The organism is Azospirillum sp. P4_B5, from assembly GCF_056402275.1.
Genome location: NZ_JBFUHT010000020.1, coordinates 1 through 55,691, shown reverse-complemented (window position 1 = coordinate 55,691; position 55,691 = coordinate 1). Strand labels below are relative to the sequence as shown.

The 55,691-nt window shown below is 69.3% G+C and carries 51 protein-coding genes (1 of these 51 running past the window's edge); 30 read left to right on the top strand and 21 right to left on the bottom strand.

The annotated features are described in order from the left end of the window. The 7 genes from AC1DVI_RS17245 to AC1DVI_RS17215 all read left to right on the top strand — a co-directional run. Positions 1 to 652 carry the 3' portion of a formylmethanofuran dehydrogenase subunit C gene (locus tag AC1DVI_RS17245; RefSeq protein WP_476959001.1) on the top strand. The gene continues 173 nt to the left of window position 1, outside the view, so only the last 652 of its 825 coding nucleotides appear in the window; the start codon falls outside the window, past its left edge; it ends in the stop codon at positions 650 to 652. A 13-nt stretch (positions 653 to 665) separates the two neighbouring features. After that, the gene (locus AC1DVI_RS17240; protein ID WP_476959000.1) at positions 666 to 1,856 is read left to right on the top strand and encodes an ABC transporter substrate-binding protein; all 1,191 of its coding nucleotides are present in this window, start codon (positions 666 to 668) and stop codon (positions 1,854 to 1,856) included. A gap of 39 nt (positions 1,857 to 1,895) precedes the next feature. Further along, positions 1,896 to 2,876, top strand: coding sequence for a PQQ-dependent catabolism-associated beta-propeller protein (locus tag AC1DVI_RS17235; protein WP_476958999.1), 981 nt, complete (start codon positions 1,896 to 1,898; stop codon positions 2,874 to 2,876). 162 nt (positions 2,877 to 3,038) lie between these two features. Then, positions 3,039 to 3,833, top strand: coding sequence for an ABC transporter ATP-binding protein (locus AC1DVI_RS17230; protein WP_476958998.1), 795 nt, complete (start codon positions 3,039 to 3,041; stop codon positions 3,831 to 3,833). Beyond that, the gene (locus AC1DVI_RS17225) at positions 3,830 to 4,645 is read left to right on the top strand and encodes an ABC transporter permease (protein WP_476958997.1); all 816 of its coding nucleotides are present in this window, start codon (positions 3,830 to 3,832) and stop codon (positions 4,643 to 4,645) included. The genes AC1DVI_RS17230 and AC1DVI_RS17225 overlap by 4 nt, the downstream gene beginning before the upstream one ends. A gap of 94 nt (positions 4,646 to 4,739) precedes the next feature. After that, the gene (locus tag AC1DVI_RS17220; RefSeq protein WP_476958996.1) at positions 4,740 to 4,922 is read left to right on the top strand and encodes a hypothetical protein; all 183 of its coding nucleotides are present in this window, start codon (positions 4,740 to 4,742) and stop codon (positions 4,920 to 4,922) included. A 52-nt stretch (positions 4,923 to 4,974) separates the two neighbouring features. After that, a complete protein-coding gene (locus tag AC1DVI_RS17215) occupies positions 4,975 to 5,379 on the top strand; it encodes a hypothetical protein (RefSeq protein WP_476958995.1) in 405 nt (134 codons plus the stop codon). A 12-nt stretch (positions 5,380 to 5,391) separates the two neighbouring features. Here the strand turns inward: AC1DVI_RS17215 and AC1DVI_RS17210 are convergent, their stop codons facing one another. The 6 genes from AC1DVI_RS17210 to AC1DVI_RS17185 all read right to left on the bottom strand — a co-directional run bounded on the left by AC1DVI_RS17210 (position 5,392) and on the right by AC1DVI_RS17185 (position 9,697). Then, positions 5,392 to 6,096 carry a (5-formylfuran-3-yl)methyl phosphate synthase gene (locus AC1DVI_RS17210; protein ID WP_476958994.1) on the bottom strand — a complete coding sequence of 235 codons (705 nt, stop codon included), beginning with the start codon at positions 6,094 to 6,096 and terminating at the stop codon, positions 5,392 to 5,394. Then, a complete protein-coding gene (locus AC1DVI_RS17205; protein WP_476958993.1) occupies positions 6,093 to 6,671 on the bottom strand; it encodes a DUF447 domain-containing protein in 579 nt (192 codons plus the stop codon). The genes AC1DVI_RS17210 and AC1DVI_RS17205 overlap by 4 nt, the downstream gene beginning before the upstream one ends. After that, positions 6,668 to 8,035, bottom strand: coding sequence for a DUF6513 domain-containing protein (locus tag AC1DVI_RS17200; RefSeq protein WP_476958992.1), 1,368 nt, complete (start codon positions 8,033 to 8,035; stop codon positions 6,668 to 6,670). Before AC1DVI_RS17200 ends, AC1DVI_RS17205 begins: the two co-directional genes overlap by 4 nt. After that, positions 8,028 to 8,669 (bottom strand): amino acid kinase family protein, encoded by a 642-nt coding sequence (locus AC1DVI_RS17195; RefSeq protein ID WP_476958991.1) that lies wholly within the window; start codon positions 8,667 to 8,669, stop codon positions 8,028 to 8,030. The genes AC1DVI_RS17200 and AC1DVI_RS17195 overlap by 8 nt, the downstream gene beginning before the upstream one ends. Beyond that, entirely contained in the window at positions 8,666 to 9,112 is a 447-nt protein-coding gene (locus AC1DVI_RS17190; RefSeq protein WP_476958990.1) for a dihydroneopterin aldolase, read from the bottom strand. Before AC1DVI_RS17190 ends, AC1DVI_RS17195 begins: the two co-directional genes overlap by 4 nt. Before the next feature lie 63 nt (positions 9,113 to 9,175). After that, positions 9,176 to 9,697: a DUF3280 domain-containing protein gene (locus AC1DVI_RS17185; RefSeq protein WP_476958989.1), complete on the bottom strand. Its 522-nt coding sequence runs from the start codon at positions 9,695 to 9,697 to the stop codon at positions 9,176 to 9,178. A 49-nt stretch (positions 9,698 to 9,746) separates the two neighbouring features. Here AC1DVI_RS17185 and AC1DVI_RS17180 point away from each other — a divergent pair, with 49 nt between their 5' ends. After that, entirely contained in the window at positions 9,747 to 10,361 is a 615-nt protein-coding gene (locus AC1DVI_RS17180) for a hypothetical protein (RefSeq protein WP_476958988.1), read from the top strand. A gap of 15 nt (positions 10,362 to 10,376) precedes the next feature. Here AC1DVI_RS17180 and AC1DVI_RS17175 read toward each other — a convergent pair whose 3' ends face one another. From AC1DVI_RS17175 to AC1DVI_RS17165, 3 genes are all read right to left on the bottom strand, one after another. Next, a complete protein-coding gene (locus AC1DVI_RS17175) occupies positions 10,377 to 11,687 on the bottom strand; it encodes a quinoprotein dehydrogenase-associated putative ABC transporter substrate-binding protein (RefSeq protein ID WP_476958987.1) in 1,311 nt (436 codons plus the stop codon). 21 nt (positions 11,688 to 11,708) lie between these two features. Next, positions 11,709 to 12,146, bottom strand: coding sequence for a c-type cytochrome (locus AC1DVI_RS17170; protein WP_149163654.1), 438 nt, complete (start codon positions 12,144 to 12,146; stop codon positions 11,709 to 11,711). A 100-nt stretch (positions 12,147 to 12,246) separates the two neighbouring features. Then, a complete protein-coding gene (locus tag AC1DVI_RS17165; protein ID WP_149163655.1) occupies positions 12,247 to 14,130 on the bottom strand; it encodes a methanol/ethanol family PQQ-dependent dehydrogenase in 1,884 nt (627 codons plus the stop codon). 486 nt (positions 14,131 to 14,616) lie between these two features. Here AC1DVI_RS17165 and AC1DVI_RS17160 point away from each other — a divergent pair, with 486 nt between their 5' ends. Together AC1DVI_RS17160 and AC1DVI_RS17155 are read left to right on the top strand one after the other, a co-directional pair. Further along, on the top strand, positions 14,617 to 14,811 hold the full coding sequence (locus tag AC1DVI_RS17160) for a hypothetical protein (RefSeq protein ID WP_149163657.1): 195 nt from the start codon (positions 14,617 to 14,619) through the stop codon (positions 14,809 to 14,811). A gap of 327 nt (positions 14,812 to 15,138) precedes the next feature. Next, a complete protein-coding gene (locus AC1DVI_RS17155; protein WP_035680398.1) occupies positions 15,139 to 15,357 on the top strand; it encodes a hypothetical protein in 219 nt (72 codons plus the stop codon). A 30-nt stretch (positions 15,358 to 15,387) separates the two neighbouring features. Here the strand turns inward: AC1DVI_RS17155 and AC1DVI_RS17150 are convergent, their stop codons facing one another. Continuing rightward, entirely contained in the window at positions 15,388 to 16,818 is a 1,431-nt protein-coding gene (locus AC1DVI_RS17150) for a UdgX family uracil-DNA binding protein (protein WP_476958986.1), read from the bottom strand. Positions 16,819 to 16,820: 2 nt separating this feature from the next. After that, on the bottom strand, positions 16,821 to 18,035 hold the full coding sequence (locus AC1DVI_RS17145; RefSeq protein ID WP_145627813.1) for a putative DNA modification/repair radical SAM protein: 1,215 nt from the start codon (positions 18,033 to 18,035) through the stop codon (positions 16,821 to 16,823). A 147-nt stretch (positions 18,036 to 18,182) separates the two neighbouring features. Between AC1DVI_RS17145 and AC1DVI_RS17140 the strand changes: the two genes are divergently transcribed. Further along, positions 18,183 to 19,241 carry a serine hydrolase domain-containing protein gene (locus AC1DVI_RS17140; protein WP_476958985.1) on the top strand — a complete coding sequence of 353 codons (1,059 nt, stop codon included), beginning with the start codon at positions 18,183 to 18,185 and terminating at the stop codon, positions 19,239 to 19,241. 12 nt (positions 19,242 to 19,253) lie between these two features. Here the strand turns inward: AC1DVI_RS17140 and AC1DVI_RS17135 are convergent, their stop codons facing one another. The 4 genes from AC1DVI_RS17135 to AC1DVI_RS17120 form a co-directional block, all read right to left on the bottom strand. Beyond that, positions 19,254 to 21,794, bottom strand: a complete 2,541-nt coding sequence (locus AC1DVI_RS17135; protein WP_476958984.1) for an ABC transporter permease — start codon at positions 21,792 to 21,794, stop codon at positions 19,254 to 19,256. A gap of 195 nt (positions 21,795 to 21,989) precedes the next feature. Next, the gene (locus tag AC1DVI_RS17130) at positions 21,990 to 22,553 is read right to left on the bottom strand and encodes an acyl-CoA thioesterase (protein WP_476958983.1); all 564 of its coding nucleotides are present in this window, start codon (positions 22,551 to 22,553) and stop codon (positions 21,990 to 21,992) included. Beyond that, complete coding sequence (locus tag AC1DVI_RS17125; RefSeq protein ID WP_476958982.1) at positions 22,550 to 23,467, bottom strand: LysR substrate-binding domain-containing protein; 918 nt, start codon at positions 23,465 to 23,467, stop codon at positions 22,550 to 22,552. Before AC1DVI_RS17125 ends, AC1DVI_RS17130 begins: the two co-directional genes overlap by 4 nt. Positions 23,468 to 23,604: 137 nt before the next feature. After that, complete coding sequence (locus tag AC1DVI_RS17120; protein WP_149163664.1) at positions 23,605 to 24,807, bottom strand: CaiB/BaiF CoA transferase family protein; 1,203 nt, start codon at positions 24,805 to 24,807, stop codon at positions 23,605 to 23,607. Positions 24,808 to 25,251: 444 nt separating this feature from the next. On the opposite strand from AC1DVI_RS17120, the gene AC1DVI_RS17115 reads away from it, so the two are divergent. The 10 genes from AC1DVI_RS17115 (at position 25,252) to AC1DVI_RS17070 (ending at position 35,990) form a co-directional block, all read left to right on the top strand. Beyond that, complete coding sequence (locus AC1DVI_RS17115) at positions 25,252 to 26,418, top strand: acetyl-CoA acetyltransferase (RefSeq protein ID WP_476958981.1); 1,167 nt, start codon at positions 25,252 to 25,254, stop codon at positions 26,416 to 26,418. A 9-nt stretch (positions 26,419 to 26,427) separates the two neighbouring features. After that, entirely contained in the window at positions 26,428 to 26,829 is a 402-nt protein-coding gene (locus AC1DVI_RS17110) for a Zn-ribbon domain-containing OB-fold protein (protein WP_476958980.1), read from the top strand. Between the two features lie 12 nt (positions 26,830 to 26,841). Further along, complete coding sequence (locus AC1DVI_RS17105; protein ID WP_476958979.1) at positions 26,842 to 27,291, top strand: MaoC family dehydratase; 450 nt, start codon at positions 26,842 to 26,844, stop codon at positions 27,289 to 27,291. After that, on the top strand, positions 27,288 to 28,058 hold the full coding sequence (locus AC1DVI_RS17100; protein ID WP_476958978.1) for an SDR family oxidoreductase: 771 nt from the start codon (positions 27,288 to 27,290) through the stop codon (positions 28,056 to 28,058). The genes AC1DVI_RS17105 and AC1DVI_RS17100 overlap by 4 nt, the downstream gene beginning before the upstream one ends. A gap of 68 nt (positions 28,059 to 28,126) precedes the next feature. After that, positions 28,127 to 29,182: an ABC transporter substrate-binding protein gene (locus AC1DVI_RS17095; RefSeq protein WP_476958977.1), complete on the top strand. Its 1,056-nt coding sequence runs from the start codon at positions 28,127 to 28,129 to the stop codon at positions 29,180 to 29,182. A gap of 223 nt (positions 29,183 to 29,405) precedes the next feature. Next, positions 29,406 to 31,130, top strand: a complete 1,725-nt coding sequence (locus AC1DVI_RS17090; protein WP_476958976.1) for an ABC transporter permease — start codon at positions 29,406 to 29,408, stop codon at positions 31,128 to 31,130. Next, positions 31,127 to 32,209 (top strand): ABC transporter ATP-binding protein, encoded by a 1,083-nt coding sequence (locus tag AC1DVI_RS17085; RefSeq protein WP_476958975.1) that lies wholly within the window; start codon positions 31,127 to 31,129, stop codon positions 32,207 to 32,209. The genes AC1DVI_RS17090 and AC1DVI_RS17085 overlap by 4 nt, the downstream gene beginning before the upstream one ends. Positions 32,210 to 32,252: 43 nt before the next feature. After that, positions 32,253 to 33,068, top strand: coding sequence for an enoyl-CoA hydratase (locus tag AC1DVI_RS17080; RefSeq protein ID WP_476958974.1), 816 nt, complete (start codon positions 32,253 to 32,255; stop codon positions 33,066 to 33,068). A 128-nt stretch (positions 33,069 to 33,196) separates the two neighbouring features. Continuing rightward, complete coding sequence (locus AC1DVI_RS17075) at positions 33,197 to 34,777, top strand: tetratricopeptide repeat-containing sulfotransferase family protein (RefSeq protein WP_476958973.1); 1,581 nt, start codon at positions 33,197 to 33,199, stop codon at positions 34,775 to 34,777. Between the two features lies 1 nt (position 34,778). Further along, positions 34,779 to 35,990, top strand: a complete 1,212-nt coding sequence (locus AC1DVI_RS17070; RefSeq protein ID WP_476958972.1) for a glycosyltransferase family 9 protein — start codon at positions 34,779 to 34,781, stop codon at positions 35,988 to 35,990. On the opposite strand, the gene AC1DVI_RS17065 is transcribed toward AC1DVI_RS17070, so the two are convergent. The 3 genes from AC1DVI_RS17065 to AC1DVI_RS17055 form a co-directional block, all read right to left on the bottom strand. Beyond that, positions 35,959 to 36,480 carry an invasion associated locus B family protein gene (locus AC1DVI_RS17065; RefSeq protein ID WP_476958971.1) on the bottom strand — a complete coding sequence of 174 codons (522 nt, stop codon included), beginning with the start codon at positions 36,478 to 36,480 and terminating at the stop codon, positions 35,959 to 35,961. The two genes, AC1DVI_RS17070 and AC1DVI_RS17065, sit on opposite strands and share 32 nt — an antisense overlap. Positions 36,481 to 36,485: 5 nt before the next feature. Then, positions 36,486 to 40,283, bottom strand: coding sequence for an autotransporter domain-containing protein (locus AC1DVI_RS17060; RefSeq protein WP_476958970.1), 3,798 nt, complete (start codon positions 40,281 to 40,283; stop codon positions 36,486 to 36,488). A 449-nt stretch (positions 40,284 to 40,732) separates the two neighbouring features. Continuing rightward, entirely contained in the window at positions 40,733 to 41,158 is a 426-nt protein-coding gene (locus AC1DVI_RS17055) for an OsmC family protein (RefSeq protein WP_149163676.1), read from the bottom strand. A gap of 218 nt (positions 41,159 to 41,376) precedes the next feature. Between AC1DVI_RS17055 and AC1DVI_RS17050 the strand changes: the two genes are divergently transcribed. Genes AC1DVI_RS17050 through AC1DVI_RS17025 form a run of 6 tightly spaced genes read left to right on the top strand, consistent with a single transcriptional unit; the run spans position 41,377 to position 49,031 of the window. Beyond that, a complete protein-coding gene (locus AC1DVI_RS17050; RefSeq protein WP_476958969.1) occupies positions 41,377 to 41,712 on the top strand; it encodes an acyl carrier protein in 336 nt (111 codons plus the stop codon). Further along, on the top strand, positions 41,709 to 42,884 hold the full coding sequence (locus tag AC1DVI_RS17045) for an acyl-CoA dehydrogenase family protein (RefSeq protein WP_476958968.1): 1,176 nt from the start codon (positions 41,709 to 41,711) through the stop codon (positions 42,882 to 42,884). The genes AC1DVI_RS17050 and AC1DVI_RS17045 overlap by 4 nt, the downstream gene beginning before the upstream one ends. 26 nt (positions 42,885 to 42,910) lie before the next feature. Next, positions 42,911 to 43,849, top strand: coding sequence for an amino acid--[acyl-carrier-protein] ligase (locus tag AC1DVI_RS17040; RefSeq protein WP_476958967.1), 939 nt, complete (start codon positions 42,911 to 42,913; stop codon positions 43,847 to 43,849). A 20-nt stretch (positions 43,850 to 43,869) separates the two neighbouring features. Then, positions 43,870 to 44,772, top strand: a complete 903-nt coding sequence (locus tag AC1DVI_RS17035; protein WP_476958966.1) for a DUF1839 family protein — start codon at positions 43,870 to 43,872, stop codon at positions 44,770 to 44,772. Between the two features lie 6 nt (positions 44,773 to 44,778). Further along, the gene (locus AC1DVI_RS17030) at positions 44,779 to 47,220 is read left to right on the top strand and encodes a glycosyl hydrolase 2 galactose-binding domain-containing protein (protein WP_476958965.1); all 2,442 of its coding nucleotides are present in this window, start codon (positions 44,779 to 44,781) and stop codon (positions 47,218 to 47,220) included. Further along, complete coding sequence (locus AC1DVI_RS17025) at positions 47,217 to 49,031, top strand: serine aminopeptidase domain-containing protein (protein WP_476958964.1); 1,815 nt, start codon at positions 47,217 to 47,219, stop codon at positions 49,029 to 49,031. Before AC1DVI_RS17030 ends, AC1DVI_RS17025 begins: the two co-directional genes overlap by 4 nt. Here the strand turns inward: AC1DVI_RS17025 and AC1DVI_RS17020 are convergent. From AC1DVI_RS17020 to AC1DVI_RS17010, 3 genes are all read right to left on the bottom strand, one after another. Next, the gene (locus AC1DVI_RS17020) at positions 49,000 to 49,683 is read right to left on the bottom strand and encodes a phage tail protein (RefSeq protein ID WP_149163681.1); all 684 of its coding nucleotides are present in this window, start codon (positions 49,681 to 49,683) and stop codon (positions 49,000 to 49,002) included. The two genes, AC1DVI_RS17025 and AC1DVI_RS17020, sit on opposite strands and share 32 nt — an antisense overlap. 76 nt (positions 49,684 to 49,759) lie before the next feature. Next, entirely contained in the window at positions 49,760 to 50,080 is a 321-nt protein-coding gene (locus AC1DVI_RS17015) for a DUF6916 family protein (RefSeq protein WP_149163682.1), read from the bottom strand. A gap of 112 nt (positions 50,081 to 50,192) precedes the next feature. After that, a complete protein-coding gene (locus AC1DVI_RS17010) occupies positions 50,193 to 50,864 on the bottom strand; it encodes a phage tail protein (protein WP_476958963.1) in 672 nt (223 codons plus the stop codon). A 424-nt stretch (positions 50,865 to 51,288) separates the two neighbouring features. Between AC1DVI_RS17010 and AC1DVI_RS17005 the strand changes: the two genes are divergently transcribed. The 3 genes from AC1DVI_RS17005 to AC1DVI_RS16995 all read left to right on the top strand — a co-directional run. Further along, complete coding sequence (locus AC1DVI_RS17005) at positions 51,289 to 51,858, top strand: GNAT family N-acetyltransferase (RefSeq protein WP_145706714.1); 570 nt, start codon at positions 51,289 to 51,291, stop codon at positions 51,856 to 51,858. 418 nt (positions 51,859 to 52,276) lie between these two features. Further along, positions 52,277 to 55,231: a DUF4347 domain-containing protein gene (locus tag AC1DVI_RS17000; RefSeq protein ID WP_476958962.1), complete on the top strand. Its 2,955-nt coding sequence runs from the start codon at positions 52,277 to 52,279 to the stop codon at positions 55,229 to 55,231. Next, positions 55,228 to 55,691 (top strand): hypothetical protein (locus AC1DVI_RS16995; RefSeq protein WP_476958961.1); only part of this gene is annotated, 464 nt, incomplete at its 3' end. The genes AC1DVI_RS17000 and AC1DVI_RS16995, both read left to right, overlap by 4 nt.

The window sequence follows — 55,691 nt, the reverse complement described above, 5'->3', positions numbered from 1 at the left end:
CCCTTCCGGTACCCTGATCCTGCGTCCCGGCGGCGCCGTGCTTGACGGGGTAGGGACGGGCATGACCGCCGGGGACATCCGGGTCGAGGGGGATTGTGGCGCTTATGCCGGCAGCGCCATGCGCGGCGGCACGCTGACCGTCGCGGGGAACTGCGGTGCCTTCGCCGCCGCTGGGATGGCCGGCGGGAACCTGCGCGTCGCGGGCGATGCCGGCGATTTCCTGGGGGCGCCGCTGGCCGGCGGCACGCGCGGCATGAGCGGCGGCTCCGTCGTCGTCATGGGCAACGCCGGCGACCGCGTCGGCGAGCGGATGCGGCGGGGCCTGATCGCCGTCCACGGGCGTGTGGGGAGCCTGTGCGGCGCCCGGATGATCGCCGGGACGATCGTCGTCGGCGCTGGTTGCGGCTCCGATCCGGGGCAGGCCATGCGCCGCGGCTCCATCCTGCTGCCCCGGGCGCCGGAAGCCGTTCCGTCCGGTTTCGTCGATGGCGGCATGAACGACTGGCTGTTTCTGGACCTGATGCGGAAGGAGCTGATCGATGACGGGGCATGGCCCAGTGGATTCCCAACCGCCGGAACCCGTGCCCGGCGCCTTATCGGCGACCGGTCGGCCGGAGGGATCGGAGAGGTGCTTATCCTGTCAGAAGGGTAGCGGGCGCCCTCCTGTGATCCGGGCCGCCGCCCTTCTGACCGTCGCCGCAACGCTCCTGCTCGGGACTCCGGCATGGGGCGCCGATCCGCTGGTGGTCCGCATCGGCTATCTGACCCGCGCGGAGGAGCCGCGGATTCCCCAGACCTTCCTCGAACCGGTGTCGGAGGACGAGGGTCTCCAGGGCGCCCGCCTCGCCATCGCCGACAACAACACGACCGGGCGGTTCCTCAACCAGCGCTTCGATCTGGTCGAGGTGACGGTGCCGGAGGACGGGCGCGTCGAGGACGCCGTGCGCGACCTCGCCGGGCAGGGGGTGCGCCTGCTCGTCGCCGACCTGAAGGAGGACGCCCTGCTCGCCGCGGCGGCGGCGCCCGAGGCGGCCGACATGCTGATCTTCAACACCCGAGCCCCGGACGACGACCTGCGCAACGAGCGCTGCCGCGCCAACCTGCTGCATGTCACGCCCAGCCGGCGGATGCAGGCCGACGCCCTGGCGCAGTATCTCGCCGCGCGGAAATGGATGAACTGGCTGCTGGTGGTCGGGCGGACTCCGCAAGACGTCGCCTACGCCGACGCGATCCGCGCCGCCGCCAAGCGCTACCGCGCCAAAATCGTCGAGGAGAAGCGCTGGACCTTCGAGGACGCGAACCGCCGCGTCGACACCGGCCATGTCACCGTGCAGTCGGAGATCCTCACCTTCACCCAGGGCACCGAGCACGACGTGCTGGTCGTCGCCGACGAGGCGGACGGGTTCGGCGAGTATCTGCTGTACCAGACGTGGCTGCCCCGCCCGGTCGTCGGCACCCATGGGCTCGTCCCGACGGCATGGTCGCGCGTGCATGAGCAGTGGGGGGCGACGCAGATCCACAGCCGCTTCGAACGGCAGGCCGGGCGCTGGATGCGTCCGCGCGACTACACCGCCTGGATGGCCGTCCGCGCGGTGGGCGAGGCGGCGACGCGCACCAAGTCCGCCGACCCCGCGGCGCTCGCCGCCTTCGTGCGCGGCCCGGACTTCACCCTGCCGGCCTTCAAGGGGCAGGGGCTGACCTTCCGCGAGTGGGACGGGCAGCTTCGGCAGCCGGTGCTGCTGGCCGGGCCGCGGGTGCTCGTCTCGGTGTCGCCGCAGCCGGGCTACCTGCACCAATTCTCGGAACTCGACACGCTCGGCGACGATCGCCCGGAAAGCCGGTGCCGCAACCGCTGAGAAGAGCCCCGGCAGGGGGCAACCATGGGAGGGAATGTCATGTCGTTAACCGGAGGAACCGCCCGGATCGGCGCGTTAGCGCTGCTGGGCTTGGCCGTTGCCCAGCCCGCGCAGGCGGACACCATCTTCGTGTCGAACGAGAAGAGCAACACCGTCTCGGTGGTCGACGGCGGCAAGCTGCAGGTAGTCGCCACGATCAAGGTCGGCCGCCGGCCGCGCGGCATCACCTTCAACGAGGACATGACGCAGATCTTCGTCTGCGTCGGCGACGACAACCGGATCGACGTCATCGACCTCGCGACCCAGAAGGTGGTCGACCGGTTGCCGTCCGGTCCCGATCCGGAACTGTTCGTCCTGGACCCGCAGGGGCACCGGCTCTACGTCGCCAACGAGGACGACAACATGGTCTCGGTGGTGGACATCGGAGCCAAGAAGATCATCGGCGAGATCCAGGTGGGGGTGGAGCCGGAGGGCATGGGCGTCAGCCCGGACGGCAAGATCCTGGTGAACACGTCCGAGACGACGAACATGGCCCATTTCATCGACACGGAGTCGCACAAGATCATCGACAACGTGCTGGTCGATGCGCGCCCGCGCGTCGCCCAGTTCACCGGGGACGGGCGGTTCGTCTGGGTGTCGTCGGAGGTCGGCGGGACGGTCAGCGTCATCGACGCGGCTTCGCGCAAGCTCGTCCACAAGATCAGCTTCGCGGTCCAGGGTGTGCCGCGCGAATCCATCCAGCCGGTCGGCATCCAGCTGACCAGCGACGGGCAGCGGGCCTTCGTCGCCCTGGGCCCGGCCAACCGGGTCGCCGAGATCGACGCCAAGACCTACGAGGTGAAGCGCTACCACCTCGTCGGCCAGCGCGTCTGGAATCTGGCGCTGTCACCGGACGAGAAGCGCCTCTACACGACGAACGGCGTCAGCAACGACATGTCGGTGATGGACCTGGAGCGCGGCCGGGTCGTGAAGTCGATCGCGGTCGGCGGTGCGCCCTGGGGCGTGATCGTCAAGCCGTGACCTTGTAGCCCTCTCCCCTCTGGGGAGAGGGTGGCCCGAAGGGCCGGTGAGGGGGATGTGCGTAACGGAATGTCCGGCACAAGCGCGACCCCCTCACCCTAACCCTCTCCCCAGAGGGGAGAGGGGATTTCACACATGGTTGCTCCCGGCGATGGAGACGACATGGATTGCTTCGAAACCGCGCCACCCGACCCGCAAGCCCGTTCCGGCGACGCCGCGGCGGACCCGGTTCTGGCCGTCGAGGGGCTGAGCCACCGCTTCGGGACGCGGGCGGCGCTGGACGACGTGTCGTTCGGCGTCCCTGCGGGGCGGTTCACCGTGCTTCTGGGGCTCAATGGCGCTGGCAAGACGACGCTCTTTTCACTGATCACGCGACTCTACAACACCCGCCAGGGGAGCATCCGCGTCTTCGGTGCCGACATGCGCCGGCACCCGGCCCAGGCGCTGGCCCGCATCGGCGTGGTGTTCCAGCAGCCGACGCTCGACCCGGACCTGACCGTCATTCAGAACCTGCGCTACCACGGCGGGCTGCACGGTCTGGCCTCCGCCGACATCGAGGCGCGGGCGGGGGAGGAACTGGCCCGCATCGGCTTGGCCAAGCGCGCGGACGAGCGGGTGCGCACCCTGTCCGGCGGGCAGCGGCGGCGGGTGGAGATCGCCCGCGCGCTGCTCCACCGCCCGAGTCTTCTGCTGCTGGACGAGCCGACCGTCGGGCTCGACATCGAACTGCGCCGGCAGGTCCTCGACCATGTGCACGACCTCTGCCGCGAGCGGGGGCTGGCCGTGCTGTGGGCGACCCACCTGATCGACGAGGCGCGCGACGGCGACGGCGTCGTGGTGCTGCACAGCGGGCGTGTGCTGGCCGCCGGGCTGGTGGACGAGGTGTGCGCCGCCACCGGCACCGCGACCCTGGGCGACGCCTTCGCCCGGCTGACGGCGAAGGGGGGGACGGAGTGAACGCGGCGCTCCACTGGCGTTGCCTGCGCGCGGTCATCGTCCGCGAGGGGCTGCGCTTCGTGCACCAGCGCGAGCGGTTTCTCGCCGCCCTGGTGCGGCCGCTGGTCTGGCTGGCCATCTTCGCGGTGGGCTTCCGCGCCGTGCTCGGCCTGTCGATCATCCCGCCCTACGAGACCTACATCCTCTACGAGGATTACGTGACGCCGGGGCTGGTGGCCATGATCCAGCTGTTCAACGGAATGCAGAGTTCGCTGTCCATGGTCTACGACCGGGAAATGGGCAGCATGAAGACCCTGCTGGTCAGCCCGCTGCCGCGCTGGTACCTGCTGGTGTGCAAGCTGCTGGCCGGTGTTCTGGTATCGATCGCCCAGGTCTATGTCTTCCTCGCCATCGCCTGGTTCTGGGGCGTCCAGCCGCCGGAACTCGGCTATCTCACGGTGCTGCCGGCCCTGGTGCTGAGCGGGCTGATGCTGGGCGCGCTCGGCCTTCTGCTATCCTCCTTCATCCGGCAACTGGAGAATTTCGCGGGGGTGATGAACTTCGTCATCTTCCCGATGTTCTTCGCCTCTTCGGCTCTCTACCCGCTGTGGCGCATCCGCGAGGGCAGCCCGACGCTCGCCTGGATCGCCGGGGTCAACCCCTTCACGCAGGCCGTCGAGCTGATCCGCTTCGCTCTGTATCTGCAATTCAACGGCACGGCGTTCCTCGCCGTCGCCGCGTGCCTCGTGTTGTTCCTGGGGGGAGCGATCCTCGCCTACGATCCCGGGCGGGGCTTCTGGGCCCGCCGCGGCGGGCCGGCGGAACAGGGATGACAAGACCGGCGGAACCGCCCCCGGCGACCTGCGGTTGATGGAGCAGACGACCGTCCGGTCATCCCGCCGGGCGGGCTCGGGTGGAGGAAACGTCATGACGGGAAATTCCGACAAGACTCAGGACCAGCCGCGCGGCGAGAAGAGCGTTCTCGGCAGCGAGCAGGAATTCAAGAAGGACGAACCGCAGGACGCCAGGCGGGACGAACGGGCGAAGGAGGACATCGGCCGCATGGGCGAAGCGTCCCGCCAGAACCGCAGCACGAAAGACGCGGGTTAGCAGCGCCCGATCTTTCCCAGATTCGTCCAACATCATGCCGGAGGACAGGTCCATGAAACATCTGCACATCCTGGCCGGTGCGTCTCTGCTGGCCTTTGCGTCGGCCGCGGCGGCGGTTCCGGCGTCGGCCCAAACCACGGGCGGCGCGATGCCGCAAGGCTCGGGAAGCCAAAGCTCCAGCCCATCGACCGGCGCTCTGCCGGACAACTCCCTGGCCGGGCAGCGGCAGGGCACCGTCGGCGGCGGGGTCACTCAAGGCGGCGGACAAAGCGGCACGTCCGGCTCCACGACGCCCGATTCTTCGGCGTCCGGTGCGTCCGGCGGTTCCACGAGCGGCACCGGCGCACTGCCGGACAACTCCCTGGCCGGACAGCGGCAGGGCACCATCGGTGGCGGCTCGGTGTCGCAGGGCGGCAATACCACATCCGAACCGCCGAAGCAGGGCTCCGGACAGTAGAGCCCTGTAAGGTCAACCGTTGACGGGGTGTCTCGGGACGGCGTCGCGGACCGCCGCCAGCGCGGTCGGGTCCAGGGCGCCGCCCCGGTTTCCTTCGCCGCACAGGGCCGTGCGGAAACCCAGATAATCGGGCGCGAGCGGTAACAGTAACGGAACGTCCTCAAGGCTCAGCGAGCCGGCAAGACCGGTGAGCAGGCCGTAACCGCCCGCCTGTGCCAGGAAGCGCGCCAGTTCGTCCATCGTCTTGTGACGCAGCAACCCGCCGGAGCCTTTTCCCGCGGTGTCGAGCATGGCTCCGGCGAAGCCGGCTTTCGCGATATCGGGAAGCAAAGTGCCGGGGTCGCTCCAAAGATCGGCGAACAGCACGGCGACGATGCGGGTGCCCCGCCGGGCCGCCGGCGCCAATGCCTCGACGCAGCCCACGGGATCGCCGGACGGAAACAGGCCGATCTTCACGTAATCGACGCCGCAGGCCCAGGTTTCGGCCACGCGCCCTGCCACGGCGGCGTGGTCCATCGGCAGGTCGCCCACGGTGGCGCTCAGTGGCGCGCGGACGGGCCATTGACGGGCCGTATCGACGGCGCGGACGATGTCGTCCAGCGGCCATGCCCCGAGTGCACCCGTTTTCGGGTCCTTCAAATCCAGAATGTCCGCACCACCCCGTGCGGCGAGCGTCAGTTCCTCCAGGGACGCGACGCTGGCGAGCAGCCGGGTCATGGCGCGCTGTCCCCGCCGGCCCGGTGTTCGGCGATGCGGTCGAGCAGCCAGCCCCACGCCTCCAGCTCCACGGGACCGGCGGTCTTGCCGATGGCGATGGACAGATAGTCGATTTCGCGGTCGATCTTCTCGGAGGGCAGGAGATGCAGGCGGCTGACCAGGATCGCCCCCTCCACTACGGCGGCCTGTGCCCGGTTGAAACCGCGGAACGGGCGGTGGGTGACGAGATGCACCGGGCGGCAATCCAGGCGGGGGCGCACGCCGTCATCCTCCACCACGGCCACCTCCAGTTCCTCATGCGCCAGCGCCCCGACGAGCACCGCCCCGCGGATGCGCTCCGCCGGGACGGTCGGCCAATCGCGCCGCCGCCCGGTGACACAGCCGGCGAACACCCGGACGTCGTCGGTGAAGTTCACCACCGCGCAGCGCGTGGCGAGCAGGTTGTCGAGCGTGCGCGACGGACGGAAGGGGGCCAGGACATAGCCGGTCGCGGTCACCGTAGCGCCCATGGGGGCGACGTGGACGTTGCCCGCCGTGTCGCAGCTCGTGATGATGGTTTCGCGGATGAAGGTCACGTCTCGCGCCCTCCGGTACCGTCCGGCGCGTCCACCGCCACACCCCAGCGCAATTCGTTGTCCTGGCTGTAGCGCTTGCCGAGCTGCCAGGCGATCTGCGCGCGCGCCAGCTCCGCCCCGAGATAGAAGGCGTGCCCCATATCGGTGCGGGGGGCGATGTGCGGGAGCAGGGCGAAGGGATCGCCGGCCACATGGTGCCCATCGCGGTTGTAGAGATGGAGGCCCTGCTCCGTCACCTCGATCCGGTAGTTCGGGTCGCGGATGCGGGCGGCAAGGTCGGCCACTTGTTCCGGCGTGCTGGTGAAGGGGTTGCGGTCGCGCAGGCAGAGCAGGGCGTCGCCGAAATTGCGCGGCAGGGCGCCGGCCTCGGCGGCGGCGAAGAACTGGCGCCGCGCCGCGTCGAACTCGCGGATGGTCCGGCGGCAATGGGGGCTGACCTGCACCGTCAGGATATGGTCGATGCGCAGTTCGGAGACGATCCCCATCAGCAGTGCTGCCATCCCCGGCGTGTCGGCGTCGGTCAGTTCGGTGACGTTGCCGACCCCCATCAGGATTTCCAGGTCGGGATGGCGCGCCCGGACCTCGCGATAGCGGAGCAGGGAGTCGGTGAAGCCGTGATGGATCGGCTCCAGGATCGGGTCGGCGATGCAGCGGCGTCCCGCGCCGCGGACCGCGTCCAGCGCGCGGTCGAGCGACGGCAGATCGCCCGGCGTGGTGGGAATGACGATGGGCACCGCGTCGGTCTCGCGGGCGACCCAGGCAGTCTCCTCGGTCAGGCTGAGCAGGTAGGAAGCGCCCGCCGCGGCGCCGCGCAGCAACTCCTTGGGATCGAGGGAATCGACGCTGACCGTGTGACCGGCCGCGCGCAGCGCCGTCACCGCCTCCTCCAGATGGGGGAAGGGATGGTCGGGCAGTCCGCCGAGGTCGATCACGTCGGCCCCGTCCGCCGCGAAGCGGGCGGCGCGCTCCAGGATCGCCGGCACGCCGAGCAGCGGCGCCTCGACGATCTCGGCGAAGATTTTTGTATAGTAGCGGCTGAGATCGAGCGGGGCGGCCTGACGCCGGAAATGCTGGGGCAGATCATCCAACTCGTCGGGACCGCGCTCGAAGGGCACGCCGAAATGGGCGGACAGCCGGTCGAGGTCGCCGCGGAATCGCCCCGGCAACAGGACGAGGTCGGCTCCCTCGGTCGAGGCGAGACGGCGCAGCACGATCTCCGTCGTCGCCAGCGCCGCGACCTTGATGCCGAGATTGACCACGGTGGCCTGGAACTCCAGCGGCTCCAGCGCGGCGAGCACATGGCGCAGGCGCGGTTCGGCCAGCGCGCCGGTCAGGAACAGGACATGCTTGGGACGCTCAGCCATCGGCATCCTGTTGATCGTCGGGCAGGGCAAGGTGGGTGCCGCACGGGTTGCCCTGGTCCAGCGCCTTGGCGAAGCGCCGGTGATCGTCCCGCGACACACACCAGACGGCCCCACCGTAGCGCGCCATGCGGTCCGGCAAGGCCGGATCGACGATGCCCTCTGTTACGAGCTGCGTCACGGGGGCGACGGCGTCCGGCAATGGAGCGGACTTGACGAGGACCGCGCAGGTGGCGCCGAGCGCGCCGGCCAGCCAGACCGCCAGACTGTCGGACGTGACGTCCCAGCTTTCCGCCACGTCGGCGCTGTCTGCCAGGGGAAGCGGCATCCAGACGGTCGGGCTCGGCCGGCCGCGCAGGTCGGCGAGGCTGCGGGCGGGTGTCAGCCGCGGCTCCAGGTCGGCCAGGGCGGTTCCGTACTGCTCCATGGCGAGCAGGGCCATGCGGTGCGCGGCGCGGTCGCCGAAGCCGAGAGCCGGCTGGGCGTCGCGGACGGCGTCGGCGAAGGGACCGCCGCCGGGAACGATCACGACCCGCAGACGCCGCGCCGCGGCCAGGATCTCCAGCCAGCGCCGCAATTCCGGGGCGCGCCACAGGCTGCCGCCCAGCTTCACGACCCACAGCGGCGCGCTGCTCATGATCCCGCCTGTGCCCCATCCGGCCGTGCGCGCTCCCGACAGCGCTCGATGACAACGCCGACACCGCCGGATTCAGGAACGACGTCCAGCTTCTCCACCTGCACCCGCGCGCGGGTCACATCCGGGTTGGAGAAGCACAAGGCGAGAATCCGATCGCCGAGCGTCTCGACGAGGTTCACATGGGCGCCGTCGCGCAGGGCGCGGATGCCGTCGATCAGGAAGTCGTAGGACAGCACCTCGTCCAGGCTGTCGGTCATCGGCCGGTCGGGCCAGGGCAGCGTCAGCGAGACGTTGATCCGGACGCGCTGCGTGCGGTCCTTCTCCTGGTCCCAGACGCCGATCCGGAACTGGTCCACATAATCGCGCAGCGTGATGTCGTAGTACCGGACGCGGCTCGCCGCCGGGCGGTACGGCACATAGGAGAGCAAAGCGTCGTCGGCCAAGCGATCCTCCTCCCCGTGTCGGACGAAGGTTGGCTCCCCCGCCTCGGGTGTCGTCAGGGCTCGTCACCGGACGGACGGCGGTGCGGCCAGCAGGCGGTGACGCAGCAGCCAGTCGACGCCGCGCCGCCACGACCGCTCATTGTCGCCGCGGATGTCCGCGTTCGCGACGGCGATGACCTCGCCGTCTCCGGTACCGTCTCCGGTGCGGCGCATTATAATCTGCATGTTGAGGATCAGCGTGCTGATCTTATGGATGAAACCCGTCACCACGATGTCCGCGCCGACCCGGCGCCCCAGGTCGAGTTCGCAGCCGTTGCACCGATAGAGCGACGCCGGCACCTCCGCGGCGACGGCGCTGTCACGAACGCCGGTCACCGCGTAACCGCCGTCCTTCAGCCCGTCGCGCAGCAGCGCCGTCACTCGCTCCAGCCGTCCGGCATGGTCCGGATCGGGGGCCTCCCGGCTGGTATCGACCAGTTCCAGATCGAAGACCAGAACCTTGGCCGGAGCCTGCGCCGCCGCCGGGACCGCACCGTTCAGCAGCAGGAACAGGAGCGCCGTCGCGGCGAATTCCGTCGGCCTCATCCGAATGCGTGGATGGGCAAGGGCGCCCGATATCCGGCAGAATCCAATCATGCGTCACCGCTCCGCTGTCCTTGCCGCCGCGTTGCTCACCCTGGCGTCCGTCCCGGCGGGGGCGGCCGGGGGAGACCCGGACTGGCCCTGCGTCCAGATCCTCGTGCCGACTCTGTCGTCCGGCCAGATCTGGCCCGGCGATCCCATCGAGGGGAAGGAAGGCGACTGGCGCGACATTCCCGGCACCGAACCGGTCCTGAAGCAGCTGCTCGACCGCCGGCTCGCTCCGGAGCAGGAGCAGGCGGCGATCGACCGCTTCGCCGACCAGCTGGAGGCCAACGGGGCGGCGGCGGACCGCAACGCCGCCCTCACCGCCCTGTTCGCCGGAGCCTTCAACGCGCTCAACCAGGAGCGCGGCCAAGCCATCTCGGCCATCAAGCGTTACGCCCACCAGCAGCGCGTCCTGCTCGACAGCATCGACGCGGCGCTCACCCGTCTCCAGGCGCTTCCCGCCGACGCCCCCGAGGCGACTGCGTTGCGTGAGGAGATCGCGTGGCGGCGGCGCATCCTCGACGAGCGGCGGCGCAATCAGACGGCGCTGTGCGAGCAGCCGGTCCAGTTCGAACAGAAGGCCGGCCGCATCGCGCGGGACATCGCCGCCCGCCTGGACTGAGGCGAACCGCTCCGGTCAGTTCGACGCGCCGCCGGCGAAGGGTTCGACCGTCTCCAGCCCGTATCCCGCCTCCTGCCAGCGCATGGCGCCGTCGGAATACCAGTAGACGTTGCCATACCCCCATTCCACCGCACGCTTCGCGGCGTTCCAGGACATCCAGCAATCAGGCTCGCAGAAGAAGACCAGCCGGGCGGCCCGGTTCCCGCCGGTCAGCGTCTCCAGCCCGGTGCGGAAATAGCGTTCCTGCTCGCCCGACAGGCTGCCGTAGCCGACGTTGGGCAGCCAGACCGCCCCCGGCAGGCTGCGGCGGGGCGGAGGAACCCAGACGGCCGGCTCCGGGCGGTCGGCCGGGCGCGGCGGGGCCGGCATCACGTCGATCAGCCGCGTGTCGGGGAAGTGATCGATCAGCCGCCGCAACTCCGCCAGGGTCACGGTGGAGGCGCCGGACAGGCCGGCGGGGGTCGGGGCTCGGTACTGGTCCATCCGGTAACTCGGAGGCTCGATGGCGGCGGCGGTCTTCAGCGCGCCGTCGGGGCCGATGATCGGGACGTGGTAGCGCAGCAGGATGCGGTCGATGTCGTCCTGGCGGCGCTTGATGAAATCGTTGAGCCAGTGCTTCCATTCCGGCTCGTCGGAGCGGATGCCCATGGAGATGTTGAATTGCAGCCGGGCGGCCACCGGTTCCTTGACCAGCGGAACGACGGTCAGCGGCTCCGTCTGTTGGGCGGCGAAGTAGCCGGCGATCGGCCCCCAGATCACCGCGGCGTCGGTCCGGCCGGCGGCGACGTCCGCGATGGCGTCGCGGGCCGGGTTGTTGGCGCGCGTGTCGGTGTTGAGCTGGTAGGGCTCGGTCCGGGTGATGCCGTAGAGGCGCAGCAGGTTGACCGCGGGCGTCTTCTCGACGACGCCGATGCGGGCGTCCTTCAGCGACGGATCGCCCACGCTCTCCGCCCGGATGCCCGACTTGGTGCGGTAGACGAGGGAATAGACGGTCCGGTAGTAGGGGTTGGTGTTCTGCATCAGCTCTTCGCCGGACGCCGTGCCCATCACGAGGTCGCACTGCCGCGCGCGCAGCGTGTTGCGGACGAAGCCGATGGTCTGCGGCCACCAGTAGTAGGTCACCGGCTTCTTCAAATCCTCGCCGATGAGCCGGGCGATCTCGTTCTCGAAACCCTCCATCCGTTCGTTGGAATAGGGCAGAAGGTTGCCGTCGGCGCAGACGCGCACGGTCTCGCGCTCCGTCACCTCGACGGCGTGGGCCGGCAGGGTGACGGACAGCAGAGCCGCGGCGATGGCAACGACGGTGAGCACAGAAGGAAATGCCATGAAGGGTCTTCCTCCGCCGGATCAGCCGCCGATGCGTTGCGGGCGTCCGCCGGGCAGCACGCCGTCGGCCCGCGCCTTCAGGTAGCGGTAGATGTCGTCCAGGTGATCCATGATGTTCGGGTCGAGGCCGAAGGAAGGCATCACCTTGTCGCCGGTGGCGCCCTGATTCTGGCGGCCGTTGACGACGACCTCCTTGAACTCGTCGTAGCTGAGGCGTTTGAGCGAGTCCGTGAGGCTGGGGGCGAAGGACGACCCCGACGCGTCGAAGCCGTGGCAGGTGTGGCAGGTCGCGTGGAAGCGGCGGTAGCCGTTGTAGGTTCCCTTGTCCACCTGACCGTCCTTGACGATGTAGGTCGGTGTTCCGTCGGGGGTTGTCGGCGCGTCCTGTGCCAGGGCGGCGAAACAAGCGACGGTGCCCACCGTCAGCGCACCGGTCAGCAAGCCAAGTCTGCGTTTCATGGATGTCGAGATCCTTGCCCGGAAGCCGGGTCCCAGTGAATGCCGATGGCTCTAAAGCAAAACCCCCGGTGCGTTGCGGCACCGGGGGCAGGTCTGCCGATCACTTCTGGTCCGGGATGTGGAACACCGTCAGGACGCCGCCGAGCTGGGTGTATTCGCCCAGCGATTGGTGGGCGCCGACCGCGCCGAGGCCGGCGGTCGCCACGCCCGTCCCACCGGCGCGGTTGGGATGGACGGCCTGATGCCACTGGTTCGCCCCGGATTCCTGGGTCAGACCGGCGGCGAGACCGATGCCGGCCCAGCCGCCGACGCCGGACAGGACGGCCACATACTGCTTGCCGTTGTGGGTGTAGGTGTTGATGTTGCCAATGATGCCGGACGGGGTCTTGAACCGCCACAGCTCCTTGCCGTCCTTCATGTCGACAGCGACGATATAGCCTTCCAGCGTCCCGTAATAGGCCAGGCCGCCCTTGGTGGTCAGAGCGCCGCTCCACACCGCGAAGCGCTCCGGCCGCGACCAGACGATCTTGCCGGCCGCCGCGTCCCAGGCGATGAAGTTACCCATGCCGCCGTGCGAGTTCGGCGTCGGGTACATGGACACGGTCGAGCCGACATAGGCCTGTCCCGCCGTGTAGGAGACGGAGAACGGCTCGTAGTCCATGCAGATGTGGTTGGTCGGGACGTAGAACAGGCCGGTGTCCGGCGAGAAGGAGGCCGGCTGCTGGTCCTTGGTGCCGAGTGCTGCCGGGCACACGGCGGCGGTGTTCTTGTCCTCGCCGTTGGCGAAGGTGCTGTATTTGTCGACGACGTTCGGCCGTCCGGTCTTCATGTCGACGTCGGTCGCCCAGTTGACCGTCGGGTCATATTTCTGCGCGACGAGCAATTCGCCGGTCGCCCGGTCCAAAGTGTAGGCGAAGCCGTTGCGGTCGAAGTTGACCAGGACCTTGCGCTGCTGGCCGTTCATGGTGATGTCGGCCAGGATGTTCTCGTTCACGCCATCGAAGTCCCATTCGTCGAACGGCGTCTTCTGATAGACCCACTTCGCCTCGCCGGTCTCCGGATCGCGCGCGAAGATGGTCATCGACCATTTGTTGTCGCTCTTGGCCCGGTCCTTGTCGACGGCCCGCTGCGTCGGATTCCAGGTGCCGGGGTTGCCGGTGCCGTAATAGATGAGGTTGAGCGCCGGATCGTAGGTGTACCAGCCCCAGGTGGTCCCGCCGCCGCGCTTCCATTCCTCGCCCGGCCAGGTCGAGACGCCGAGATCCTTCTGCCCGATCGGCTTTCCCATCATCATCGTCTTCGACGGGTCGATCTTCACGTCGGCGTCGGGGCCGGTCGAGAAGGCTCGCCACACCATCTTGCCGCTGTTCGTGTCGTAGGCCGTCAGATGCCCGCGCACGCCGAACTCGCCGCCGCTGATGCCGACGAAGACCTTGTCCTTGACCACCAGCGGGGCCGCCGTCAGGGTCTCGCCCTTGGTGTGGTCGCCGTTCTTGGCCTTCCAGACCTCCTTGCCGGTCTTGGCGTCGAGCGCGACCAGCGTGTTGTCCGCCTGCGCCAGGAAGACCTTCCCGTCCGCGACCGCAACGCCGCGGTTGACGGTGTCGCAGCACATCACCGGGATGACGGTCGGATCCTGGACCGATTCATATTTCCAGATGACCCGCCCCGGATTGTTGAGGTCCAGCGCGAAGACCTTGTTGGGGAACGGCGTGTGAATGTACATCACGTCGCCGACGACGATCGGCCCGCCTTCATGGCCGCGCAAAACCCCGGTCGAGAACGACCATGCGACCTGAAGATTCTTGACGTTGTTCGTGGTGATCTGGTCGAGGGGGCTGTAACGCTGCCCGGCATAATTGCCGAGCTGGGACGCCCAGTTGTTGGGGTTCGCTTCATTCTTGAGAATACTGTCATTCGCAGAAACCGAGCCGGCGGCGACGACAGCGACAGACGCGAGAAGCCAGCGAGACAATACCTTCATGACGATCCCTCCCGTGATGGCGCTTATTGTTTACCCAAAAACCAATGGGCTTCTTGCTTATGATTGCGGCGCTGAGCGCAAAAGGGCATTGTCGCGCGAATGTTGTCGCGCGGTGTGTCCGGTTCTGAATTCAATATTCAGAAAAGCTGACGCCAAATTGTGACTTAATGCTATATTGGGACCATCTTCTCGTCAAGGCTTGGCCGAATAGAAAACACCAAACAATCGCCCTATGCCGGATTTATCCAGGACTGACCGCAAATTGGGAGTAAGTGGATAATCCTCCAAAACATGATTTTGTAATTTATTTATTTGCAGTTTCCGAGGTGAATTTTGTGCGTAGCAGCATTTTTTGCCGCAAAGCAGCGCAACTGATCGCAACCCGATCCGCTATGCCGCCTGTTGATGAAGGTGTTCCGGCCTCCGTCCGTCTTGGCGGAATTGAAGGCGCCGGCCGATCGGTCTTGCGTACAGGAATGACACGTCATGTTTGAACTGGTTCTGGTGATCTGTCTGGCCATGCGGCCGGACCAATGCGCCATCGAACGTCCGCCCTCCATCGAACGGTACCCGACCGCGGTGGAATGCACGCGCAACAGTTATGTCCACGTCGTGCATTGGCTTATGGAGCATCCCAAGTGGAATGTCCGCCAGTGGCGGTGCGAGCAGCCCGGGGCCTGACGCCAGCGCAGGTTGCTTCAAAGACATAAACTGCTTCACTCAACGTTCCGTTGACCTGCGGCGCGCCGACTCCAGACTTGCGCGAAGGCTTCTCTGGATCTTATGGCCCGTTCCGCTTCATCCCCTGCATCATCGGCTTCGCAGACTCCCAACGTTTAGGCATTGGTTAACCTTCAATGCCTAATGATTCGGCACCCTGTGGTTTGGCTCATTTCCGAGCAGCCGGAATCCCGCAATCCTGTCCTCGTTCTGGGGCTGGCATGCGGCTTGCTCTCGCTGATCCACACGATGTTGGCACAGCCGTGCCGTTGCGTTTTGGAGCGCCCGATGTTTGTTACCCTGTCGATGATCTTCTGCCTGGCGTCCGACCCGACCCAGTGCCGGACCATCAACCCGATGGTTCCCGACACCGAACCCCTGACCATGTCGAGCTGTCCGATCGCCGGTCAGATCGAGAGCGCCAAGTGGATCAACGACCACCCGAAGTACGAGCTTCAGCGCATCCAATGCACGGTGGGCAAGCGGTTCAAGCAGCAGGGCGCGTGAGGGTTTGACGGGGGACGGTCCGGTGCCGTCTCACGCCAGCGCCGCGGCGCGGCGCAGGTCGGCCACCAACTCCGCCTGCGCCCGCCGCCGTTCCTCGTCTTCCGGAAGCCTCAGCAGGTAGGAAGGGTGGACGGTGACGAAGCCGTTCCACCCGTCGAAGGCCATCGGACCCCGCTCGCGCAGAACCGCGACGGGCCGGCCGCTCAGCGCCAGGGCTGCGGTGGCTCCCAGCGCGACGACGAGGCGGGGGCGGACGAAGCTTAGCTCCGTCATCAGCCACCAGCGGTAATGCTTGACCTCGCCGGCGGTGGGGGACTGGTGGATGCGCCGCTTGCCGCGCTGGACGAATTTGAAATGCTTGACGGCGTTGGTCAGGTAGAGGCTGCCGCGGTCGATGCCGGCCTCCTCCAGCGCGGCGGTCAGCAATTGGCCGGCGGGACCGACGAAGGGGCGCCCCTCGCGGTCCTCCTGGTCGCCCGGCTGCTCGCCAACGATGGCGATGGCCGCACCCTCCGGCCCCTCGCCCAGCACCGCCTGCGTCGCCCCCGGCACCAGCGGTTCGGAGCGTTGGATCAGGCGGTTCAAGTCGGCGAGGCTTTCCGGTGCCTGCCGGGCCATCGCCGCCACGGCCTTTTCGGGCATGCGGCGGCGCGGGATGGCGGCCTCCGCCTCCAGCATCGCCTGGACGCGGGCGGGGGCGGAGCGGACCAGCGCCGGGATGGCCGCCGTCTCCGGCATGTTGGCCCAGTATTTCCGCGGCATCTCCGCCCGCATGGCCGTCGGGTTGACCCGCGCCGGGTTGAAGGTGCTCTCGTAGTAGCGCCGCCAACCCTCGGCAAAGCGATCATCGGCAAAGCGGTCATGGGCCAGCGCGTCCGGACGCTCGGCGGGCGGGCCGGTCATCAGGCGCTGGCGGTCCCAGTGCAGCGAGCCCTTCGGCGTCAGGATCGTCCACACCATGCTTTCGAAGCGCTCGACGAAGAAGGGGGCGACGGCCTCGACGATGTGGTGGTCGGGTTCGAACCACGCCGCGTAGCGTTCTCCGTCGTCCAGGCCGGGCAGAGCAGGGGGCAGCGCGCGGAAGCGCAGGAAGGCGTGCATCTTATGGATGTCCCGCCGCACCGCCTTGTCGAGCCGCTCCAGCCGGTGCACCAGCGGGTCGGCGTGCTGGTCGAGCAGAGCCCGCTCCCCGTTCAGCACCCGCCAGACCAGCCGGTAGAGCAGGGCGTAGCGTTCCGGATCGCTGTGGCAGACGACGGTTTCGATCAGTTGCCCGACCGCCTGGGGCAGGAAGACCGCAGCGCCGTTCTGGGAAGCGGGCGCCGTCTCGTCGCCGAACAGCGACGGCGCGCCGACGCTCCACAGCACCGTGTCGGGTTCTGTCCGGGCGGCGGCGAGGCGGCGCACCGCCCGGCGGAAGCCATCGAGGTTCGCACCCTCCCGCAAGGTGATCGTGTGCATGGTCAGAAGAGGCTCAGCTGGCTGGACGGCGTGACCAAGCGCTGGCGCAGGTCCAGCCGGTCGGTCAGCCCACCCACAGGGTGGTAGTCGGCGGCGATCAGGAAGGGGCGCGCCCGCCGCAGCCCGCTCGACAGCCGCCCGAGATCCTCCATGCGCAGGCGGGTGTGGCGGCGCGCTGACAGGATCTTGTCCACGGCGCGCGCACCCAGCCCCGGCACCCGCAGCAGCATCTCGCGGTCGGCGCGGTTGACGTCGACCGGGAAGCGCTCCCGGTTCTTCAGCGCCCAGGCCAGCTTGGGGTCGATGCCGAGGTCGAGCATCCCGCCCTCGCCGCCGGAGGCGATCTCCTCCACCGTGAAGCCGTAATAGCGCAGCAGCCAATCGGCCTGATACAGCCGGTTCTCCCGTTGCAGCGGCGGTGGCTTGACCGGCAGCACCGAACTGGCCTCCGGGATCGGGCTGAAGGCGGAGTAGTAGACGCGGCGCAGCCCGTAGCGTTGGTAGAGCGTGCCGCTGGTCTCCAGGACCGAACGGTCGGTGGCGTCGTCGGCGCCGACGATCAGCTGGGTGCTCTGGCCGGCGGGGGAGAAGCGGCGGCGCTCCTCCTTGGCCTCGACGATGCGCTCGTTGACCTGCCCCATCACAGCCTTGATCGTGCCGCCGTTCTTCTCCGGCGCGAAGGCCTTCAGGCTGTGGTCGGAGGGCAGTTCGAGGTTGATCGACAGGCGGTCCGCCCACAGCCCGGCCTGCTCGATCAGCCAGGGGCTGGCCTCGGGGATGGTCTTCAGGTGGATGTAGCCGGCGAAGCCGTGGTCGCGCCGCAGCGTCCGCGCCACCAGCATCATCTGCTCCATGGTGTGGTCCGGCGAGCGGATGATGCCGGAGGACAGGAACAGCCCCTCGATGCAGTTGCGCTTGTAGAAGCCGAGGGTCAGCGTCACCACCTCCTCCACCGTGAAGCGGGCGCGACGGACGTTGGAGGAGCGCCGGTTGATGCAATACACGCAGTCGAACAGGCAGTGGTTGGTCAGCAGGATCTTCAGGAGCGAGACGCAGCGCCCGTCCGGCGTGTAGGCGTGGCAGATCCCGGCGCCGGTGGTCGAGCCCAGCCCCTCCTTACCGCCGCGGCGCGGCTTGGCGCCGGACGAGGCGCAGGAGGCGTCGTATTTCGCCGCATCGGCCAGAATGCCGAGCTTCTCGATCAAGGCGTCGTCCATCGTCCCATCCCACGCTGTGTGTGTTCTTAATATGTTCTCATGGGGTGACGAGGCAAGCGGCGGATGCGGTGGTGGGTGAGACAAAGTCCGCCCCGTGTCTCTCCGCGGCAATCTTGGATGGCCGCGAAGCGGGACCACATATCCGGGATGACTTCGAACTCGCCGTTCCGGCTCGGCCGCCGCACTGTCCTCGCCGCCACCGTCGCGTCCTTCGGCTGTGCCCTGACGCGCCCGCTGCTTGCCACCCAACCCGCGGCCGGGGCCGCGTTCGATCCGGCCTTGCTGGACCGCGCAATCAAGCGGGCGGCTGGGCTCGATCAGATCCACGCGCTGGTCATCGGGCGGCATGGGGAAGTGGTGTCGGCGGAGGCCTTCCGCGGACCGGCGGTGAACCGCGCCGTCAACGTCAAGTCGGTGTCCAAGACCATCGCCGCCTCGCTCGCCGGCAGCGCCATCGATCGCGGCGTCCTGCGGGGCGTCGATGTGCCGTTGGCCGAGGCGGCTCCGGGGCTGGTCCCGGCGGGCGTCGATCCACGGGTGCGCCGGATCACCATCGCGGACCTGCTGACCATGCAGGCCGGTCTGGAGCCGACCTCCGGGCCGAGTTATGGCCGCTGGATCAACAGCCGCAACTGGGTCGCCGACGCGCTGCGCCGTCCCTTCGTCACCGAGCCGGGCGCGCGCATGCTCTATTCGACGGGGAGCTACCACCTGCTGGGCGCGGCGCTGGCCAGCGCGTCGGGGCGCAGCCTGCTGTCTCTGGCGCGGGATTGGCTGGGCGAGCCGCTGGGAATCGAGGTGCCGTCCTGGACGCGCGACCCGCAGGGCTTCTATCTCGGCGGCAACAACATGGCGCTGTCGCCGCTCGACCTCTTCCGCTTCGGCGAGCTGTGGCGGCAAGGCGGCCTGTGGAACGGGCTGCGCGTCATCAGCGCCGCCTGGGTGCGGGATTCCTGGGTGCCGCGCACGCGCTCCCCGTTCTCCGGCGACGACTACGGGTACGGCTGGTTCCTCGCCGAGGCGAAGGGGCACCGCATCGCCTACGCGCGCGGCTACGGCGGGCAGATGCTCTATCTGGTGCCCGGCCTGGGGCTGACCGTCGTCGTCACCTCCGACCCCGGCCGGCCGGCGCGGTCGGATGGCCATGTCGGCATGCTCAACGCCCTGCTGACCGAAGCGATCATCCCGGCGGCGGAAATGGCCTGACCGGCTGGCGGGTCAGGCGGACAGCGCATCGCTGCGCAACCGCCGCATCACGTCCCGTCGCGGCAGCCAAGCCACCAGCACAGCCCCGACCGCCGCCATCGCGGCGACGGTGCCGAGGAAGGCGGCCAGGGGAACAGCGCCTCCAGGCAGGGGAGCGCCGTCGGCAAGGCTGGCGACCACCGCCGCCCCACCGGCCCAGCCGAGCGGCACCGCGACCGCGGCGACCGCGGCGCCCAGGACGGCGAATTCCAGCACCACCGCCTGCATCATCGAACGCCGCCCGACCCCGAGGGCGTGCAGGATCGCCATTTCCTGAAGGCGCCGCCGTGCGCTGCTGGCGATGGCGCCGAGAAGGACCACGGCCGCCGCTCCGAGGGCGACGGCGGACAGGCCATCCAGCAACCCGCGCACGGTCTGGACGGTCGACCCAAGCGTGTCCAGAACCTCCGCAACGCGGACGGTGGGGGCCTGGGGGATCGCCTGCGCCACCGCCGCCTCCACCACGGGAACCACTTCGGGCGGCGACCAGGCGGCGGCAACGAGGCTGTGCGGTGGCGGTTCCGGGAAGGGGGAGAGGATAACCGGAAAATCCAGGTCGAGCCGCGTCCAGTCGATGCGCCGGAGGTTGGCGACCGTCGCGGTCACCGGGCCGCTCGCCAAGGCCAGCGTGACGCTGTCGCCCACCGCCAGCCCCAGCCGGCGGGCCACCTGCGCGTCCAGCGAGGCGAGCGGCGGGCCGGCGTAGCCTTCGGGCCACCAACTCCCCGCCACGATCCGGTCGGTGGGGGCGGGGCGGTCGCGCCAGGATAGGCCGCGGTCGCCGCGCACCGCCCAGCCGACGGAGCGCGGGGCGTCCGCCTCGGTGACGGCGACGCCGTTGAGGCGGCTGATCCGGGCGTGCAGGAAGGGCGCCGTCTCGACACGCCCGACGCCGGGCAGGGCGGAGAGCAGTCCGCTCAAGCGGGTGCCGTCCGGCGGGGGAATGTTCAGCACGACGACGGAGGGTGTCTGCGTCGGCAGCGTCGCCTCGACATGGCCGGTTGCGGACTGCCCGACCACGCCGACCGCGACCAGCAGGGTCAGGCCGATGCCCAGCGCGACGGCCACCGGGACCGTCGACGCGCCGGGCCGACCGAGGTTGGCGACGGCCAGCCGGACCACCGGTCGCCGCCCGCGCGCCAGCCGGCGGGCCACCCCGGCGAGCCCGCGCCCCAGCAGCGCGAAGCCCGCCGCCACCAGCCCGGCGAGGAGCAGAAAGCCGGCGACCGTGAGCGGCATCCCCGTCCAGGCGGCGAGCAGACCAGCGAGCGCCAGCCCCAGAAGCGCGACGGCGCCACGAGTCCGCCACCCCAACGGCCGGGACAAGCCATCCACCGCCCCCCGCCAGATCGCGGCGGGGCTGGTTCCGGCGGCGCGGGCCAGCGGCGGCACGGCGCAGAGCAGCGCCGCCAGAAGCCCGACCGCCCCCGCCAGCAGCAAGGCCGCCGGATCGACGGCGCCACCCGTCTCCGGCATCCAGTCGAGCGGCAGCGCGCACACCGCCGACGCGGCCAAGATGGCGCCGGTCGCCACGCCGATCAGCAGCGCCACGCCGACCACGCCCAGTGTCTGCACCAGGAAGGCGGTGAAGAGCAGGCGTGGCGAGCCGCCCAGCGCCTTCAGCGTCGCCAGGACCGGCAACCGCCGGGCGAGGTGCGCCGACAGCGCCCGGCCGACCCCGACTCCGCCGATCAGCAGGATAGACAGCGATCCCAGAAGGAACAGCGCGCGGGCGAGGTGCACGGTGCGGTCCACGCCCGGAATGCCGTGCGAGGCATCGACGATCCGCCACCCGGCGTCAGGGAAGCGCTCTTCCAGATCGCGCAGGACGGCGTCGGACCGGACCGTTTCCGGCAGAACGAGGCGATAATACCAATAGACGGGCATCCCCGGCGCCGCGAGGCCCGTATCGTCCAGCGCCCGGCGGTCAATGACGACGCGCGGGCCGAGGGAGAAGGCGCGGAACGCCCGGTCCGGCTCATGCTCCAGCACGGCGCGGATCGCGACTTCGGTGGCACCAAGGCGCAGCCGGTCGCCGACGCCCAGCGCGAGCGCTTCGAGGAGGTCGGCGGACACCGCGGCGCCCCATTGCCCGTCCCGGTGGGCCAAAGCCGCGGCCAGGGACGGGGCGCCGGACACCGTCGCCGCGCCGATCAGCGGGTAAGTTCCTTCGACCGCCTTCAACTCGACCAAAGTGCGGGCACTGCCGGTCACCGTCCCCGCCAGAGGGCGCAACTCTGCGGTCTCGCCGACCCTGCCGATCGTGTCGAGGATGGCCCGCTGCTCCGGCGTCGCCGGTGCGTGGAACAGGCGCAGGGAGAGATCGCCGCCGACCGCCTCGCGCGCGGTCGCCCGCATCCCGTCGAGCACGCCGCCGCTCAGCGAGCCGACGGCGGCCATCATGGCGGTGCCCAGCGCCACTCCGAGGATAACGATCCAAAGACCGGCGACGCCGCCCCGCAGGTCCCGCCAAGCCAGCCGCAACGCCATGCGCAGATGAGTCATGGCGGACATATCGTGAAGGTCCTGCCGGCCGGCAACCGCTCCGGTCGCATACAAAATCCCCTCTCCCGTCTCGGGAGAGGGAAGGGGCCCGCGCGAAGCGTGGGAAGGGTGAGGGTGACGCCGAGAATCAGCGCATTGATCTTCGCGCGACCCTCACCCGCTCTCGGCGGACCGAAGGTCCGCCTGCCGCGTCAGCGCTGGCTTTCAGCCAGCGCGAGAGCCCGCTGCGCGGGCACCCTCTCCCGGGACGGGAGAGGGACTGGACGCCAGATGCAGCCGCCGCCGGTGGCGGGGCGGCAGGGGATGGGCGGACTGGACCGCCGCCAGGGCGCTCAGCCGCTCCGCCAGGGCGGGCGGGAAGGGTGTCACCTTGCGGGTCCGCAGATCGACGTGGATCGACAGCTGCTCCATGGTCGCGGCGACCGACCCGTCGTCGGCGCGGCGGATCTCCAGCAGGCTCAGCAGCCGCTTGTCGTCGGCGTCGAGCAGCCGCAGGGCCACCCGCAGGGGCGTTCCGACGCGCAGTTCCCGCCGGTAATGCACCGCCACGTCGACGACGAACAGGCCGAACCCCTCGTCCCGCGTGTAGGTCTCGCCCAGCCCCCATTGCTCCATCAGGGCGTAGCCGACCTCGTCGAACAAGGCGACGTAGCGCACCATGTTCATGTGGCCGTAAAGGTCGATCCAGCTCTCTTCGACGGTGTGCACGTCGGACAGCAGGATGTCGGACGGCAAGATGTCCGGCGGCAGGGCGTGGTCCTGGGTCATGGGGTGCCTTGGAGGGGGGAGGTCTGCTCCGGCGGGAAGACGCCGCGCAGCCATTGCCGGATGGCGGAGATGACCGGCGTGTTCCAGCGGTGGACCGGAGCGATGAAGTAATAGCCGCCGATGGTCACGTTGCTGTCCACCATCTCCACCAGCTCGCCGTTGGCCAGCGGCTCGGTCACCAGCAGGTCGCTGACCAGGGCGACGCCGCGCCCCAGCCGGGCCGCCTCGATGGTCAGATGCGCCTGCCACAGCCGGGGGCCGCGCAGCCGGGGGATGTCAGCGATGCCGGCCTCCTCCAGCCAGGCTTCCCACATGCCGGTGGACTGCTCGTGGATCAGCGGCAGGCCGACGAGGTCGGCGGGGGTGCGCACGTCGGGGTAGCGCGCCTTGAACTCCGGGCTGGCGATGGCGAGGATGCGCGGCCGCGCGAACATCTCCGAGCGCAGCCCGTCGGCGACGGAGCCGCCGTCCTCCAGATACATGATCTCGGCGTCGGCCTCCTCCCGACTGAAGTCGGGGCGGGTCGAGGTCGGCTGAAGGATCACCTCCCGCCCGGTCAGCGCCTCCTCCAACTCCGGCAGGCGGGCGAGCAGGCAGCGCGACGCCAGCCCGGCGAGGCAGCAGATGTGCACCGCCTCCATCCCGCCGTTGCGCAGCTCGTTGCTCGCCTCGCCGATCAGGTCGAAGGCGCGGCGGAGCTGCGAGGCGTAGCGGATGCCCTCGCGGGTCAGGGACAGGCCGCGCCCGGACTTCGCCACCAGCTTCACCCCCACCGCCTGCTCCAGATTCTGGATGTGGCGCGACACCACCGTATGGGACACCGCCAGCTCGTCGGCGGCGGCCCGCACCGTGCCCTGACGGGCGAAGATGTCGAAGGCGCGGAGGGCGAGAAGGGGCGGAAGGCGGCGCGCCATGCGGACCTTTGGGCTGTGGACGGAAGCCGGGGCGAGGCTGGGAGCGATCCCGATGGCAGTATGAAACATTTCCGCCAGCACCGCACGCGCCCCTTCGCCGCCCGTCGCCCGCCGCTCTCCCCCCGCGCCGCCGGCCATCACACCACCGCGTCGCGACGGAAGGCGCCGATCTCGTCGGGGCTGAAGCCGAGATCCGCCAGGATGGCGTCGGTGTGCTCGCCCAGCCGGGGCGCCGGGCTCTCCGCCGGCAGGGGGGCCTCCGGCATGGTGATCGGCACGGCGGCGAAGCGCTTGCCCGAGCCTTCCGGCACCTCCACGACCATCTTGCGGTGGACCACCTGCGGATCGTTCAGCGCGTCCGGCACGCTGTTGATCGGGCTGGCCGGCACGTCGGCGTCCTCCATGGCGTCCAGCCAGGCGTCACGCCCGCGGGTGAGGAAGACCTCGCGCAGCAGCGGTTCCAGCTCCGCGTGGTTGGCGTTGCGGGCCGAGCCGGTGGGGAAGCGCGGGTCGGACAGCAGATGCTCCAGCCCCATGGCGCGGCACATCCGGTCCCACTGCTCGTTGGTGTCGACGCAGATGGCGATGGGCTTGTCGGCGGTGGGGAAGGCCTGGAAGGGGGCGATCAGCGGGTGGCGGCTGCCCAGCGCCCGCGGCGTCTCCCCGGCGTTCAGGAAGCGGGCAATGGCGTTTTCCATCAGGGCGAGCTGGCAATCCAGCATCGCCACGTCGATGAAGCTGCCCTCGCCGGTGCTGGTCCGCTTCTGCAGGGCGGCGAGGATGCCGACGGCGGCGAACAGGCTCGACCCGATGTCGCCGATCGACGCGCCGACCCGGCAGGGATCGCCGCCCGGCTCGCCGGTGATGCTCATCATGCCGGACATCGCCTGGGCAACCACGTCGAAGCAGGGCCTGTGGCGGTAGGGGCCGTCCTGCCCGAAGCCGGAGATCGAGGCGTAGACCAGCCGCGGATTCACCGCCTTCAGATCGTTGTAGCCCAGCCCCAGCCGGTCCATCGCCCCGGCCCGGTTGTTTTCCACCAGCACGTCGCAGGTGGCGACGATCTTCTTGAAGATCTCCTTCCCCTTTTCCTCCTTCAAGTTGAGCGTCAGACTCCGCTTGTTGCGGTTGACGCTGAGGAAGTAAATGCTCTCCTCCTCGCTGAAGGGGGCAATGATGCGGGTGAAATCGCCCTTGCCGGGACGCTCGATCTTGATCACCTCAGCCCCCAGCGCGCCGAGCAGCCACGTGCTGTAGGGGCCGGCCAACATGTGCGTGAGATCGACCACGCGCACGCCGGCCAGAGGGCCTTCGCGGCGTTGCGTATCGGTGTTGAGCATGCATGATCCTTCGGATGGCCGGACGCCGTGCGGGCGGGCCGGGCGGGGCCGCGCACCCCGGCTGGAAACCGGTCCGGTCCAGGGCGGCGGCGGGAATACGATGCCCAAAGGCTTGCGCCACGGCGGCCGGAAAACAATCGCTTAGTTTGGCCCAATCCGGTGCATGGAAGGCACCGTTCCGCCGATCCGCGCGGTGTGACATTGGTGCGTTCCGTGCACCGGACCGCATCGTTTTTTCTGCTTGTGACACGAACTGTGTCCGGTAGTCTTGATCTTGCCGGGAGCGGATCGGCCTGATCGAAATCTCTACCGGCCATCGGATAGTCTTCGTGATTTCCGAGACGGGCGATCTCTTTACTCTCATCGCCTGTCCACTGAAGCCGCTCGGCGCGCGTCGCGGCAGCGATGCGCGGCCTTCCACAACCAGGAAAGGACAACCCGCGCGTGATCGATCTTTCGGGAAAGGCGGCCATCGCTGGCGTTTATGAATCGCCCCGCCGGGATGCGCCGCGCGTCCACCCCTTCGCCCTTCAGATGGAGTGCATCCTCGGCGCCCTGGACGACGCCGGGCTGACGCTGAAGGACGTGGACGGGCTGTGCGCGGCCTCCGGCGACTGGGCCGAGGGCGGCAGCACCATGGATGTGGTCGAACTGGCCGAATACATTGGGATCGCGCCGACCTACGTGAACAGCACCGACGTCGGCGGCTGCTCCTACATCCTCCAGGCCGGGCAGGCGGCGGCGGCCATCGCCACCGGGCTGGCCGAGGTGGTGGTCATCAGCTACGCCGCCTGCCCGCGCTGGTGGCCGCTGAGCAGCCCGTCCTTCGACCCCTTCGTCTTCCCCGCCGGCCCCGGCCAGTACGAGATTCCCTACGCGCCGACGCTGATTTCGACCTACGGCCTGTTCGCCCGTCGCCATATGGACTTCTACGGCACCACGCCGGAACAGCTCGCCCAGGTGGCCGTGACCTTCCGCGAGCACGCCGCAAAGAACCCCGACGCCCGGCTGCGCAAGCCGATCACGGTGGACGACGTGCTGGCCTCGCCGATGATCGCGTCGCCGCTGCACCGGCTGGACTGCTGCGTGGTGACCGACGGCGGCGGCGCCGTCGTGATGACCAGCCGGGAGCGGGCGCGCGACCTGAAGAAGCCGCCGGTCCATCTGGTCGGCTACGGCGCCGCCGTGGCGCGCACCCAGAACAGCCAGATTCCCGACGACCTGACCACCCCGGCGGCGCTGTCCGGCCCGCGCGCCTTCGCCATGGCGGGGCTGACCCCCGGCGAGATCGACGTGGCGCAGATCTACGACGCCTTCACCATCACGCCGATGCTGGCGCTGGAGGATCTCGGCTTCTGCGGGCGCGGGGAGAGCGGCGCCTTCGTCGCGGACGGCAACCTGACGCTGGGCGGCAGCCTGCCGACCAACACCGACGGCGGCGGCCTGTCGTCCAACCATCCGGGCAAGCGCGGCATCTTCACCCTGATCGAGAGCGTCCGCCAGCTGCGCGGCGAGGGGCCGGGCGTCCAGGTGCCCGACGCCCGCATCGCCCTGGCCCATGGGCTGGGCGGCACCTTCTGCTCCGCCGCCACCGCCATCCTTGCCCGGTAAGGTGCCCCGATGACCAGCATGACCATCCCGCCCGTTCCGGACGAGACCTCCGCCCCCTTCTGGGACGCGGCGCGCGAGGGGCGCTTCCTGATCCAGCGCTGTCCGGAGACCGGGCGGTTCCAGTGGTACCCGCGCGCGCACTCCATCCACGCCCCGCACGCCCGCCCGGAATGGGTCGAGGCCAGCGGGCGCGGCGAGCTGCTGACCTATTCCGTCGTCCATCGCGGCAACCAGCGCGGCGATCCCTATGTCTGCGCCCTGATCCGGCTGGAGGAGGGCGTCACCGTCTTCTCCCGCGTCGAGGGGGTGGCGGAGGCCGATCTGCGGGCCGGGCTGCCGCTCGCCGTGGCCTTCCACCAACTGGACGAGGCCACCAGCCTTCTCGTGTTCCGCCCGCGGACTCCCGACTGAGGGTGCATTAGAATGACCGCCATCCATCTCGACGACATCAAGCCGGGCGACCAAGCGCGCTCCTCGCGCGTCACCGTCACCGAGGCGCACATCGTCTGGTTTGCCGGGCTGACCGGCGACTTCAACCCGCTGCACATGGATGCCGAGGCCGCCAAGGCCAACGGCTTCGGGCGGACCATCGCCCACGGCATGCTGACCCACTCGCTCAGCACCGGCCTGCGCTCGGCCATCGACGACTGGGCGATCCTCGCCTTCCTGGAGACGCGCCGCCGCTTCGTCGGCCCGGTCTTCGCCGGCGACACCGTGCATTACGAGGCGGAGGTGGCGGAGGTCCGTCCCAGCGCCTCCAAGCCGGACCGCGGCATCGTCCGCGTCGCCATCACCGTGAAGAACCAGCGCGGCGAGACCGTGCAGGAGGGCGAGGACGTGCTCTCCATCGCCCGCAAGGAGGCGCAGGCATGAGTGCCGCCACCCACCATCCCCGCCGCCTCGCCGGCCGTGTCGCCTTCGTCACCGGCGGCGGCGGCGGCATCGGGCGCGCCGTCTGCGAGCGGCTGGCTGCGGAAGGGGCGGCGGTCGTCGTCGCCGACATCGGGGCCGAGACCGCCGAGACCGTCGCCGCCGCGCTGCGCGCCGACGGGGCTCAGGCCCACGCCACCGCGCTGAACGTCGCCGACCGGGAAAGCTGGGGCGCCGCCGTGACCGGCCTGCCCGAGGGCTTCCGGGGCGTGGACATCATGGTCAACGTCGCCGGCATCGTCCGCGACCGCTCGTTGCCCAAGATGACCGACGCGGAATGGAGCGCCGTCATCGACGTGAACCTGCGCGGCACCTGGCTGGGCTGCCAGACGGCCTTCCGGCTGGTTGGCGACCGTGGTTGGGGGCGCATCGTCAACATCGCCTCCACGGCGATCCTGGGGACCTTCGGACAGGCCAACTACTCCGCCTCCAAGGCCGGGGTGGTCGGGCTGACCCGCACCGCCGCCCTGGAAGGGGCGCGCCGCGGCATCCTGGTCAACGCCGTCGCTCCCGGCGTTGTGGAGACCGCCATTGTCGAGGGCGTGCCCGACGCGGTGCGCGCGCAATGGCTGGAGAAGACGCCCATCGGGCGCCTGGGCAAGCCGGCGGAGATCGCCGCCGTCGTCGCCTTCCTGGCGTCCGACGACGCGGCCTACGTCACCGGCCAGACCATCGTCGCCGACGGTGGGGCGACCACCGGCGATTACTGACGTCCGCTCACGAACGAAGAACGACGCCGCAACGGCGATACCGCAACAACAAGACAGGGATTGGCAACATGATGGAATTCTCGCGCCGCCGCCTTCTCCAGACCGGCGGACTCGTCGGCACCGCCCTGGTGACCGGCGGACTGGCCGGCACCGCCTTCTCGCGCATTGCCGCGGCGGCGGACGACCCGCTCTACGCCGCCGCCAAGAAGGAAGGCGCCCTGACCCTCTATTGGGGTTCCTACGAGCAGCAGACGATGGAGGCGATCCGCGACGCCTTCAAGGTGAAGTATCCGGGCATCGAGGTCAACCTGCTCCGCCAGGCCTCGCAGACCGTCTACACCCGCCTGCGCATGGAGCTGCAGAGCGGCGTCCACGAGTGCGACTCGCTGGGCACCACCAACATGCTGCACTACACGGAGCTGAAGAAGATCGGCGCGCTGGCGCCCTTCGAGCCGGTGGACGGCGTGCATATCCCGGACGCCTTCCGCAACCTCGACCCGGACAAGATGTTCCATGTCGGCGCCATCAGCCTGACCAGCATCAACTACGCGCCGGGCAAGGTCCAGACCCCGCCGGCCAGCTGGCAGGCGCTGCTGGAGGACCAGTGGCAGGGCAAGATCACCACCGGCAGCCCGGCCTTCTCCGGCGACGTGGCGAACTGGGTGGTCGCCATCCGCCGCAAGTACGGCGACGACTTCCTGCGCGCCTTCGGCAAGCAGAAGCCGAAGGTCGGACAGTCCAACGTCGACACCGTGACCGACATCCTGGCCGGTGAGCGCGTCGTCGGCTCCGGCGCGCCCTTCAGCTACACGCTGACCCAGAAGGCCGCCGGCAACCCCATCGACGTGGTGGCGCCGTCCGACGACGCCATCCTGAACCTGGGCGTCACCGGCATCCTGGCGAAGGCCCCGCACCCGAACGCCGCCCGGCTGTTCACCAACTTCCTCTACTCCACGGAGGTGTCGATGATCCTCCAGAAGAACTACTGGCCGACGCTGCGCAAGGACGTGCCCTGGGCGGAAGGGCGGTCGCTGGACCAGTTGAAGTGGTACCGCAACACCGGCGACGACCTCGGCCCGGAAGTCGCGGAAGGCATCGCCAAGTGGAAGGAACTGGTGCGCTGATCGCTGATTCCCTCTCCCCTTGGGGAGAGGGTTAGGGTGAGGGGGGGCGCGTGTCGGACCGTTCGGCAAAAGCGCAACCCCCTCACCCGCCCGCTTTGCGGGCACCCTCTCCCCGGAGGGGCGAGGGATAGTATGGACAATGGAGGCGGACCCTATGGGGGTCATTTCAACGGACAGCCCAGACAGCGCAGCCGCGAGGACCGCGCGCCCGGTGATGGCCCGCGTGCCACTCGCCAGGGCCGTGGTCTTCGGCGCCGTCGCCCTACTTCTTTTCCTGCTGGTGGTCCTGCCCTTCGGCTGGGTTCTCAACAACAGCTTCCACGATGACCTGACCGGCGCCTGGACGCTCGGCAACTACGCGCGGATCTTCCAATCCGCGGAGCTTCTGGAACCGCTGTTCAATTCGCTGGTCCTCGCCGTGGCGACCGCGGTGATCGCCGTCGGCATCGGCGTGCCGCTGGCCTGGCTGGTGTCGCGGACCGACCTGCCGTTCCGCCGCACCATCCGCGTGCTGACGCTGACCGCCTTCGTCACCCCGTCCTTCATCGGGGCGACCGGCTGGATTCTGCTGGCGGCCCCCAACTCGGGCTGGCTGAACACGCTGTGGCGCTCGCTCGCCGGGGCGGAGGCGGGGCCGCTGCTGAACATCTACTCGATGACCGGGGCGATCTTCATCTGCGGCATCTACACCGTCCCCTACAGCTTCACCATGGTGTCGAGCGCGCTCGACGAGATGGCCGTGGAGCTTGAGGACGCCGCCGCCACGCTGGGCTCCGGCACGCTGCGCACGATGCTCAGCATCACCATCCCGCTGGTTACCCCGGCGGTGATCGCCAGCTTCATCCTATCCTTCATCCAGGGGCTGACGCTGTTCGGCGTCCCGGCCTTCCTGCTGACGCCGACCGGCATCCCGGTGGTGACGACCAAGCTGGCCGAGTTCTACCAGCTCTTCCCGCCAGAAATTTATATGGCCGCCGCCTACTGCATGCCGCTGCTTCTGGTCACCGCCATGCTGTTCTGGATGCGCCGCCGCATCCTGGGCCGCAAGCAGTTCGTCACCATCTCCGGCAAGAGCCGGGCGGGGCGGCGGATCGCGCTGGGCGCCGCCCGCTGGCCGGCCTTCGCTGCCGCCCTGCTGCTGCCGCTGGTCTCGGTGTTCCTGCCCTACGCGGCGCTGCTTCTGGTGTCGCTGACCCGCGCCTGGGGCCAGGGCCTGTCGTGGGAGAACCTGTCGCTGCACTGGTACTGGTGGGCGCTGTTCGGCAATTCGGAGACGCACACCGCCATCGTCAACTCGCTGCTGTTCTCGACGCTCGCCGCGACGCTGTGCGTGATGCTCGGCACCGTGGTCGCCTACATCGTGGAGCGGCGGTTGGTGTTCGGCGCCAGCCTGTTCGGCGCGGTCACGACCGTTCCCATCATCATCCCCGGCATCGTCATGTCGGTCGGCTTCTTCGCCGCCTACACGCGGGCGCCGCTGAACCTCTACGGCACGCCGCTGCTGCTGGTGGCGGCCTTCGCGGCGACCTTCCTGCCCATCGCCTACGCCCATGGCGGGTCGATTCTCAAGGGCATCGGGCCGGAGCTGGAGCGCGCCGCGCGCAGCCTGGGTGCTGGGGAGGGGCGGACCTTCCTGTCCATCACCATCCCGCTGATGGGCGGCGGGCTGCTGTCGGGCTGGTTCCTGGTCTTCATCCCGATCATCCGCGAGCTGTCGGTGGCCGTCTTCCTCATCACGCCCAAGACCAACGTGATGACCACGCTGATCTACAACGCCAAGGACGGCGGCAACTACGAGGCCGTCTGCGCCATGAGCGTCCTTCTCCTCCTCATCACGCTGGCGCTTGTGGCCGCCGCCGGTCCCCTGACGCGCCTGACCACCGTGCGCCGCACGTCACGCGCTACCGCCCGTAAAACCGCCCCGGCGGAAGGAGTTCTCCCCACATGAGCGGGATCCGCATCAAGAACCTCCGCAAGTCCTTCGGCACCTACACCGCGCTGCACGGCATCGACCTGCAGGTCCCCAACGGCACGCTGCTGGCTCTGCTCGGGCCGTCGGGCTGCGGCAAGTCCACGACGCTCCAGCTCCTCGCCGGGTTCGAGGCGCCGTCGGAGGGCGAGATCTGGGCCGACGATGTGCTGCTGTCCTCGGCGCGCGGGGTGCTGCCGCCGGAGAAGCGCGGCATCTCCCTGGTCTTCCAGAACTACGCGGTGTGGCCGCACAAGACGGTGGCGGAGAACGTCGCCTTTGGCCTCGCCATCCGCCGCCTGCCCAAGGCGGAGATCGCCGAGCGGCTGGACCGCACGCTGCGCACCGTCCGGCTGGAGGCGCTGCGCGACCGCTACCCGTCGGAGCTGTCGGGCGGCCAGCAGCAGCGCGTGGCCCTGGCCCGCGCCTTGGCTGTCGAGCCGCGCATCCTCCTGCTCGACGAGCCGCTGTCCAACCTCGACGCCCATCTGCGCGAGGAGATGCGGTTCGAGATCCGCCAAGTGCACGACCTGCTCGGCCTGACCACCGTCTACGTCACCCACGACCAGTCGGAGGCGCTGGTCACCGCCGACCGCATCGCCGTCATGAAGTCGGGCCATCTCCAGCAGCTCGGCTCGCCGGAAGACATCTTCGAGCGGCCGTCCAACGCCTTCGTCGCCACCTTCATCGGTGCCAACAACGAGCTGGCCGGGACCAGCGAGGGCAACGGCGCCATCCGCGTCGGCAGCCATGTGCTGACGGCCCCCGACCGCAGCGGCGCGGCACACGGGGCGTCGGTGTCGCTGTGCGTGCGGCCCTCCAAGGTCCGGCTGTTCGGCGCCGAGCAGAGGGATCTGCCGGCCGAGGGCTGCAACGTGCTGTCCGGCACGGTCCGGCGCTCCGCCTATCTGGGCGAGTACCGCGACGTGCTGGTGGATTTGGGGGGCGGGCGGACGTTGCGCGCCTTCATCCCGCCCGCGCAGAGCTTCGCTCCGGGCAGCGTGGTGACGGCGCTTCTTCCCATCGGCTCCTGCCAGATCCTCGGGCCGGCGGCCTGATCGCAGCCTAATCCGCCAGCCCAATCCAAGAGAGTTCCGAACGATGACCATCGCCACGACCGGCGAGGCCGAAGCCTTGCCCGAAATCCTGACCGAGCGGCGCGGCGCCGTCCAGTGGGTGATCTTCAACCGGCCCAAGGCGCGCAACGCCATCACCCCCTGGATGGAGGATCGGCTGATCGAAATCTGCCGGGAGGTCGACGCCGACCCGGCGGTGAAGGCCCTGGTGCTGACCGGTGCGGCCGGCGACAAGCCCGCCTTCATGGCCGGCGCCGACCTGTCCTGCCTGCAAAGCGTCAAGACGCCGGAGGACTACACGATTCTGGAGGACCGCGCGGAGACCGCGGCGATGGCGCTGGAGGCGGTGCGCGTTCCCACCATCGCCGCCCTGGCCGGCGCCTGCGTGGGGGAGGGGGCGCTGCTCGCCGCCTGCTGCGACGTGCGCATCGCCACGCCGTCGGTGCGCTTCGGCTTCCCCATCGCCCGCACGGTCGGCAACTGCCTGAGCATCAAGAACCTCGCCCGATTGGCGGCCATCCTCGGTACCGCGCGGACCAAGGAGATGATCTTCAGCGCCCGCCTGCTGACCGCCGACGAGTTGGCTGGCGCCGGTGCCCTGCGCGGCGTCGTGCCAGACGACGACCTCACCGACCGCACCCAGGAGCTGGCCGAGGAACTGGCGGGCCTCGCCCCGCTGACCCTGTGGACGACCCGCGAGGCGCTGCGCCGCTGGCGCGACCACGGGCTGCCGGCGGATGGCGACGCCGACCTGCTGCGCCTCTGCTACCTGTCCGCCGACTATCAGGAGGGCATCGCCGCCTTCCTGGAGAAGCGCCGTCCGGTCTGGGTGGGGCGGTAGAGCGTCCGCGCTGTTCCCTCTCCCCAGAAGGGGAGGGGGACGGCCTTGCCGCCACCCATACCCTTCACTATCCTGGCGCCGCATCGCGCGCCCCTGTGGGCGTTCAGCCGCCATGGGACCCGCCTGTCATGACGACCACGCCCGACGACCGTCCGAGCGGCGCCCCCGACGCCGCGGCGCTGGAGCGGCGGTTGCGGGCCGCTCCTGACGATCTCGCGGCCACGCAGGAGTTGGCCGGGCTGCTGTTCCGGACGGGGCGAGCGGCGGAGGCCGAGCCTCATGCCCGCAACGCGGTCCGGCTGGCGCCGGAGGACGCGCGCTCCCACACGCTGATGGCGCTGGTGCTGGCCGACACCCACCGGCCCCAGGCCGCCGAGTTCCATTACCGCCGGGCGCTGGCCCTGGCGCCGCCGGACGCCGCGACGCTGGCCAACCTCGCCTGGAGCCTGACCAGGCAGGGCAAGGTGGAGCAGGCGCGGCGGACTTACGGCCGGGCCGCGGCGCTGCACCCGTCCATCCCTCTGACCTGGCATGGCTGGGCACAGACCGAGGACGCGGCCCGCGATCTGCGCGCCGCGCAACGGCTGGTGGACCGCGCCCGGCGTCTCGACCCCGGTCACCGTGGCGCCGACACCTTCGCGGCGGCCCTGCTGGCCCGGCAGGGGAACGGCGAACGGGCGCTTGCCGTCTTGGACGCCTCGGCCGCCCGCCATGGCGGCCCCGACCCCGACGCGCTGCTGGAGAAGGGACGCATTCTCGACCGGCTGGGCCGCCACGACGAGGCCTTCGCCGCCTTCGCCGCCGGCAAGGCCCTGCTGCGGCAGGCCGGGCGCCGCTACGGCGAAGAGGAGGCGGTGGAGCTGATCGCGCGCCTCGCCACCTTCTTCGTGGCGCCGCGTCTGCGCCTGATGCCGCGGCCGGACAAGCCCGCCGCCGGGCCGCAGCCGGTCTTCATCGCGGGCGCCCCGCGCTCCGGCACCACGCTGGTCGAGCAGATCCTGTCCTGCCATCCCGCCGTCGCGGCGGGGGACGAGCTGCCCGCGCTCGGCGCGGTGGTGCGGGCGCTGCCGCAGACGCTGGGCAGCCCGCTCGGCTATCCGGAAGCGCTGTCGGAGCTGTGGATGGGCGACCAGCGCGATGGGCTGGAACGGCTCCGCGACGCCTATCTGCGCCACGCCCGCAAGCTGGTTCCGGCCAAGCCCGGCCACACGCTGTTCACCGACAAGATGCCTTTCAACGAAACGCATCTCGGCCTGATCGCGCTGATGTTTCCCTCGGCACCGGTGGTGCATGTGCTGCGCCATCCGCTGGACGTGGTGCTGTCGATGATGGGCACCAACCTCACCCACGGCTTTCATTGCGCCAACGATGTGGAAACCGCCGCCCGCCATGTCCTTCTGGTGTTCGATCTGGTGGAGCATTACCGGCGGGAGATGCCGCTGCGCTACCTGCCGCTGCGCTACGAGGATCTGGTGCGGGAGCCGGAACCGGCGGTGCGGCGCCTGCTGGGCTTCCTCGGGCTGGGCTTCGACCGGCGCTGCCTGCGCTTCGAGGACAACCGGCGCCACGCCCGCACGCCCAGCCACTCCCAGGTCGCGGAAAAGCTCTACAGCCGCTCCATCGACCGCCACCGCGCCTACAGGACCCATCTGAAGCCGGCGATTTCGATCCTGGAGCCGGTCATTCTTGGGCTGGGCTACAGCCTGTAGCATGCCACCAATCCCCCCGTCCGACAGCGACCTCTGCGAAATCCGCCGCCGTGAAGGCCGGCTGGACGAGGCCGCCGCCCATGGTCGCCGCGCCGTCGCGCTCGATCCCGGCGACGCGGCGGGCTGGTACAATCTGGGTGTGGCGCTCTACGACCGGCTGGAGGTCGCGGCGTCGATCGCCTGCGAGCGCCGCGCCGTCCGGCTCGCCCCGGACGCGCCGGGACCGCATTTCGAACTGGCCGAGGGGTTGCTGCTCTCCGGCCAGTGGGAGGAGGGATGGCGGGAGTATGAATGGCGCTGGCATCTTCCTGGCGTGCCGCCGTTGATTCCGCCCGCGATCCTGGAGCGGCATGGGCAGACGGCCGCACGGCCCTGGGACGGCCGCCCCTTGCCCGGCGGCACCCTGCTGCTGGTCGCCGACCAGGGCTTCGGCGACACCATCCAGTTCGCGCGTTATCTGCCGATGGCGGCGTCGCTCTGCGCGAATCTCGTGGTGGCGTGCAGCCCGGACATGCTTCCGGTGATCCGCGCGCTTCCCGGCGGACACCGGATCGTCACCGACTGGGAGGAGGCGCCGCCCTTCGCCGCCCACGCCGCGCTGTCCAGCCTGCCGGGGCTGTTCGGCACGAGGCCCGACAGCGTTCCGCCGCCGCTCCCCGGCCTGCGGGCCGAGCCGGAGCGGGTGCAGCGCTGGACGGAGCGCCTGGACGGGCTGTTGCCCCGCGGCTACCGCCGCGTCGGGCTGGTCTGGGCGGGGCGCCCGACCCATGGCAACGACCGCAACCGCTCCCTGCCTCTCGCGCGGCTGGCACCGTTCTTCACGCTGGAGAAGACCGCGCTGGTGTCGCTCCAGAAGGGGCCGGCACAGGCCGAGGCCGCCCGCTATTACGGGACGGCGCCACTGGTCGATCTGGGGCCGGAGCTGGAGAGTTTCGCCGACACCATGGCGGTGCTGGGGCAGCTCGACCACGTCGTCTGCGTGGACACCGCGGTCGCCCATCTGGCCGGGGCGATGGGGCACCCGACCGCGGTCCTGCTGCCTTACGCGCCGGACTGGCGCTGGCTGCTCGGTCGCGGCGGCACGCCCTGGTATCCCACCGTCACGCTGCACCGGCAGCCGGCGCCCGGACGGTGGGATGAGGCTATCCAGGCCGCCGTCGCCGCGGTGACCGGAGGCAACATCAGGGCTTCAGGGCGGCCAAGCCGTCGGTGATGCCCTTGGTGGAGAGCGGGAAGGCCACCGCCTGGGTCCCGCCATAGGGGCGGACGGTGATCTGCGCCCCCTTGGAGCGGCGCAGCGCGGTCAGGGTCGCCTCGTCCATTGGGGCGTTGGCGAGGCAGCCGTCCTGGATGCACTGCTGGTAGGTCAGCGGCAGCGGCTTGCCGTCGTCGATGGTCAGGGCCGCCCCGGCGCGCAGATCGACGCCCAGCGGCAGGATGACGACCATCACCCCCTTGCCGTCGGGGGCGAAATAGCCCACCGACGCCTTGAGGATGCGGGTCGCCTGCTTGGCCTCCTTGTTCTCCATCACGCGGGTCTGCGACAGGAAGCAGCGCGGCTGGCCGTCGGGGGGCGTCTCGCATTCGGTCTGCCAGTCGCCGAAGGTCTTGCCGGGTTCCACCGCACCGGCGGGCGCCCCGCTTGCGAGGAGGGGGAGTGCTGCCAGCGCCCCCGTGATGATCGCCTTGCGCATCGCCGTCATGTTCCTCACAGCTTCCACTTCAGGCCGGCGGTCGCCGACACGGTGTTCTCGCGGGCGCGGATCGCGTCCTGAACGTCGATGGTGGCGGTCAGCCGGTCGTCCAGAGCCACGCCCAGCCCGGCGCCGATCACCAGGGCGTCGCGGCCCGGCTTGCTGGCGTCGGCGGCGAAGGCCACACCGCCAAGCCGGTTGGTGGTGGAGGCCGTAGCGTCGGCAAAGTCATGCTCCCACGCCAGGGCGGCGTTGGGCAGCAGGCGCCAGCCGCCCACCGTCACGCTGGTGCCGGCGCGCACGCCGAGCGAACTGCGCAGGCTGGTCCAGCCCGCCGCCTCGACGTCCAGCGCCACGCCGCCGCCGGACTCGCGGAAGGCCTCGCGGGTGATGCGGTCGAAGCGCAGGCCGGCCCGCGGCTCGATCCAGGCGCTGTCCGACCCGGCGAAGGCCATGCGGTGCCCGGCGGCGATCTCCACCGAAAAGTCATGGCCGTCGGCGTTGCCGCTGGCGCCCTGGCCCAGCGTGCCGAAGGCGATGCCGCGCGAGGCGTCGTAGTTGGCGTAGCCGTAGCTGACGGCGCCCTCGATGTAGGGGCTGTCGGCCGAACCGCGCAGGTTCCAGGAGCCGTAGAGCGTCGCTTGGTAGCTGTCCACGTCGGCCTTGCCCAGCCCGTCGCGCGAGGTGACGCGGTTGCGCAGGTAGCCGAGCGCCACGCCGCCGCTCACGCCGTTTTCGTAGCTGTGGTCGGCGCCCAGCAGGAAGCCGCCGATCCGCTCGGTGGTGCCGGCGGCGTTGCCGTCCGAGCCGGTCCGGCTGTAGGCCGCCAGCGGCTGGCCCCACACGCCGCCCGATCCGCCGCTCTCGCCCGTTTCGCCGACGGCACGCGTGCCGTTGCCGCCACCGGCCAGCCGGACGCCCGACGAGGATGCCGCGCCACCGCGCAGGGCCGACAGGCGGCTCTCCACCGCGCTGCCGAACAGGCGGCGGTTGGTGCGGTCGGCGGCCAGCGTGTCGGCGTGCAGCTTGCCCGAGAGCTGGTCGAGCGCCCCGGCGATGCCGCTGCCCGGCAGGCCGTAGAGGCCGCTGAACAGCGGGGCGGCCACACCCTCCAGCCGCGCCCCGGCGGCCGGCCGCAGCGCGTCCACCGCCGCACCGGCGGCCCGCTGGTTGGGCGTGCCGCCGCGGACCGCGTAGTTGGTCGGCGTGACCACCAGCCGCACGGTGTTGGCGCCGTACAGCGTGTCGAGGCGGGTCCCGGCCTCCAGCCCTGCGGTCGGCTGCGTCACCGCGGCGAAGCTGCCGGACACGCCGCCGTCCGCCTGGACAATGGTGAAGCTCTGCCCCAGCGTGGCGGTGTAGGCATTGGTGGCGTCGCCGCTGATGCCGCGCAGCACCGGAGCCAGGGTGCCGCCGGCGGTGAAGGACGCAGTCTCGACCCGGATCTGATCGTGGCGGCCGGCGCCGTTGCCGGCGGTCGGGCCGTCGATCTCGGCGCGCAGCACGCTGGTGCCGGTCAGCGTCACGGCGGACCGGAAGGTCAGCACGCCGGGGGAGTTGCCGGGCGTCAGGGTACCGGACAGCACCGCCGGCCCGACGATCACGCCGTGTCCGCCGAACGTCGAGCCGGCGCCGGTGGTGAGCGACCCGGCGACGACCCCGTCCACCATGGCCGCGGCACCGCTGCCCAGCGTGACCGCCCCGGTGGTGCCGGTGGCGGTTACGGTGACGGCGCCGTCGCCGACGGTGACCGGGGCCATGACGGCGCCGGACAGGGTGGCGGTGCCGCCGGAGGTGACGGTGACCGCCCCGTTGACCGCCCCATTGGCGGCGACGGTCAGGGTGCCGCCCTGGACCGCCAGCGTGCCGCCGACGCCGCCACCCTCGACGACGGTCATCGCGCCGCCGCGGGCGACCGTCACCGGGACGGCCACGACGCCGCCGACCAAGGCGCTGCCGCCGTCGTTCAGCGCCAGCGTGCCGCCGGCGACCACGCCGCTTTTCGCAATGTTCAGGGTCGCGCCGCCGCTGACGGACAAGCCGCCGGCGTTGGCGAGCTGGCCGGAGACGACCACCGCACCGGGACCGCTGGCGGTGAGTGCGCCGCTGCCGCCGACGGAGCCCGCCAGGGTAACGGTGCTGCCGTCCGGCGTGATGGTGCCGCCGCGGCTGGTCACGGTGACGGATTGGCCGAGCGTCAGCGGCGACGCCGGACGCAGCGTGCCACCGTCGAAAGTGACGGAGCCGCTCTGGACCGCGCCGTCGCCGTTGGTGAAACTGGGGCGGCTGGTGTCGATCACGCCGGCCGCCGGAGGCGTGGGGGTGGGCTCGGGATTCGGGGTCGGCTCTGGGTTCGGATTAGGGTTGGGATTGGGGTTCGGCTCCGGCTCCGGCTCCGGCTCCGGTTCGGGCTGCGGGATCACCTTGGTGAGGGTGAGCTGAATCCGCTTGTTCGCCGTGTCCAGGGTGGCCGTCGGGGTCAGCGTCGGGTCGTTGTTGGTGACGGCGGTGAAGCCGCCGGACACGCCGTCCGCCGCCGTCAGGATGGTGTAGGTCGTGCTGTCGCCGTAGCCGCCGCCGGCGGAGGTGATGGCCAGCGCGCCGCCCATCGCGGCGGTGCCGGTGACAGCCAGCTTGCTGGCGGTGCTGGAGGTCGTCCGGATCGCCAGCGTGCTGCCGCTCTGCTGCGTGTAGTTGCCGGTGATGGTCAGCGTGCCGGGCGTAGCGGCGCCGCCGGGGGTCAGGGTGGTGCCGGACGGGCTGGTCACGGTGCCGACGACCGTGCCCGTCCCGGCGAGCGTGGTCCCGCTGGCGAGCTGGAGCGCGGTGGTGAGCGAGCCGTCGACGCGCAGCGTTCCGGCCTGGACGTCCGTCGTCGTGGCCGAACTTGCGCCGCCCAGGGTCCACTCGGTTCCATTGAGGGTCAGGGTCGTGGCGCCGGCTATCGGTCCGGACAGGGAGCCGCTTCCCTCCAACACCAGGTTCTGGGTGCCGCCGTCGTTCGACAGTCCGCCGAGAACGACGCTGCCGTCCTTCAGCGTAATGGAACTGACACTCCCAGAGGCGGAGGTCCGGATCGCCTTATGGCCGGAACCGGCGGCGATGGTCCCATGGTTGACGATGGTCGAGGTGCCGGTGATCGAGACGGCGTCGGAAGCGCCGATGATCGTTCCGTAGTTGGTGAGCGTGCTCGCCGTCGAAAAGTTCTGGGTCTTGATCGCCGGGTACTGCACCTGGAAATTCTGCTGTGCCGGCAGCAGGCTTCGGATCAGTGCCGTCTGGTTTGTCGGTGACCCGTTCGTGATGTCGGCCGCATGCGCGATCTCGATGGCGGACCAGTTGCCGATCACCGTCCCGGTGTTCTGGATGACCGATTTCGACCCGTTCGAATTGTTGATCAGGATGCCGACGTAGGCGTTCTTCACGCTGATCAGGCCGGAGTTGATGACGGTGCCGTAATACTGCGCGTAGACCCCGTCGGCCTGATTGTATGCGGCCTCGAGCGAGATCTTGATCGTGCCCTGGTTGGTCAGGGTCCAACCGCCGTTCGCGTTGATCCAGACGCCGGTGCTCAGATCGTTCGGGTCCGTTCCGGTGCCGCTGTCGACCACACCGCCTGTGCTGGTGATGAGGATGTTGCTTCCGGTCGGATAGAAGGACTGGTTCGTGATGGTCGACAGTGTCTCGATCGGGGCCGCGCTCGCGGCGAGCGACACGCCGAGCGCGATGGGGGCGGCGACCATCGCCGGAAGGCGCCCGCCCGACATCAGGGTCTGGCGGAGGGTGTCGAGGGAGGACGGCGACGGCGGCATGGGCGACTCACCTTGTGAGCGGGGCATAAGCGTTACGACCAATGGTATGGACCATCCAATCATAACGAGCACCACTTTTGGCCGCCAAGAGAAATCACAAAGCAAACAAAATTCTTCATACGTGATTTTTTTCTAATGTCACAGCGTACTTCAGAGTATATTTGTAATTTAGTTCCCTATTATTGTCGGTTTGCGATCTAATCAACTGTATTTTTGAGAAATTCTGCTGAAAGAGAAAGGTCGCATGAAAGTTTTCACGTTTTAAAAGTAACTACTTTATGGAAATTTGTATTCTGGAATGACGAAATTTGTTGCAAGCGATGTTCTTGCAAAGCCCTGCGGGGTCTTCACGACGCTATTGCCGCCAATTCCGACGCCAATGTTAATGATTGGGAGCCATCGTTCCAACGCCGGCGGCCCTCGTCGAAGGACCGCCGGGATGGCGACGCCTACGCGAGGCGGGCGTTCAGGGTGATCTCGGTTCCGGCCAGCGCCTTGGACACCGGGCAGTTCTTCTTGGCGCCCTCGGCCTGCTGCTGGAAGGTCTCGGCGTCGATGCCGGGGATCTCGGCTTCGCAGTCGAGTTCGATCTTGGTGATGGCAAAGCCCTCGCCGACCTTATCGAGATGGACGCGGGCGGTGGTGTGGACGCGCGTCGGCGTGTGCCCGGCTTTCGACAGGCCGGCGGACAACGCCATGGAGAAGCAGCCGGCATGGGCGGCCGCAATCAATTCCTCAGGGTTGGTGCCGGTGCCGTTTTCGAAGCGCGACGGGAAGGAGTAGGCGCCTTCGAACGCACCGCTGCCCAACCGCATGGTGCCCGACCCCTGGGCCAGGTTGCCACGCCATTCCGCATCCGATTGCCGCACAGCCATGGTGATCTCCCGATCCTGTGTTTATTGGGTGAACCACCGCTCAAGTTAGAACCGTCCGGAGGAACGGCAATCGCCACAAGTGTTAAGCACGAGGAGCGTTTGGCATCCGAAAAGCACTCCGGGCATACGGAAAAGCAGAGGAAGGCGCAGAACAATTAAGGTTTTGTGGCGTTGTGCCGGGACGAGAAAAGCTAGAGGTTGAATAGGGGGTAAGGGGAATGAGCATGCGCCAACCGGATTGGCAGATCGCGGCTGGAACGGCGCCGCGGGGCGACGACGCCCCGGCGGTCAACGCAGCCGACATCCGGGCGCTTCTGGCCGACAGCGGCGGGCTGGCCACCGACGCTTCCACCCTGTCCGACGAGGACGATCTCTACGCCGCCGGATTGACCTCTCACGGATCGGTGAACCTGATGCTGGCGCTGGAGGAGCGCTACGGTGTCGAGTTCCCGGAACATCTGTTGCGCCGCCGCACCTTCGAGAGCATCGCGGCGATCCGGTCGGCGGTCGCCGGTCTGCTGGCCGGCGCGCCGGACGGGATGGGGGCCGGATGAGGGCGCCCGCGCCGGACCATCCGCCGGCAATGACCGCCGAGGCCGCCGCCGTCGCCGGGCGCCACGCCGACAGCGTGGACCGCGAGGCGCGCTTTCCCGTCGAGGCCTTCGCCGCTTTGAGGGAGGCGCGGCTGCTTGGCCTGATGGTGCCGCGGGATTTCGGCGGCGGTGGTTGCGGTCTGGCCGATGCGGCGGCGGTGGCCCACGCGCTCGCCCAGAAATGCCCATCCAGCGGGCTGATCTACGCCATGCACCAGATCCAGGTGGCCTGCCTCGTGCATCATGGGCAGGGCAGCGATTGGCATCGTGGCTTCCTGGAGCGATTGGCTGGGGAGCAGCTTCTTCTCGCCTCCGCGACGACCGAGGCCGGGATCGGCGGCGACGTCCGCTCCAGCGTCTGCGCTGTGGAGGACGAGACAGGCGGTGCCTTCCGGTTGGAGAAGCAGGCGACGGTCATCTCCTATGGGCAGGAAGCCGACGCGATCCTGGTGACGGCGCGCCGCACGACGGATTCGCCGCCCTCCGATCAGGTCATCGTGCCGGTGCTGCGCGGGCAGATGCGACTGCAGGAGATCGGCGGCTGGGACACGCTGGGCATGCGGGGCACCCGCAGCATCGGCTACCGGCTGGTGGCGGAGGCCGTACGGGCGCAGATCCTTCCGCTGCCTTACGCCGACATTTCCGCCCGCACCATGCTGCCGGTTACCCATATATTATGGAGCAGCGTCTGGCTGGGCATCGCGACGGACGCGGTGGCGCGGGCCGCTGCCTTCATCCGGGCTGAGGCGCGCAAGCGCCCCGGCACGCCTCCGCCGGGGGCGCGGCGGCTGGCCGAGGCGACCGCCGGCCTTCAGGCCATGCGCGGCCTGGTGCGCGGCGCGCTCGCCCAATTCGAGGCGGCGGCGGACGATCCCGACCGCCTTACCTCCCTGGGCTTCGCGGTCGCCATGAACACGCTGAAGACCGAAGCAGCGGACATGGTGGTGCGGATCGTTGGACAGGCGATGCTGGCCGGCGGCTTGGCCGCCTACCGCAACGACAGCCCCTACAGCCTGTGCCGCCATCTGCGCGACGCCCACTCGGCGCCTCTGATGATCAACAACGACCGGATACTGGGCAACACGGCGAACCTGCTGCTGGCGCACAGGGACAACGGCTCTCTCTTCGGCTGAGGCTTTCTCGGAACGGAATGCGGCGGATGGACATGCGGGCAGGGGGCACACCGGTGGAGAATGGGCAGGCGGCGTTCCGCGACGCGCTGATCGCGGCCGGGCTGCTGATCCCCACGGGGGTCGATGGGCTGTACGGCCGCAGCGGCGTCTTCGAGGACGTCGTGGAGCGCTTCAACGACCTGATCACCGCCTGGGGCGGCGACGACGGGGCGGACGTCATGCGCTTTCCCCCCGGAGTGGCCCGCCATCAGTTCGAACAGAGCGGCTATCTGAAGAGTTTTCCGCATCTCGCCGGCACCGTCCACGCCTTCAAGGGTGACGAGCGCGCCCATCAATCCCTGCTGCGCCGACTGGAGGAGGGGGAGGAGTGGACCGACTCCCAGATGGCGACCAACGTCGTCCTGACCCCGGCGGCCTGCTACCCCGTCTATCCCACCATCGCGGAGCGCGGGCCGTTGACCGCCGACGGCGCGTTGGTCGATGTCTACTCCTATTGCTTCCGCCATGAACCGTCGCTCGACCCGGCGCGCATGCAACTGTTCCGGATGCGCGAGTATGTGCGCGCCGGAACGCCGGAGCAGGTGATGGCCTTCCGGCAAAGCTGGGTGGAGCGGGGGCGGGCGCTGATGGAATCGCTGGCCCTGCCGGTGGCGGTCGATCTGGCGAACGACCCTTTCTTCGGGCGGGCCGGGCGGATGCTGGCGGTCAACCAGCGCGACCAGGGGCTGAAGTTCGAACTGCTGATCCCCATCGCGTCGGCGGAACAGCCCACCGCCTGCCTCAGCTTCAACTATCACCAGGACCATTTCGGGCTGCTGTGGGACCTGCGTGCTCCGGATGGCGCGGTCGCCCACACGGCGTGCGTCGGCTTCGGGATGGAGCGGGTGGCGCTGGCGCTGTTCCGCCATCACGGTCTCGACGTGAAGGGGTGGCCCGCCGCCGTGCGCGCCGTCCTCTGGGGCTGAGCGGGGAGGGGAGGCCGGGCATGGCGCATCCGCTCGACAGGCCGGACCGCGATTGGGCGGAGACCAACTGCTACACCGATCTGTGGCTCGGGCTGCTGCGGACGCTGGGGATGGAGCCGATGGCCTCCCTGGCCTTCACCGTCGCGCAGGATTTCGAGGGCGACCAGTTCACCTTCTTCAAGATACCGCCGGAGGACCTGCGCCGCCTCTATGGTTTGGAGGTGCAGGAACTCGCCCTCTACGACCGGGTGGAGACGCACGCGACGGTGCAGGTGGCACGGGGACGCCCGGTGCTGGTGGAGGTGGACGGCTATCACCTGCCGGACACCCGCGGCACCTCCTACCGTGCGCAGCACGTCAAGACGACCATCGCGATCCTCGGTATGGATGCGGGCGCGCGGCGGCTCGACTACATCCACAACGCCGGACGCTTCACGCTGGAGGGGGAGGATTACGACGGCTTGTTCGCCCCCGCTCCCCTGTTCCCCTATGTGGAATTCGTAAAGCGGAGTGGTCCGCCCTTGGAGGGGGACGCACTGACCGACGCCTCGCGCGCCCTGCTGTCCCACCATCTGCGCCGCCGCCCGGCGGGAAACCCAATCACTGCCTTTCGCGCCGCTCTGCCGGAGCATCTGGAGACGCTGGCCGCCCGGCCCATGGACTATTTCCATCTCTACGCCTTCAACACGCTGCGGCAGGTGGGGGCGAATTTCGAGCTTCTCGGCCTGTATGCGCGCTGGATCGGCGGACCGGCGGAGGCGGCGGAGGCCTGCGCCAGCCTCTCCGCCACCGCCAAGGCCTTTCAGTTCCAGCTTGCGCGCGGCGTGCACCGGCGGCGCTTCGGCGATCACGCGGAACCGCTGGAGGCGATGGAGCGCGCCTATGACAGCGCGCTCGGCGCGTTGCTCCGCCGTTACGGGTGACCGACGATGGCGCGCCTCCACGCCGTGACGGGCCGCCGCGTGACGCCCCTGTCCGCGGGTTGGGAGCTGTGCGTGATCGAGCCGGGGGCAACGCCCGGTGGAGACTGGCTGCCCGCCCCGGTGCCGGGCACCGTCGCCCAGGCGCTGCGCGAGGCCGGGCTCTACTGGCTGGGTGAGCCGCTTCCCCTGCACGACCGCGACGTCTGGTACCGGGTGCGGCTGACCGGTGACGGGCCTTGCACCCTGCGCTTCCATGGCCTCGCCACCGTCGCGGAGGTCTGGCTGGACGGGGAGCGCATCCTGAGCAGCGCCAGCATGTTCCAGCGCCACGATGTGCCCGTCACGCTGCGCGGGACGCACGCGCTCCACATGGTCTTCCGCGCCCTGAACCCGGTGCTGAAAGCGCAGAAGGGGCGGGGCCGCTGGCCGGTGCGGCTGGCCGAGCCGGCGGGGCTGCGCGCGGTGCGGACCACGCTGCTGGGACACATGCCCGGCTGGTGCCCGCCCGTGCCGGCGGTCGGCCCCTGGCGCCCGGTGGAACTGATCATGGAGGATGGTCCGCTGCGCGTCCGCTCGGCGGACCTGCACGCGACTCTGGAGGGGCAGGACGGCCGCTTGTCCCTGACGTTGGCGGCGGAATGGAGCGGGGCCGCTCCCCCGCCGGGCTGGCTGGAAGTGGGAGAGGCGCGGGCACCGCTCCGCTGGACCGGACCTTCGGACTTGCGCGGCGACATCCGCCTGCCGGAGGTCGAACCCTGGTGGCCGCACAGCCACGGCCGGCCGGCGCTCCACGCCGTGCGTGCCGTGGTGGGCGACGAGCGCATCGACCTGGGCCGCACCGGCTTCCGCCGCATCGAGCGGGAGTCCGGCGAAGGCTTCGCCCTGCGCATCAACGGCGAGCGGGTCTTCTGCCGCGGCGCCTGCTGGAGCAGCCCCGACATCGTGGCATTGCCGGGCACGCGGGACGCCTACGCCCCCTGGCTGGAGACGGCGCGGCAAGCCGGCATGACCATGCTGCGTGTGCCGGGAATCGCCACCTACGAGGCCGACGCCTTCTTCGACCTGTGCGACGAGATGGGGATTCTCGTCTGGCAGGACTTCATGTTCGCAAACTTCGACTATCCGGCCGACGGGCCGTTCCTCGACGGTGCCCGGCGGGAGGCTGCGCAATTCCTCGACCGGGTCCAGGCGTCACCGGCGCTGGCCGTGCTGTGCGGCGGCAGCGAGGCGGAGCAGCAGGCGGCCATGCTTGGCCTGCCGCGTGAGCGCTGGAGCCAGCCGCTGTTCGACACCGTCCTGCGGGACGAGGTGGAACGGAGGCGGCCCGACGTGCCTTACGTCGCGAATTCCCCGACCGGTGGGCCGCTGCCCTTCGTCGCCGATGCCGGTGTGACCCACTATTACGGCGTCGGCGCCTATCTGCGCCCGCTGGAGGACGCGCGCCGGGCAAATGTTCGCTTCGCCTCCGAATGCCTCGCCTTCGCCAACTTGCCGGCGGCCGGGGCGCTGCCCGGCGTCCCGGCGGTCCATGACCCGCGCTGGAAGGCCCGTGTCCCGCGCGACCCCGGCGCTCCGTGGGATTTCGAGGATGTGCGGGACCATTACCTGCACAGCCTGTACGGCGTCGATCCCATGCTTTTGCGCTACGAGGATCCCGACCGCTACGCGCGGCTGTCGCGTGCGGTGACGGGGGAGGTCATGGAGGCTGTCTTCGCGGAATGGCGGCGGGTCGGCTCTCCTTGCGGCGGCGGGCTGGTCTGGATGTTCCAGGACGTCTGGCCGGGAGCCGGCTGGGGCGTGGTCGATTCCACGGGCGTGCCGAAGGCGGCGTGGCACGCGCTGCGCCGCGCCTTCCGACCCGTGCAGATCCTACTGACCGACGAGGGGGTAAACGGGCTGGCGATCCATCTGCTGAACGAGACGGCGGAGTTGGTGGAGGCGGTGCTTTCCCTGACCGCCTTGCGGCGGGGCGAGGTGCCGGTGCTGCGGACCGAGAGGGCGGTCACCCTGCCGCCGCGCAGCGCCCAGGCGGTTCCAGCCTCCTCGTTGCTCGACCGTTTCATCGATCTGACCTGCGCCTACCGCTTCGGTCCGCCCGCCCACGACGCGGTGGTGGCGGCGTTGTCCGATCCTGGCGCCGGCGCGCCGATAGCCGAGGCTTTCCACTTCCCGCAGGGCGGGCGGATGGAGCGCGCGGAGCTGGGCTTGGGCACCCGCGTGGAGCGGACGGCGGAGGGATGGTCGCTGATCCTGTCCAGTCGGCGCCTTGCCCGCTCCGTCCACGTCGAGGACGACGGATTCCGGGCGGAGGAGGAGTGGTTCCACCTGCCGCCAGGAACCAAGCGCCGGGTCCGGCTGATTCCGCGCCACTCCGCGGCGGTTGTGCCCGATGGGGACGTCCATGCGTTGAACGGTCTGGACTCAACCCGCTACCGGGGGACGGCATGACGCCCGATCCATCGATGCCCGTTCTGTTCGAGGGCTGTTTCGGCTGGCTGCATCCGGCGGGTGGGCGCCGCGGCGTCGTGCTGTGCGCCCCCTACGGCGGGGAGGCGCTGGCCACTCACCGGGCGTGGCGCCGTTTCGCCGAAGGCTTGGCTGAGACCGGGTTGCCGGTGCTGCGCTTCGATTATCCCGGCACCGGAAACAGCGTCGGCGGGGAGGGCGATCCGGGCCGCCTGGAGGCGTGGCTCGGCGGTATCCGCGCCGCGGCCACCCATCTGCGGGCCGTCACCGGGGTGGAAGAGGTGGCGCTGGTCGGGTTGCGGCTGGGCGGACTGCTCGGCGCGACGGCGGCGCGCGAGGCGGGGGCGGATGCGCTGGCCCTGCTGGCGCCCTTTCCCTCGGGTCGGGCCTTCCTCCAGGAGTTGCGGGCGGTGGCGCTTCTTGCCGAAAGGCCGGCGGACGCCTCGCCTGCGGTGGGGCCGGAGGGGATCGACAGCGCCGGCTTCCGCCTGTCTCCGGAAACGGCGGAGGCCCTGCGGGCGCTCGACCTCACGCGGATGACGGAAACGCCAGCGCGGCGCGTGCTCATCCTCGATCGCCCGGAGGGCCGCGCCGCCGCTCTGGCGGCGCGGTTCCGCGTGCTGGGAGCCGCGGTGGAGGAGGCGCCCTTTCCCGACCACGCGCGGCTGATGAGCAGCGTGCAGCAAGCGGTCCTGGACTGCTCGGCCTTCGGTCGGGTGGCGGCCTGGCTGGCGCGGGACATGGCGCCCGCCGGGCCGGGCCGGGCGGTCGAAGCGCCGGCCCCCCGTCTGGAATTGGCCGGCGCGGTGGAGCGCCCGCTCCGCTTCGGTCCCGGCACCGCTCTGTTCGGCATCCTCTGCGAGCCGGCCAACGCGCTCGCGGAGCGGCCCGCCGTGCTCCTGCTCAACAGCGGCGCCACGCCGCACACCGGCACCGGGCGCATGTCGGTGCGGCTGGCCCGGCGGCTGGCGGCGCGGGGGATCGCCTCGCTGCGCATGGATCTGGGCGGGCTGGGGGACAGCGCGTCGAAGCCGGGACGTCGCGACGGGCTGATCTATTGCCGGGACATGGTGGAGGATGCGCGGGCCGGGCTGGAAGCCCTGGCGGCGGCGGGGCATGGCGCCGCGGTCGCCGTGGGATTGTGCGCCGGGGCGGCGGTGGCGCTGCGGGTGGCGCTGGCCGACCCGCGGGTGGTCGGGTTGGCGCTGGTCAATCCGGGCCGCTTCGTGCTGGGCGACGGCGTGACGCAGGAGGAGGCCATCGGCAGCGCGGTCAAGCCGGCCGCCGCCTATCTGCCCCGGCTGACCGAGCCGGCGGTGTGGCGCGCCATCCTGCGCCAGGACCGCAAGGCGTCGCGCGTCGCCCGTGCCCTGTCGGAACGCGCGGCCCGCCGCCTGCGCATCGGGGCTGGGCGGTTGCGCGCCGGGCTGATGGGGCGGGGCTACGCGCGGGACGATGTGCTCCACGCGTTCCAGACGCTGGCCGACCGCGGAGTCCGCACGCTGATGGTGCACAGCGAGGGAGACGTGACGCTGGGCGAGTTGGAGGCGCAGGCCGGGGCGGGCGGCGGACGCCTGCGCCAGATGGGCGGGCTGTGGATGGAGCGCCTCGCCGGGGCCGATCACAGCCTGATGGAGCGCGCCGCGCGGGAACGCTTCGCCAGCCTTCTCGATGACCTGCTGGACCGCGTCGGCACGGGCGCGACGGGCACCGTGCGCGGGAAAGGCCCCGGCCCACCGGAAGGGACCGGGGCTCTCCGCGTCAATCACGCGACGGGAAATAGCCCAGCATGAAGATGAAGAAGAACAGCGACTGGTAAGGCTGCAGGTTGTTGAGAGGGGTCGGGCTGCTGACGCCCCCCCCCGCGATCACGGCCACGCTGCCGCCCGTGACGCCTCCGTTGACCGTCCCCTGCGTGAAGAGCGCGCCGGTCAGCGAGCTTCCGGTGGGCGGCGTCGGCAGACTCGAAGCCGGGATGTAGGGCCCGTCGACGGTTATGCCGGTGTTGGGATCGAGGAACTGTCCGCCCAGCGTCGCGGGGGTGCCGGACGGGCTGTTGCTGGTGCCGACGGCCGGGTTCAGCGGCACGGTAACCGTTGCGGTGAACGGTACGGTGCCGCCCGCGCTGCCGCCCTGGAAGGACGCGGCGTGGGTGTGCGCCGGCAGGTTGGCGCCGCTGATCGTCGTGAACTGCGAGCCGCCCGAATTGCCGGGGTTGATGGTGGTGCTGGTGTAGGGGCTGATCCCCGGCCCCACCATCACGCGGCCGCGCAGATCGGGCAGGTTGAACGTCGGAGCGCCTTGCCCGCCGCCGAAGGCCCCGGCCGTGACCGCCCACAGGGCTTGGTACTGGGCGGTGTTGACGGCCTGTCCCAGACATTGCTGCGTGTTCACCGGGGCGAAATTGCCGGCGAATGGAAAGACGGTACCTAGGTAGAAGTCCATGGCGAAATCTCCGGTGGATTCGATGCGCTGGGGCGGACGGTGCGGGATGCCGCTGGCAGGAACGTGGTGGCCGGACTCAGTTCAGGATCAGTTCGAAACAGCCCCGGTCGGGGTCGCGCGGGATGACGCGCACGATGTAGAACGGCCCCATCGGTCCCATCGTCGGATGGTCGATCTGGAAATAGCCGTTCCACAGCTGGCTGGGGCCGTAGGTTTCGAACAGAGCCGAAAAGGACGTGCGCTTCGCCCAGCGCGGCGTGCATTCCGGACGTGCCGTCAGCTTCGTCAACTCGACGTCCGCGATCACGGACCCGTCCTCCGGGGCCAGAAAACGGAACGTCTGGCCGAGATGCGGGGCGAACATCTCGTGAGACAGGGTGGCGATGTCGATGGTCATCTCAAAGGTCCAGGCTCAAGTTCTGAAGATACGGCTGTCGTTCCGGGCATACGAAGCCAACGCGCCGCATCCGTCCATCCGCTGTTCGACTGATCGGGGGATCGCTCCGCGATCAGTCGCGCATCGGGTAGATGCCGCTGGTGACGATCAGCATGGTCAGCGCCAGATAGGGCTGCATGTTGTTCAGCGCCGCCGGTGTGTTGACGCCGCCGCCCGCCGAAACGCTCACCGTACCCGTCAACCCGCCCATCGTGACGGTGCCGGAGGCCGAACCGATCAGCGCCGAACCGCTCGGGGCGGTGCCGGAGCTGTAGGGGCCGTCCAGGACGATGCCGGAGCCGCTGGTGTCGTTGATCTGGAGCGCGCCGAGATAATTGTTGCCGCCCGCCGGGGTGTTGCTGGCGCCCAGGCTGGTGCTCACCGGGATGGTCGCGCCGGCGGTGACGGTCGCGATGTTGCTGCTACCCGACGGCGTGAAGGACGCGGCGTGGGTGTGCAGCGGCAGGTTCTGGACGGTGATGCTGTTGTTCGCAGCGCCGCCGTTGTTGCCCGGGTTGATCATCAGGTTGTTCAGATAGGGGCTGGGGCCCGAGCCGATCATGACGCGGCCGCGCAGATCCGGGAGGTTGAAGTTGGTCGAGCCGTTGCCGCCGTACATCGCGCCGGTGATCGAGAACAGGGCTTGGTTCTGGCTGACCTGCATCTGTTGGCCCAGACACTGAGCGGTGAATTGCGGGGCGTAGGCGCCGGTGAACGGGATGACCAGGCCGAGGTAAACTTCCATGGCGAAACCTCCTGTGTATGAAACCGGTTGCGGCGGCCTATGGCCAGCGTCCCACTAAGGACGCGCCACGCCGACGAATGTGATAGAAAGCATACCGATATATTCTCCTGAACGGCTAGGGACTGAGCAACAGACGATACAAAAAGTTACTTTTTTTGATTGTCATCTTTGCATTATAACCCCGTGGTTGCATATTCTTGTATGTGTTTGGCCGCCGCCGTTGGATCGTGAGCGATGCGTCCGCTCGGTCGCCAGCGGCGTTGGGTCGTCCTCGGTTACGGTCGCTCCGCACCGGCCCGACGCCGCGGCGGACGACTCGAACGGCACCCGCCGCCCGGATGGTCCGCAGCGGCGATTCTTGCGTCATGCCCGCATCTTCGGCTATTCAAGGCGCACGCTTGTGCTACCGGAAGGGGTGTGACCGATGGCCGTTCTGAATGGGTCGCTGCCGCTGCTCGGCGGGTTGACGGTGCGGTTTCCCCGCCCATCGGACGACGACTTCCTGATGGGCCTGTTCATGGACGCGCGCCCCTGGCTGGCCAAGGCGCATCACGACCGCGACTTCATCCGGACTCTCTACGAACAGCAGTACGGCGCGCGGCGGATGGGGCAGGAGAGCCGTTATCCGGAACATCTGGATTTCGTCGTCGAGAAGACGGGCCAGCCGGTGGGGCGGATCATCATGGATCTGGGGCGCTATGACTGGCGCGTGTCGGAGGTGGAGATCCATCGTCTGGCCCGCGGCAAGGGCATCGGCACCGATCTGCTGCGCAGCTTCCAAGGGACCGCGGCGCAAATGCGCATCCCGATCACCTTGTCGGTGGCCGAGGTGGATACGCGCGTTCATTGGTTCTATCACCGGTTGGGCTTCGATCTTCTGGCGAAGACATCGCCTTCCCTTGAGCTGATCTGGCTGCCGCCCGGTCATCCGGGAATCCAGCACTTGCCGCCGCAGATCCTGCCGGCCCAGATGCAGCAGGGCGGCGCGTCCTGACGCTGGTCCCTTGGTGACGCGATCGGGCGGTCCGCTTCCTCTGTGGCGAGTACCGGCACGGTCACGGCGTTCCGGATCTGTGACATCGGTGCGCGGTGTTATGCACGCAGATGTTTGACTTCGCCGCGCCGTGCGCCCGCCCGGGGCGAAATCGCTGCCTGAAAAGCATACCAATATATGCGTTCATTTCAGTCGTGAAATAGAGAGCGCAGGGTGGAAACAAATGCGTCAAATTATGACGCTCTACTCTCCTCGATGATGCGAATCGACGCAAATCAGGCGCCTCTTTTGCTGTCTTTATAGACGCATGCGCTGTCAACCACTGCGAAAAGGTGGTACTCTCCTGCAGGCTATTCACTTTTTGGTGACCGCTTTGGACGTAGGGTCGGGCGGTGTCGCGTATGGCGGGAGGCGGATGATGGCGCGCAAGCGTGGTTCGAACGGCAACAACGTGAACGGGCGTTCCCACAAGACGCACAAGCCGTCCTCATCGATGTTCGCGATGGCTCTCGAACCGCGCTTCATGTTCGACGCGGCGGGCGCCGTCACCGCTGCCGAGGTTCATCAGCAACCCGATCAGCCCGTGCCGGGGGATAAGGGCGCCGGCACGGCCGCCGACCCCGACAAGCTGGCCGATTGGGCGATCAAGGAGTCGACCGTTCCGGCCGCCTCAGCCTCGTCACCCACCGAACCGGCGGCGGTGACGGCGCGGCTCGCCGAGATCCAGGGCTCGGTCCGCTCGGTGGTGTTCGTCGACACCAGCGTGTCCGACTACCAGACGCTGCTCAAGGACATCGCCCCCGACGCCAAGGTCGTCCTGCTCGACTCCCAGCAGGAGGCGCTCGGCCAGATGGCGAAGGCGCTGTCCGGGATGTCCGGCCTGGATTCCGTCCAGGTCGTCAGCCACGGCAACGAAGGCCATCTCTACATCGCCGGCCGCGCCTATTGGGCGGACGGCTTGGCGAATCGCGCGCAGGATCTCCAGGCGATCGGCGCCGCGCTGAAGCCCGGCGGCGACATTCTTTTCTACGCCTGCAACGTCGGCGCCGGAGAGGTTGGGCAGGAGTTCGTTCAGACGATCCATCGGCTCACCGGAGCCGACGTGGCGGTGTCCAACGACGAGACCGGCAACGCCGCCGGGCAGAACTGGACGCTGGAAGTGCGGAGCGGGGCCATCGAGGCGGCGATTCCCTTCGCCCGCGCGTCCATGGAGACTTTCAGCGGCCGGTTGGGAACCGTCGTCGTCACCTCGGCGACCGGGACAGCGGCCGGATCGCTGAACGATGCAATCAAGAATGCGACCCAAGCGACCATTATCGAGTTCAGCCCGACGCTGGCGTCCGGCACGGTTTCCCTGGGTGTCACGACGGCCCTCCTGACGGCGGCGGCTCAGGACTTGACGATCAATGGCGACGTGAATGGCGACGGTATTGCCGATATCACGCTCTCCGGTGACGGAGATGCCAGCAACACGACCACGACGGCGGACTACCGGGGCATCGCCTTCAATGCGGCAAGTAAGACGCTGACGGTCAAGAACTTGGTTTTCGAACGTTTTTACACGTCAAGCGCCGTCCAGGGCGTTCTGGCGCTGCAGAACGGGTCGCTTGAAGTGGATGGTGTGACCTTCAGGAACAATTTGAGCAACGTCATCGCTACATTGAATACAGCGACATCCTTGACGATTAAGAATTCCGTTTTTCGTGAAAACACGAGCGCCGTGGCTGGCACGGCAGCTTTTTCGGTCATCAAATCGCTGGTGGCAGGAACGTTCACTGTCGAGAACAGTCTCTTTGTAGACAACAACTACGTCATGAACGCAGGCTCGCCTTCGGCGAGCTATCCGGGCGGCATCATCATGCATCAGAGCACGGTGTCGGCTTTTACAACAAATATTCGCAACGTCACCATTGCCAACAACAGCTATATAAACAACGATGCTGCGGCTGCGGGTATAAAGACGGCAGCGATCGGCCTCTTTTACGACCCGAATGCAACGGGCACAGCCACGGCAAACGTTTACAACACGATCATTGCGGGAAATACGGGAAAGCTTGGCACCACAAATTTTGCTGATCCGAACGCCATCATTTACAACAGCGCCAAAATCACCCTGAATGCGGGCAACAATTATCAGAACGCCATCACCGGCACCGCAACGTTCGTCGACTCCACCAACGCCACCGTCAGCCTGCGCGACTACCGCCCGGCCTCGACCGCGACCACCTTCATCAACGCCGGCGACAGCAGCAACGCGAACCGCTACGGCGGCAGCTACGACATCCGCGGCATCGACCGCATCCGTGACGGTGCGCTCGACCTCGGTGCGTACGAGGTTCACTGGAACGCCGGAGCGCCGACGGTCGACCTGAACGGGGCCGGCGGTGGAAGCGACGAATCCGTCAGCAGCGGGACTCCCAGTTCCGGCGTGCTCATCGCGCCCAGCGCCACCCTGGCGCAGACCGACACCGATACCCGTCTGCTCGGCGCCACCATCGCCTTGAGCGGCGTGGTCGATACCGGAAACGAAACGCTGACGCTCTCCACGGCGGATGTCAGCACCGCCAAGACCTACGGCATCGCGGTGCTCGCCAACGACGGCGCCACGATCACCCTGAGCGGTGCGGCGTCCGTGGCGAACTATCAGGCGGTGATCCGTCTGATCCAATACAAGAACTCCGCTGGCAGCTTCACCGCGGGCGCGCGCACCGCCACGGTCACCGTCAACGACGGCGAGACGACCAGCACCGCGCGGACCAGCACCATCACCCTCAGCGCCGGCGCCGACACCACGCCGCCGACCGTCTCCAGCATCGCTGTGTCCGGGAGCCCGGCGGCCAACGCGTCCTCGGTCACCTACACCGTGACCTTCAGCGAAGGCGTCTCCGGCGTGGACGCTGGCGACTTCACGTTGGCGACCACCGGGAACGCCTCCGGGACGATCGGTACCGTCACCCAGGTGTCGGCCAGCGTCTACACGGTTTCGGTGACCGGCGTCTCCGGCACCGGCACGCTGGGGCTGAATCTGAAGGGGAGCGGCACAGGCATCAAGGACACGGCGAACAACGACATCGCCGCTGGCTTCACCGGCTCCACCCACACGGTGGACCAGGTGGCGCCGACCTTCGACGTCGCCGCCGCCACGTCCAGCATCACCAACACCGGCTTCACCCTGTCCGCCAGCCTCAACGAGGCGGGGACCATTTACTACGTCCTGGTCCCCCGCAACGCGACCGCTCCGACCGCCGCGGAAGTGGAAGCGGGCACGGCTTCCGGCGGCGGAGGGGCGCTGAAGTCCGGCAGCCTCAGCGCGTCGCCGTCGCCGTTCGACGGCAGCGGATCGATCAGCGGACTGACCGCCGCGCACCGGTGAACAGCGTCGTTCCTTCGGTGTCGGGCACGGCGACGGTTGGCGGCAGCCTGTCCGCGGGGACCGGCACCTGGAGCGATCCGGACGGCGACCCGCTGGGTTACACCTACCAATGGTACCGGGCCGACGACAGCAACGGCACCAACGCCGCCTCGATCAGTGGGGCGACGAGCGCCAGCTACACGCTGACCACCTCGGACGCCCACAAGTACCTGCGCGTCRWGGTGACGGCCAACGACGGCAATTCCAACACGACGACCGCCTACTCCGCCTACACGGCGATCCTGAACAGCGCGCCGGTGAACAGCGTGGCGCCGAACGTGACGGGCACGGCGACGGTGGGCAACGCGCTCAGCACGACCAACGGCACCTGGAGCGATCCGGACGGCGACRRCCGGWSCTTCACCTACCAATGGTACCGGGCCGACGACAGCAACGGCACCAACGCCGCCTCGATCAGCGG

What these genes read in the sequence shown, in the direction of transcription:
- AC1DVI_RS17235 (WP_476958999.1), top strand. Translation starts at nt 1,896, where the DNA reads ATGTCGTTAACCGGAGGAACCGCCCGGATCGGCGCGTTAGCGCTGCTG.
- AC1DVI_RS17230 (WP_476958998.1), top strand. Translation starts at nt 3,039, where the DNA reads ATGGATTGCTTCGAAACCGCGCCACCCGACCCGCAAGCCCGTTCCGGC.
- AC1DVI_RS17220 (WP_476958996.1), top strand. Translation starts at nt 4,740, where the DNA reads ATGACGGGAAATTCCGACAAGACTCAGGACCAGCCGCGCGGCGAGAAG.
- AC1DVI_RS17215 (WP_476958995.1), top strand. Translation starts at nt 4,975, where the DNA reads ATGAAACATCTGCACATCCTGGCCGGTGCGTCTCTGCTGGCCTTTGCG.
- AC1DVI_RS17210 (WP_476958994.1), bottom strand. Translation starts at nt 6,096, where the DNA reads ATGACCCGGCTGCTCGCCAGCGTCGCGTCCCTGGAGGAACTGACGCTC.
- AC1DVI_RS17200 (WP_476958992.1), bottom strand. Translation starts at nt 8,035, where the DNA reads ATGGCTGAGCGTCCCAAGCATGTCCTGTTCCTGACCGGCGCGCTGGCC.
- AC1DVI_RS17195 (WP_476958991.1), bottom strand. Translation starts at nt 8,669, where the DNA reads ATGAGCAGCGCGCCGCTGTGGGTCGTGAAGCTGGGCGGCAGCCTGTGG.
- AC1DVI_RS17185 (WP_476958989.1), bottom strand. Translation starts at nt 9,697, where the DNA reads ATGAGGCCGACGGAATTCGCCGCGACGGCGCTCCTGTTCCTGCTGCTG.
- AC1DVI_RS17180 (WP_476958988.1), top strand. Translation starts at nt 9,747, where the DNA reads ATGCGTCACCGCTCCGCTGTCCTTGCCGCCGCGTTGCTCACCCTGGCG.
- AC1DVI_RS17175 (WP_476958987.1), bottom strand. Translation starts at nt 11,687, where the DNA reads ATGGCATTTCCTTCTGTGCTCACCGTCGTTGCCATCGCCGCGGCTCTG.
- AC1DVI_RS17170 (WP_149163654.1), bottom strand. Translation starts at nt 12,146, where the DNA reads ATGAAACGCAGACTTGGCTTGCTGACCGGTGCGCTGACGGTGGGCACC.
- AC1DVI_RS17165 (WP_149163655.1), bottom strand. Translation starts at nt 14,130, where the DNA reads ATGAAGGTATTGTCTCGCTGGCTTCTCGCGTCTGTCGCTGTCGTCGCC.
- AC1DVI_RS17160 (WP_149163657.1), top strand. Translation starts at nt 14,617, where the DNA reads ATGTTTGAACTGGTTCTGGTGATCTGTCTGGCCATGCGGCCGGACCAA.
- AC1DVI_RS17155 (WP_035680398.1), top strand. Translation starts at nt 15,139, where the DNA reads ATGTTTGTTACCCTGTCGATGATCTTCTGCCTGGCGTCCGACCCGACC.
- AC1DVI_RS17150 (WP_476958986.1), bottom strand. Translation starts at nt 16,818, where the DNA reads ATGCACACGATCACCTTGCGGGAGGGTGCGAACCTCGATGGCTTCCGC.
- AC1DVI_RS17145 (WP_145627813.1), bottom strand. Translation starts at nt 18,035, where the DNA reads ATGGACGACGCCTTGATCGAGAAGCTCGGCATTCTGGCCGATGCGGCG.
- AC1DVI_RS17140 (WP_476958985.1), top strand. Translation starts at nt 18,183, where the DNA reads ATGACTTCGAACTCGCCGTTCCGGCTCGGCCGCCGCACTGTCCTCGCC.
- AC1DVI_RS17135 (WP_476958984.1), bottom strand. Translation starts at nt 21,794, where the DNA reads ATGTCCGCCATGACTCATCTGCGCATGGCGTTGCGGCTGGCTTGGCGG.
- AC1DVI_RS17130 (WP_476958983.1), bottom strand. Translation starts at nt 22,553, where the DNA reads ATGACCCAGGACCACGCCCTGCCGCCGGACATCTTGCCGTCCGACATC.
- AC1DVI_RS17125 (WP_476958982.1), bottom strand. Translation starts at nt 23,467, where the DNA reads ATGGCGCGCCGCCTTCCGCCCCTTCTCGCCCTCCGCGCCTTCGACATC.
- AC1DVI_RS17120 (WP_149163664.1), bottom strand. Translation starts at nt 24,807, where the DNA reads ATGCTCAACACCGATACGCAACGCCGCGAAGGCCCTCTGGCCGGCGTG.
- AC1DVI_RS17110 (WP_476958980.1), top strand. Translation starts at nt 26,428, where the DNA reads ATGACCAGCATGACCATCCCGCCCGTTCCGGACGAGACCTCCGCCCCC.
- AC1DVI_RS17105 (WP_476958979.1), top strand. Translation starts at nt 26,842, where the DNA reads ATGACCGCCATCCATCTCGACGACATCAAGCCGGGCGACCAAGCGCGC.
- AC1DVI_RS17100 (WP_476958978.1), top strand. Translation starts at nt 27,288, where the DNA reads ATGAGTGCCGCCACCCACCATCCCCGCCGCCTCGCCGGCCGTGTCGCC.
- AC1DVI_RS17095 (WP_476958977.1), top strand. Translation starts at nt 28,127, where the DNA reads ATGATGGAATTCTCGCGCCGCCGCCTTCTCCAGACCGGCGGACTCGTC.
- AC1DVI_RS17085 (WP_476958975.1), top strand. Translation starts at nt 31,127, where the DNA reads ATGAGCGGGATCCGCATCAAGAACCTCCGCAAGTCCTTCGGCACCTAC.
- AC1DVI_RS17080 (WP_476958974.1), top strand. Translation starts at nt 32,253, where the DNA reads ATGACCATCGCCACGACCGGCGAGGCCGAAGCCTTGCCCGAAATCCTG.
- AC1DVI_RS17075 (WP_476958973.1), top strand. Translation starts at nt 33,197, where the DNA reads ATGACGACCACGCCCGACGACCGTCCGAGCGGCGCCCCCGACGCCGCG.
- AC1DVI_RS17070 (WP_476958972.1), top strand. Translation starts at nt 34,779, where the DNA reads ATGCCACCAATCCCCCCGTCCGACAGCGACCTCTGCGAAATCCGCCGC.
- AC1DVI_RS17065 (WP_476958971.1), bottom strand. Translation starts at nt 36,480, where the DNA reads ATGACGGCGATGCGCAAGGCGATCATCACGGGGGCGCTGGCAGCACTC.
- AC1DVI_RS17060 (WP_476958970.1), bottom strand. Translation starts at nt 40,283, where the DNA reads ATGCCGCCGTCGCCGTCCTCCCTCGACACCCTCCGCCAGACCCTGATG.
- AC1DVI_RS17055 (WP_149163676.1), bottom strand. Translation starts at nt 41,158, where the DNA reads ATGGCTGTGCGGCAATCGGATGCGGAATGGCGTGGCAACCTGGCCCAG.
- AC1DVI_RS17050 (WP_476958969.1), top strand. Translation starts at nt 41,377, where the DNA reads ATGAGCATGCGCCAACCGGATTGGCAGATCGCGGCTGGAACGGCGCCG.
- AC1DVI_RS17045 (WP_476958968.1), top strand. Translation starts at nt 41,709, where the DNA reads ATGAGGGCGCCCGCGCCGGACCATCCGCCGGCAATGACCGCCGAGGCC.
- AC1DVI_RS17040 (WP_476958967.1), top strand. Translation starts at nt 42,911, where the DNA reads ATGGACATGCGGGCAGGGGGCACACCGGTGGAGAATGGGCAGGCGGCG.
- AC1DVI_RS17035 (WP_476958966.1), top strand. Translation starts at nt 43,870, where the DNA reads ATGGCGCATCCGCTCGACAGGCCGGACCGCGATTGGGCGGAGACCAAC.
- AC1DVI_RS17030 (WP_476958965.1), top strand. Translation starts at nt 44,779, where the DNA reads ATGGCGCGCCTCCACGCCGTGACGGGCCGCCGCGTGACGCCCCTGTCC.
- AC1DVI_RS17025 (WP_476958964.1), top strand. Translation starts at nt 47,217, where the DNA reads ATGACGCCCGATCCATCGATGCCCGTTCTGTTCGAGGGCTGTTTCGGC.
- AC1DVI_RS17020 (WP_149163681.1), bottom strand. Translation starts at nt 49,683, where the DNA reads ATGGACTTCTACCTAGGTACCGTCTTTCCATTCGCCGGCAATTTCGCC.
- AC1DVI_RS17015 (WP_149163682.1), bottom strand. Translation starts at nt 50,080, where the DNA reads ATGACCATCGACATCGCCACCCTGTCTCACGAGATGTTCGCCCCGCAT.
- AC1DVI_RS17010 (WP_476958963.1), bottom strand. Translation starts at nt 50,864, where the DNA reads ATGGAAGTTTACCTCGGCCTGGTCATCCCGTTCACCGGCGCCTACGCC.
- AC1DVI_RS17005 (WP_145706714.1), top strand. Translation starts at nt 51,289, where the DNA reads ATGGCCGTTCTGAATGGGTCGCTGCCGCTGCTCGGCGGGTTGACGGTG.
- AC1DVI_RS17000 (WP_476958962.1), top strand. Translation starts at nt 52,277, where the DNA reads ATGGCGCGCAAGCGTGGTTCGAACGGCAACAACGTGAACGGGCGTTCC.